General features: G+C 61.1%; 47 protein-coding genes and 2 pseudogenes (1 of these 49 running past the window's edge). 18 read left to right on the forward strand and 31 right to left on the reverse strand.

Translation table 11 applies throughout. The features are described from left to right. Positions 1-164: 164 nt before the first annotated feature. From CE491_RS23575 to CE491_RS23600, 6 genes are all read right to left on the reverse strand, one after another. Positions 165-1052: a DMT family transporter gene (locus CE491_RS23575; RefSeq protein WP_110950741.1), complete on the reverse strand. Its 888-nt coding sequence runs from the start codon at positions 1050-1052 to the stop codon at positions 165-167. Positions 1053-1218: 166 nt separating this feature from the next. After that, positions 1219-3441, reverse strand: a complete 2223-nt coding sequence (locus CE491_RS23580) for an ATP-binding protein (protein ID WP_234407663.1) — start codon at positions 3439-3441, stop codon at positions 1219-1221. After that, complete coding sequence (locus CE491_RS23585) at positions 3438-3998, reverse strand: biliverdin-producing heme oxygenase (protein WP_110950878.1); 561 nt, start codon at positions 3996-3998, stop codon at positions 3438-3440. The genes CE491_RS23580 and CE491_RS23585 overlap by 4 nt, the downstream gene beginning before the upstream one ends. Positions 3999-4191: 193 nt before the next feature. Further along, entirely contained in the window at positions 4192-5817 is a 1626-nt protein-coding gene (locus CE491_RS23590; protein ID WP_110950743.1) for an NADP-dependent glyceraldehyde-3-phosphate dehydrogenase, read from the reverse strand. A gap of 199 nt (positions 5818-6016) precedes the next feature. Next, on the reverse strand, positions 6017-7015 hold the full coding sequence (locus tag CE491_RS23595) for an apurinic/apyrimidinic endonuclease family protein (RefSeq protein WP_110950879.1): 999 nt from the start codon (positions 7013-7015) through the stop codon (positions 6017-6019). Positions 7016-7252: 237 nt separating this feature from the next. Further along, positions 7253-7954, reverse strand: coding sequence for a TerC family protein (locus tag CE491_RS23600; protein ID WP_110950744.1), 702 nt, complete (start codon positions 7952-7954; stop codon positions 7253-7255). 277 nt (positions 7955-8231) lie between these two features. Here CE491_RS23600 and msrA point away from each other — a divergent pair, with 277 nt between their 5' ends. Next, positions 8232-8738, forward strand: a complete 507-nt coding sequence (msrA, locus tag CE491_RS23605) for a peptide-methionine (S)-S-oxide reductase MsrA (protein WP_110950745.1) — start codon at positions 8232-8234, stop codon at positions 8736-8738. A gap of 3 nt (positions 8739-8741) precedes the next feature. Here the strand turns inward: msrA and CE491_RS23610 are convergent, their stop codons facing one another. The 4 genes from CE491_RS23610 to CE491_RS23625 form a co-directional block, all read right to left on the reverse strand. Continuing rightward, positions 8742-9608 (reverse strand): transporter substrate-binding domain-containing protein, encoded by an 867-nt coding sequence (locus CE491_RS23610; protein ID WP_234407665.1) that lies wholly within the window; start codon positions 9606-9608, stop codon positions 8742-8744. Continuing rightward, positions 9598-10419, reverse strand: a complete 822-nt coding sequence (locus tag CE491_RS23615) for an ABC transporter permease (RefSeq protein ID WP_234407666.1) — start codon at positions 10417-10419, stop codon at positions 9598-9600. The genes CE491_RS23610 and CE491_RS23615 overlap by 11 nt, the downstream gene beginning before the upstream one ends. Continuing rightward, positions 10416-11255 carry an ABC transporter ATP-binding protein gene (locus CE491_RS23620; protein ID WP_110950882.1) on the reverse strand — a complete coding sequence of 280 codons (840 nt, stop codon included), beginning with the start codon at positions 11253-11255 and terminating at the stop codon, positions 10416-10418. The genes CE491_RS23615 and CE491_RS23620 overlap by 4 nt, the downstream gene beginning before the upstream one ends. Before the next feature lie 222 nt (positions 11256-11477). Further along, on the reverse strand, positions 11478-12512 hold the full coding sequence (locus CE491_RS23625) for an ABC transporter substrate-binding protein (protein ID WP_110950746.1): 1035 nt from the start codon (positions 12510-12512) through the stop codon (positions 11478-11480). A gap of 602 nt (positions 12513-13114) precedes the next feature. Between CE491_RS23625 and CE491_RS23630 the strand changes: the two genes are divergently transcribed. After that, on the forward strand, positions 13115-14488 hold the full coding sequence (locus tag CE491_RS23630; protein ID WP_110950747.1) for an LLM class flavin-dependent oxidoreductase: 1374 nt from the start codon (positions 13115-13117) through the stop codon (positions 14486-14488). Positions 14489-14547: 59 nt separating this feature from the next. After that, the gene (locus CE491_RS23635; RefSeq protein ID WP_110950748.1) at positions 14548-15774 is read left to right on the forward strand and encodes an acyl-CoA dehydrogenase family protein; all 1227 of its coding nucleotides are present in this window, start codon (positions 14548-14550) and stop codon (positions 15772-15774) included. A gap of 35 nt (positions 15775-15809) precedes the next feature. Here CE491_RS23635 and CE491_RS23640 read toward each other — a convergent pair whose 3' ends face one another. Then, positions 15810-16721 carry a LysR family transcriptional regulator gene (locus tag CE491_RS23640; RefSeq protein ID WP_110950749.1) on the reverse strand — a complete coding sequence of 304 codons (912 nt, stop codon included), beginning with the start codon at positions 16719-16721 and terminating at the stop codon, positions 15810-15812. Positions 16722-16819: 98 nt separating this feature from the next. On the opposite strand from CE491_RS23640, the gene CE491_RS23645 reads away from it, so the two are divergent. Further along, a complete protein-coding gene (locus CE491_RS23645) occupies positions 16820-17830 on the forward strand; it encodes a zinc-dependent alcohol dehydrogenase family protein (protein WP_110950750.1) in 1011 nt (336 codons plus the stop codon). A 23-nt stretch (positions 17831-17853) separates the two neighbouring features. Here CE491_RS23645 and CE491_RS23650 read toward each other — a convergent pair whose 3' ends face one another. Next, positions 17854-18405, reverse strand: coding sequence for a GNAT family N-acetyltransferase (locus tag CE491_RS23650; RefSeq protein WP_110950751.1), 552 nt, complete (start codon positions 18403-18405; stop codon positions 17854-17856). Between the two features lie 260 nt (positions 18406-18665). Here CE491_RS23650 and CE491_RS30425 point away from each other — a divergent pair, with 260 nt between their 5' ends. From CE491_RS30425 to CE491_RS23670, 5 genes are all read left to right on the forward strand, one after another. Next, on the forward strand, positions 18666-18830 hold the full coding sequence (locus CE491_RS30425; protein WP_199885230.1) for a hypothetical protein: 165 nt from the start codon (positions 18666-18668) through the stop codon (positions 18828-18830). 4 nt (positions 18831-18834) lie between these two features. Beyond that, a complete protein-coding gene (locus tag CE491_RS23655; protein WP_110950752.1) occupies positions 18835-19473 on the forward strand; it encodes a helix-turn-helix domain-containing protein in 639 nt (212 codons plus the stop codon). A gap of 101 nt (positions 19474-19574) precedes the next feature. After that, complete coding sequence (locus CE491_RS30430; protein WP_199885241.1) at positions 19575-20102, forward strand: hypothetical protein; 528 nt, start codon at positions 19575-19577, stop codon at positions 20100-20102. Positions 20103-20477: 375 nt separating this feature from the next. Further along, positions 20478-21215, forward strand: a complete 738-nt coding sequence (locus tag CE491_RS23665) for an SDR family NAD(P)-dependent oxidoreductase (RefSeq protein WP_110950753.1) — start codon at positions 20478-20480, stop codon at positions 21213-21215. A gap of 30 nt (positions 21216-21245) precedes the next feature. Then, positions 21246-22082: a CmcJ/NvfI family oxidoreductase gene (locus CE491_RS23670; protein WP_110950754.1), complete on the forward strand. Its 837-nt coding sequence runs from the start codon at positions 21246-21248 to the stop codon at positions 22080-22082. A 52-nt stretch (positions 22083-22134) separates the two neighbouring features. Here CE491_RS23670 and CE491_RS23675 read toward each other — a convergent pair whose 3' ends face one another. The 5 genes from CE491_RS23675 to CE491_RS23695 all read right to left on the reverse strand — a co-directional run bounded on the left by CE491_RS23675 (position 22135) and on the right by CE491_RS23695 (position 26593). After that, the gene (locus tag CE491_RS23675; protein ID WP_110950755.1) at positions 22135-22896 is read right to left on the reverse strand and encodes an ABC transporter permease; all 762 of its coding nucleotides are present in this window, start codon (positions 22894-22896) and stop codon (positions 22135-22137) included. Continuing rightward, entirely contained in the window at positions 22896-24095 is a 1200-nt protein-coding gene (locus CE491_RS23680) for an ABC transporter substrate-binding protein (RefSeq protein ID WP_110950756.1), read from the reverse strand. The genes CE491_RS23675 and CE491_RS23680 overlap by 1 nt, the downstream gene beginning before the upstream one ends. After that, the gene (locus CE491_RS23685) at positions 24061-24903 is read right to left on the reverse strand and encodes an ABC transporter ATP-binding protein (protein ID WP_110950757.1); all 843 of its coding nucleotides are present in this window, start codon (positions 24901-24903) and stop codon (positions 24061-24063) included. Before CE491_RS23685 ends, CE491_RS23680 begins: the two co-directional genes overlap by 35 nt. Further along, positions 24900-25970 carry an acyl-CoA dehydrogenase family protein gene (locus tag CE491_RS23690; RefSeq protein ID WP_110950758.1) on the reverse strand — a complete coding sequence of 357 codons (1071 nt, stop codon included), beginning with the start codon at positions 25968-25970 and terminating at the stop codon, positions 24900-24902. Before CE491_RS23690 ends, CE491_RS23685 begins: the two co-directional genes overlap by 4 nt. 62 nt (positions 25971-26032) lie before the next feature. Further along, positions 26033-26593, reverse strand: coding sequence for a carboxymuconolactone decarboxylase family protein (locus tag CE491_RS23695; RefSeq protein WP_407681366.1), 561 nt, complete (start codon positions 26591-26593; stop codon positions 26033-26035). A 101-nt stretch (positions 26594-26694) separates the two neighbouring features. Here CE491_RS23695 and CE491_RS23700 point away from each other — a divergent pair, with 101 nt between their 5' ends. Beyond that, a complete protein-coding gene (locus CE491_RS23700) occupies positions 26695-27627 on the forward strand; it encodes an AraC family transcriptional regulator (protein ID WP_110950760.1) in 933 nt (310 codons plus the stop codon). Here CE491_RS23700 and CE491_RS23705 read toward each other — a convergent pair. From CE491_RS23705 to CE491_RS23725, 5 genes are all read right to left on the reverse strand, one after another. Beyond that, positions 27620-28945, reverse strand: a complete 1326-nt coding sequence (locus CE491_RS23705; RefSeq protein WP_110950761.1) for an LLM class flavin-dependent oxidoreductase — start codon at positions 28943-28945, stop codon at positions 27620-27622. The two genes, CE491_RS23700 and CE491_RS23705, sit on opposite strands and share 8 nt — an antisense overlap. A 191-nt stretch (positions 28946-29136) precedes the next feature. Continuing rightward, the gene (locus tag CE491_RS23710; RefSeq protein ID WP_110950762.1) at positions 29137-30201 is read right to left on the reverse strand and encodes an ABC transporter substrate-binding protein; all 1065 of its coding nucleotides are present in this window, start codon (positions 30199-30201) and stop codon (positions 29137-29139) included. Positions 30202-30303: 102 nt separating this feature from the next. Next, on the reverse strand, positions 30304-30690 hold the full coding sequence (locus tag CE491_RS23715; RefSeq protein WP_110950763.1) for a 2Fe-2S iron-sulfur cluster-binding protein: 387 nt from the start codon (positions 30688-30690) through the stop codon (positions 30304-30306). 25 nt (positions 30691-30715) lie between these two features. After that, positions 30716-32440, reverse strand: a complete 1725-nt coding sequence (locus CE491_RS23720; protein ID WP_199885231.1) for an FAD-dependent oxidoreductase — start codon at positions 32438-32440, stop codon at positions 30716-30718. Then, positions 32433-33425: an ABC transporter substrate-binding protein gene (locus tag CE491_RS23725; RefSeq protein ID WP_234407667.1), complete on the reverse strand. Its 993-nt coding sequence runs from the start codon at positions 33423-33425 to the stop codon at positions 32433-32435. The genes CE491_RS23720 and CE491_RS23725 overlap by 8 nt, the downstream gene beginning before the upstream one ends. A 396-nt stretch (positions 33426-33821) precedes the next feature. On the opposite strand from CE491_RS23725, the gene CE491_RS23730 reads away from it, so the two are divergent. Continuing rightward, complete coding sequence (locus CE491_RS23730; protein ID WP_199885232.1) at positions 33822-35063, forward strand: MFS transporter; 1242 nt, start codon at positions 33822-33824, stop codon at positions 35061-35063. 193 nt (positions 35064-35256) lie between these two features. On the opposite strand, the gene CE491_RS23735 is transcribed toward CE491_RS23730, so the two are convergent. The 4 genes from CE491_RS23735 to CE491_RS23750 are packed head-to-tail and all read right to left on the reverse strand — an operon-like array spanning position 35257 to position 40194. Continuing rightward, the gene (locus CE491_RS23735; protein WP_110950767.1) at positions 35257-36279 is read right to left on the reverse strand and encodes an aldo/keto reductase; all 1023 of its coding nucleotides are present in this window, start codon (positions 36277-36279) and stop codon (positions 35257-35259) included. A gap of 60 nt (positions 36280-36339) precedes the next feature. After that, on the reverse strand, positions 36340-38130 hold the full coding sequence (locus CE491_RS23740) for an ABC transporter ATP-binding protein (protein ID WP_110950768.1): 1791 nt from the start codon (positions 38128-38130) through the stop codon (positions 36340-36342). Then, positions 38127-39170, reverse strand: coding sequence for an ABC transporter permease (locus CE491_RS23745; RefSeq protein ID WP_110950769.1), 1044 nt, complete (start codon positions 39168-39170; stop codon positions 38127-38129). Before CE491_RS23745 ends, CE491_RS23740 begins: the two co-directional genes overlap by 4 nt. A gap of 4 nt (positions 39171-39174) precedes the next feature. Beyond that, positions 39175-40194, reverse strand: a complete 1020-nt coding sequence (locus CE491_RS23750; RefSeq protein ID WP_110950770.1) for an ABC transporter permease — start codon at positions 40192-40194, stop codon at positions 39175-39177. Between the two features lie 331 nt (positions 40195-40525). Here CE491_RS23750 and CE491_RS23755 point away from each other — a divergent pair, with 331 nt between their 5' ends. The 4 genes from CE491_RS23755 to CE491_RS23770 all read left to right on the forward strand — a co-directional run bounded on the left by CE491_RS23755 (position 40526) and on the right by CE491_RS23770 (position 47989). Continuing rightward, entirely contained in the window at positions 40526-42115 is a 1590-nt protein-coding gene (locus CE491_RS23755) for an ABC transporter substrate-binding protein (protein ID WP_110950771.1), read from the forward strand. 49 nt (positions 42116-42164) lie between these two features. Continuing rightward, entirely contained in the window at positions 42165-43394 is a 1230-nt protein-coding gene (locus tag CE491_RS23760; protein ID WP_199885233.1) for an SfnB family sulfur acquisition oxidoreductase, read from the forward strand. Positions 43395-43671: 277 nt separating this feature from the next. Beyond that, the gene (locus tag CE491_RS23765) at positions 43672-46215 is read left to right on the forward strand and encodes a TonB-dependent receptor plug domain-containing protein (RefSeq protein ID WP_110950773.1); all 2544 of its coding nucleotides are present in this window, start codon (positions 43672-43674) and stop codon (positions 46213-46215) included. Between the two features lie 181 nt (positions 46216-46396). Further along, entirely contained in the window at positions 46397-47989 is a 1593-nt protein-coding gene (locus CE491_RS23770; protein WP_110950774.1) for an ABC transporter substrate-binding protein, read from the forward strand. Positions 47990-48023: 34 nt separating this feature from the next. On the opposite strand, the gene CE491_RS23775 is transcribed toward CE491_RS23770, so the two are convergent. The 5 genes from CE491_RS23775 to CE491_RS23795 form a co-directional block, all read right to left on the reverse strand. Further along, positions 48024-49214 (reverse strand): JmjC domain-containing protein, encoded by a 1191-nt coding sequence (locus tag CE491_RS23775; RefSeq protein ID WP_199885234.1) that lies wholly within the window; start codon positions 49212-49214, stop codon positions 48024-48026. Further along, the gene (locus CE491_RS23780) at positions 49207-50283 is read right to left on the reverse strand and encodes an LLM class flavin-dependent oxidoreductase (RefSeq protein ID WP_110950776.1); all 1077 of its coding nucleotides are present in this window, start codon (positions 50281-50283) and stop codon (positions 49207-49209) included. The genes CE491_RS23775 and CE491_RS23780 overlap by 8 nt, the downstream gene beginning before the upstream one ends. A gap of 229 nt (positions 50284-50512) precedes the next feature. Further along, positions 50513-51679: an LLM class flavin-dependent oxidoreductase gene (locus CE491_RS23785; protein WP_110950777.1), complete on the reverse strand. Its 1167-nt coding sequence runs from the start codon at positions 51677-51679 to the stop codon at positions 50513-50515. Between the two features lie 72 nt (positions 51680-51751). Next, entirely contained in the window at positions 51752-54286 is a 2535-nt protein-coding gene (locus CE491_RS23790) for a TonB-dependent receptor plug domain-containing protein (RefSeq protein WP_234407668.1), read from the reverse strand. Positions 54287-54439: 153 nt separating this feature from the next. Next, a complete protein-coding gene (locus CE491_RS23795; RefSeq protein WP_199885235.1) occupies positions 54440-55648 on the reverse strand; it encodes an acyl-CoA dehydrogenase family protein in 1209 nt (402 codons plus the stop codon). 347 nt (positions 55649-55995) lie between these two features. Here CE491_RS23795 and CE491_RS31335 point away from each other — a divergent pair. The 3 genes and pseudogenes from CE491_RS31335 to CE491_RS23805 form a co-directional block, all read left to right on the forward strand. Continuing rightward, positions 55996-56226 (forward strand): annotated as a pseudogene (locus CE491_RS31335) (ABC transporter permease); the annotation flags it as partial. A gap of 189 nt (positions 56227-56415) precedes the next feature. After that, positions 56416-56985: pseudogene (locus CE491_RS31340) on the forward strand (ABC transporter permease); the annotation flags it as partial. Next, a protein-coding gene (locus CE491_RS23805; RefSeq protein WP_110950780.1) for an ABC transporter permease crosses the window boundary here: on the forward strand, positions 56982-57671 show its 5' portion. The gene runs 162 nt beyond the window's last position; 690 of the gene's 852 nt are visible here — the first part of the coding sequence; it begins with the start codon at positions 56982-56984; the stop codon falls past the right edge of the window. The pseudogene CE491_RS31340 and the gene CE491_RS23805, both read left to right, overlap by 4 nt.

Genomic DNA, 57671 nt, shown 5'->3' on the forward strand with positions numbered 1-57671 from the left:
CCGCTGGTACAGCGTTAATCTTCAGGGCCTGCCCCTGCTTTCGCTCTGTTCCTGATCTTCCGCCAGGCCAGTCCAGACACCGCAGAACGCGACTGGGGTGCAGGCCGAGCAAACCATCGTAACCAGCGCCGAGAAATACATCCCACCGCTAAGCACTCCTATCCTCAACCCCCTTTCTTGCGCTGCTGCCAAGCCGCCGCCAACCCACTCAGACAAATAATCGCAATCCCCGCCTGTGCCGTCAGCGAAGGCGCATGGTTGAACACGATAAGCCCCCAAAGCCCCGCGAACACAATCTGGCAATACCCAAACGGCGCCAGCAACGCCGGTGCCGCAAAGCGAAACGCCTGGGTCAGCATCAAATGCGCAACCATCCCACAGGTACCCAGCGCCAGCATGAACGGAATATGCCTCCACTCCGGCGACTGCCAGAAGAACGGCACGATGGCACTCATCAACAGACTGTTGAACAGCCCCGCGAAAAAGTTGCTGGTGGTCGGGCTGTCATGGGCCGCCACCAACCGCGTGAGCAACTGATAAAAGGCAAAACACAGCGCCGAACCCAACGGCAGCAGCACCGCAGGGGTGAACAACTCACCGCCCGGATGCACGATCACCATCACCCCGCTGAATCCCACTATCACGGCAATCCACTGCCCCCGTGAGACTGTCTCCTTGAGCAGCGGCACCGACAGCGCCGTCACCAACAGCGGCGAGAGGAAGTTGACCGCCGTCGCCTCGGCAATCGGGATGAACATCAGACCGCTGGTAAACAACAGACTGGTCCCCAGCAGACACAACGCCCGCAGCGCCTGCAGGCCGGGCCGTTTGGTGCGCAGCACACGCAATCCCGCCGACGGCATGAAGATGCAGGCCATCAGCCCTGTGTGCACCACATAGCGCACCCACACCACCATCAGGATCGGGTAGAAGCCGGACAGGTATTTGGACAAGGTGTCGTGACTGGAAAACAGGAAGGTTGCCAGGACAATCAGTGCGATGCCCTTGAGTGGCTGGTTGACGCCGGAGAGCGGCGTACTGGTGGTGCTCATCAGCTTCCCTTTGGCCTTGCGTGAATGCGTGGTCGGCCCCTGCCTCTGTGGGCATCAGGCTAGACAAGGAAAGAATATAGAAGCTGTCGTCAGATAACCAAACAAACCTCGACCGTTGTGCGTTTTTCAGAACAGCACGGCGCAAACCTTGATGCGGGTGCGATGTTCACGCTTGCATGGCCAGCGGCACTGTGAAGCGAAATACGCTGCCCTCGCCCGGCTCACTGCTGGCAGTCAACTCGCCGCCGTGGGCCCGAACGATTCCCTGGGAAATATACAGACCAAGCCCCGTGCCGCTCGGGTTGCCTTCACGAATGCGCCAGTAACGCTCGAAGACATGCGGCAACTGGTCCGGAGCGATTCCGGCGCCGGAGTCGGCAACGCTGATCAGCGCAACGTCACCTTCGGCCACCGCGATGACGCTGATACGCCCCTCTCTGGGTGTGAACTTGATTGCATTGCCCACCAGATTCGACAGCACCTGAAACATTCGCTCCGGATCGGCCATGATCTTCAGCGTCGGCTCAGTGGAGAACGTCAGGTCGATGGATTTGTTCAGCGCCAGAGGCGTAAGCAATGACCAGGCATCTTCGAACAGCTGGCTGATCTCCACCGGATGCGGCGAAATCGAGTAGCGCCCGGCCTCGATTTTCGAGGTGTCGAGCAGGTCCTCCAGCAAATTGGTCATGCGTGCCGTTGCGCGCTGCAAGGTGTTGATGGCCAAGTGCAGCCGTTTCGACGCAGGGCTGGCGTCCGCCGTGACCAGGCGTTGCATCATGCCGCACTGCATGACGATGGCGGTCAGCGGACTGCGCAGGTCATGGGAAACCACGGCTACCAGTTCATCCCGCGCTTGCACCGCATCTTTCTCGCGTAGCACCTGGCGCGACAGGTCAGACTCCAGGGCCGAGCGGCGCAGGTCCGACACCGCATACAACTCGCCCACGGTCCACGGCAATGATGTCCCGTCGACCTGTCGCTTCCACGCCTCGAAGGATTCTCGCGGCTGCAAACGGTCCGAAACGACAGCGTTCGACGCGTCCGGATTGCCGCTCCAGCGCACGCTTTCCTTGACCTCGGGGCGAAACCACAACACGGCATTGGCCACCGGCTTGGGCAGGCTGAAGGCCAACAGACCGCTGGCAACCGCATGATAATCCCGCGCTTCGGGGAACGACTCACTCAGGCTCGAAGTTCCAACGACCGGCGCCGGTTGCTGTTGGACCCAGCGCTGCAGCGCTCTCACCTGCTCCGCCGTCGGGCACTGACCGAACAGCTGCAATTGGTCATCGATGATCACCGCCGCGCCACCGGCATCGGCCAGGGTCAGCAGCTCATGAGGATGCTGGACCAGCCCCTGATACACGTCATTCTCGGCGTCGATCATGGCACTGGCGAGGCATTTGAGCAGCCCATCCTTGGCCTGTCGCTGACGCTGCGCCTGCAGGTTTTCCAGCGCGCTGATCTGCATTGATAGCACCTGGCCGATGGTCTGGCAGGCGGCGCGCAGCGCATGGGGCACTCGCAGCGGTTGACGATTGCCACAACTGATCAGGCCCCACAGGCGCTCTTCCTTGAGCAGGGAGATACTCATCGACGACAGCACGCCCATGTTGCGCATGTACTGACGATGAATCGGCGAGACGCTGCGTAGCACAGCGTAACTCATGTCCAGTGGCTGGCCATTGTCCGGACGCAGCGCAGGCACCATTGGCGCTGGCACATATGCGGCATCGGGGATGATCCGCAGCCAGTTCAGGCGGTACAGTTCGCGCGCTTGTTCGGGAATGTCACTGGCCGGGAAAAACACGCCCTGATACGTACCGAGTCCGGGGGTGACGGATTCGGCAATCACCTGGCCATGACCCTGTTCTTGAAAGCGGTAGATCAGCACCCGGTCGTATCCGGTCAGCGCGCGGATCTCGTTGACGCTGATGTCATAGAGTTCCGCCAGGCTCTTGGCTGATTGCAAGCGACGCAGGATCCGGCTGAGGCTTTGCTCCGGACCTCGGGTCGGCGCCTGATCGGGCGGTGGCTCCAGCTCGACGAACAGCAAGCCGTCATGGCGATGAATCAGGCCGTCCAGCACTTGGCTGCCACAATGCAAGAGCAACGGATGGATGTCCTCCAACGCTCCACCGGCGACCGCTTCGCGCAGGGCCTGGGCCTCACCCTCACCGATCCAGGCCGACAGCGGCTGGCCGGCGCGCAGGTCATCGCCGCCGCTGAGCATCCGCGATGCATTGGCACTGGCCTGCTGTACGGTCCATGACAGTTCGTCGACCGTCAGCAGCGCGCCGTGGGGCTGGATCGCGCCGGGGATCCGGATCGGCTCATCGGCGCAGTTCTGCAGCAACTCATTCAGATTCTGTTCGGTGGTGGAGGTCACAGCAGCACTCCCGCGCGGTCCAGCCAACGTTCGAAGCAGGCGAAAGTGGCACATGCTGCGTCCACCACTTCACCGTTGTACGCGGGGTGCTCGAAGTCGGCCAGCTGTTTCAGGAAAGCTTTCCACAATCTCCCCGTATCCCGGCCGTAGACGTCGAGAAACTCGCCACCGCTCTCGGCGTCGATCCCCAATCTGTCGGCAATGATCCGGCGCAACACCTGGCCGCCCAGGGTCGCGCCTTCCATGACGTACATGATGCCGAGCAGATGGCCGTGGGTTTGCAGAGCGGGCAACGCGCTACACAGGGGTAATGTCTCGATTTGCCCATCGCTCAGGCCAAGCGCCCGTAAATCCTTGACCAGTGCCGGGACCTTATAGCGTTCCGGGTCTGTGGTCAGCGGGCTCAGGAAGCACTCAAGATGTCTTTGCAGCGGCACATGAAAACCGTAATAGGCCGCGATGATTTTTGTATACAGCGCGCGGTCGAGGTCGGCATGGGTCAGAGGCAGCCGCGCCTCCAGGGCCTTGTGCTGCATGGCCGTGGCGCTGCGCAGCATTTGCAGGGCGCTGACGGGCTGTGTCGGGCCGATGAGGAATGGCAACTCGGGGGTGGCTTCAACCAAGGGCGGTGGTATCCAGTGAGGTATCAAACTTCGAGTATGCAGCTATCTGCCAGGTTCAAGGCAAATGGCTACCGCGCACATTAATGAGCGCGGCGCCAGGGTGTCAGCGAGTCGCTTAACGACCGGCTCAGAAGATGTAATCGGTGGTCAGGAAGCTCGACTCGCGATTATGGATGATGTCGCTGATCAGCGCCTTGTTGCTCTCCTGAAACTTGGTCGCCACCAGCGTGCGGATCGAGAACACGCGCAGCGCGTCATGGACCGACAAGGTGCCCTCGGCGGAGTTCTTGCGGCCGTTGAACGGGAAGCTGTCCGGGCCGCGTTGGCACTGGGCATTGATATTGATGCGGCCCACCTGATTGGCGAACGCATCCACCAGGCGCCCGACCTGCTTGGAGTCATTGCCGAAGATGCTCAACTGCTGACCGAAGTCCGAATCCAGCACATATTCGATGACCGTTTCCAGATCACGGTAGGTCACCACCGGAACCACCGGACCGAACTGTTCTTCGTGATAGACGCGCATGTCCGGCGTCACCGGATACAGCACGGCCGGGTAGAAGAACTGGTGATTGGTGATGCCGCCGCCTTCGTTAACCACCTTGGCGCCCTTGCTGACGGCATCGTCCACCAACCCTTGCAGGTAATCGGTCTTGCCCGGTTCTGGCAGCGGCGTCAGCGAGACGCCCGGTTCCCACGGCATGCCTGGCTTGAGCTGCGCCAGTTTCTCCTCGAATTTTTCAAGGAAACTGCCGACCACGTTCTCGTGCACGAAGAGGATTTTCAAGGCGGTGCAACGCTGACCATTGAACGACAGCGAACCTGTGATCGCCTCGCTGACCGCGTTGTCGAGATTGACGTCGGGCAACACAATGCCGGGGTTCTTGGCGTCCAGCCCCAGAGCTGCGCGCAGACGATGCGGTTTGGGGTGCAGTTTTTTCAGGGCGCTGGCGGCCTTGTTGGTGCCAATGAAGGCAAAAACGTCGATCTTGCCGCTGGCCATCAGCGCGCTGACCGTCTCGCGGCCGCTGCCGTAGATCACGTTGATCACGCCGGCCGGGAAGCTGTCGCGAAACGCTTCGAGCAACGGACGAATCAGCAGCACGCCAAATTTGGCCGGTTTGAAGACCACGGTGTTGCCCATGATCAACGCCGGGATCAGGGTGGTGAACGTCTCGTTCAACGGGTAGTTGTAAGGGCCCATGCACAGCGTCACGCCGAGGGGCACGCGGCGGATCTGGCCGAGGGTGTCCTGTTCCAGCTCGAAACGGCTGGAGCGGCGATCCAGTTCCTTGAGCGCATTGATGGTGTCGACGATGTAATCGCAGGTACGGTCGAATTCTTTCTGCGAGTCCTTGAGGTTCTTGCCGATCTCCCACATGAGCAGGGTGACCACGGCATCGCGTTGTTCGCGCATGAGCTTTAGGAAGGTCTCGACATGATGGATACGGTCGACGACACGCATGGTCGGCCAGGCGCCCTGCCCCCGGTCATAGGCTTTGACGGCGGCATCCAGCGCGGTCATTGCCGTGTCGGCGTCCATCAATGGCGTGCTGCCCAATACCACCGACTCAAGCCCCGCATCGGTCTTCAGCGACACCGGACTGAGCACCGGCGCCAATGGCCCTTGCCATTGATGCAGCTCACCATTGACCAGATACTCGCGCTGCTCGATGGCAGGCCCTGCGCGGAATTGCTCAGGAATTTCATCGGCGCTCGGGTACAGGTTGTCCAGGCGGTTTTGCAGGGTCATCTCTCTTTACCTCTTCCAGTCGGCAAACGTGCGAAACACACTACGCCACAGCTGGGCTGGAATGAAAAGAGTTGAGATGAATGTCACGGTGGCGTGACGAAAATGGCTCGCCGAGAATCAAAATCAAACCGAGGCATGTCATATCCCGGTCTGGCGTGTTGAAAGAACGCGCGGCGTTTTTTTCAGCCTCGTCCAGCCGTTAAACAGCAGAAGCCAGAAAACGCTGATAAAACCCTTCGGCAGCCAGATTCTTGTCCTTGGCTTCGAGCATGATGTCGAAGCGATCCAGGAATTGCAGGGCGTAGTTGTTGGTCCAGTCGTTCCACATGCGATCGCTGTGCTGGTACAGGTCGCGCTTGTTGACCACCTTCAGCAGCTCGTCCATTTCCAGCTTCTGCTCAGCCTTGAAGCCCAGGTCCTGAAGGCTTTCCGGCGGTTGGGAGTAATGCATGACCGGGCGCACGCCACGCCAGCTGTCGATGATGCGGCTCACCCGCGGGTCTTCAGGGGCGATGTAGCGGCTTTCGTGAATCCAGCAGTGGTGAATGTCCAGCACTACGGGCGCCAGATCCGCCAGTTGCAGGCAGTCGTCGACGCCGTAGGTTTTCTCGTCGTTTTCGAAGGTAATGCATTTACGCGCCACTTCAGACAAAAGCGGCCATACCGCGCGCACGCCCTCACCCCCCAGCCGGCCGGCGATATGCACGTTGCATTTGAAGTCCTGAAAGCTCCGGCCGTACCCCATCATGCGGATCATGTCGGCGTGGTATTCGAACTCGGCGAGGCTGTTTTCGACCACCTCGGGCCGGTCGGAACCGAGGACGCAGAACTGCCCAGGGTGGAACGACAGGCGGATATCGGCGTTGCGCGCCCTGTCGCCAATCGCCGCGAACAGCTGCTCCAGACGCGCCACGATGGGCCACTCTCGGTAAAACTGCGCCACCTGCGGATGGCTATAGAACGGCAGCAGGTCGCTGCTCAGACGCAGCATTCTTCTGGCCTGGGGCAACTGCGCGACATAGCCCAGCAGGCGAATCTGCGCCGCGAGGTTGTGCTCGACGATGTCCAGCAGCTTTTCATGCGCCACCTGCAAGGTCACGCTGTCCATCCAGCGCAGAGTGGTGGTCCGCGGGTTGTAACCGCCCTCCAGCGCCTTGAGTTCCTTGAGCGACAGCGCGCGTTCATGATGGCGGTACATGCAGGCGAAGCCGATGCGGGGTGTGTTCACGAAGGTTCCTATGGTGGTATCGGACGCAGGCAAATCGTGTCTGCTTTGGAAGAAGACTTTGCGTTCTTCCCAGGAGTTCGTGGTTTTTTCACGACCTGTAGCAGCGCGCTTGCCCGCGAATGCGATGCGTCAGCCTGTGAAGTGTCGTCTGAGATACCCCTTCACAAGCGCGCTGCCACAGAAGCTCTCCCGGCTTGAGCGGGAGATTCAAACCTGCCGCTGATCCGCCACCGCTTGCCGCCGCGCATGCCGTCCCCGCCACAGCCCGACCAACAGGACTATCACCGCCGTGCCCGCGCTGGCGGCCCAATGCGTCCAGGGTTGCTGCGGGACCCAGGCTTGCAGCATCGGCTCAACGACTGCCATGCCCCCGGCGATCCATCCGATCAACGCGCCGCCTGCTGGCACCAGCCACGGCAAACGGTGCAACGCGGCCAGCACCAGACGGCTGCCCATGACGATGATCGGAATGCTGATCAACACGCCCGCCGCCACCAGATAGATGTTGCCGTCACCCGCCGCTGCCACGGCCAGGACGTTGTCCAGAGACATCACCACATCAGCCACGATAATAGTGCGGATCGCCGTCCACAACCGCGTGCCGCCATCGAGGGTTTCGTCATCATCGTTTTGGTTGGCCACCAGCTTGATGCCGATCCACACCAGCAACATCGCGCCCACCAGCTTGAGGAACGGTAACGCCAGCAGGTGCACCGCGCAGAACAGCAGAATCACCCGCAGTACGATCGCGCCCAGCATGCCGCCATAGATCGCCTTGCTCTGCAACTGCCTGGGCAGGCGACGGCAGGCCATGGCGATGACCACGGCGTTATCACCCCCCAAGAGTAAGTCGATGGCGATGATCTGCGCCAGGGCGCTCCATAGCAGAGGGTCGTAAAGCCAGTTCATGGAGGTAAACCTTATCGGACAAAAAGAGGAAAGATGCCGGTCAGCAACGACACCGGCGAAACGATGGGATATACGAAGAGGACTGTCCTGGGGGCTCAATGCGTTGGAAATATCCGGCACAGGGTAACAATCGCCTAGGCAAATCACCATCGAGCGCCTCCGCACTCGCTGATGAACGGCCTGACCAAGCGGCCCTTGCGCAGGCTCACGGCAGGCGAGCAAACTGGGCCACGAATTGAACCCAGTGCGCTCAAAGCGCTACAGGAAGGATTGATCCATGACCACACAAACCGAAACCGCCCTGCTCGCTGGCGGCTGCTTCTGGGGCATGCAGGACCTGCTGCGCCGCTATCCGGGCGTGCTGTCCACCCGGGTGGGTTACTCGGGCGGCGATGTTGAAAATGCCACCTACCGCAATCACGGGACCCATGCCGAAGCCATCGAAATCGTCTTCGATCCGGCGCTGATCAGCTACCGCAAAATGCTCGAATTCTTTTTCCAGATCCATGACCCGTCCACCGCCAATCGTCAGGGCAACGACATCGGCCTGAGCTATCGGTCGGCGATTTTCTACCTCGATGAAGAACAGAAACGCGTCGCCGAGGACACGGTGAAGGACGTCGATGCCTCGGACCTGTGGCCAGGCAAGGTGGTGACCGAGATCAGCCCCGCGGGCCCGTTCTGGGAAGCCGAGCCTGAGCATCAGGATTACCTGGAACGCATTCCGAACGGCTACACCTGCCACTTCATCCGTAAAGACTGGGTGTTGCCCAAACGCGCTTGAGCATCAGTGACAGACCAGGCCGTCGCTGATCTTCATGCTGTCCACCAGAAATGCGTTGCTGTGCAGGTCCCAGGCTTTCATCTGCCCGCCGTCGGACTGCCAGTCACGCAAGCCGGCCTGCAGCAGGCGCAGGCTTTTCGGGTCGGGCTGAGCCAGGTAGACCCGTGCATCGCTGCTCGCTTCCAGGGTTTGCGGCAGCATGCGGTAGAAGCGCCAGTCGGGGGTTTGCAGCAGGCTGGTCAGAACCGTGCGTTCGTCGGCCAGGAGTTGGCAGTCGCCAGCCATGAAGGCGGTGGCGGCGCGGATACCTGATACGTAAGTCTGAATCCGCGCACCCTGTTGCTGCAAGGCGTGGGTCCATGGGCTGCCGTTGGCCACGCAGACACTCTGGCCTTTGACCGAAGACTGCGGCCAATTGCGCAGGCTCAGCAGCGCACCTTTGTCGTAGGCGCGGGGCACATCGTTCAATACTGCTCGCTGCCGTTCCAGGCCCGGGATGTCGAGGCTGCCTGCGATCACCGCGTCAACCTGTCCCTTGCGCAGGAAACCTTCGATGTCCTGAGCCGGAATCGCCGTCAACTGCACCTTCACCCCCAGATAACGTCCCAGCGCGGTGGCCAGTTCGCTGTCCATTTCATCGGGCTCGGACACCAGCGCGTCGGTGCTGTAGGTCGGTCTCGGGTAGCTGCGCACAGCCACGCGAAACAGCTGTTGCTCCCGCGCCTTGACCAGCACCGGACCTGGGGTCTGCTCGGCACCGTCGAGCATCGGCAGCAGCCAGATCACGCACACCGCCGCCGCGCCGATCGCGCCCGCCAGACTCCAGCGAATCCATCCGCCGGTGAACGCAGCCCCCGGCTTACCCCGCATGCTTCAGTCCACGGCGCCAGCGGGTAAAACGTCGTTCCAGCAACGCCAGGAGGAAGTTCAGCAGCAGACCCACCACCGCCAGCAGCAGAATGCCCGCGTACATGCTCGGGATCTGGAACACCTCCTGCGAGTTGAGCGTCAGGAAGCCCAGCCCGGAGTGCGCACCGATCATCTCGGCGGCCACCAGCGCGGTGATGCAGTAAGCACCTGCCAGTCGCACGCCAGTGAAGATCGATGGCGACGCGGAAGGCAGCACGATTTTCAGAAACAGGAAGCGGCGATTGGCGCCCATCGACAGCGCCGAGTTGATCAACAGACTGTCGACCTGTTTGACGCCGCTGATGGTGCTCAACAGGATCGGCCAGAACGACGCCCAGAAAATGATCGCGACTTTCGACAGTTCGCCGATGCCCAGGAACAGGATGAACACGGGGAACAGCGCCAGCGCCGAGGTCTGCCGGAAAAACTGCAGCAATGGATCAAGGATCCGCTCCAGCCGCGCGAACCAGCCCATCAACAGGCCCAGGGAAATGCCGGTGACGATCGCCAGCGCAAGCCCGGCCAACGAGCGGATCAGACTGGCCTGCAAATGCTTGATCAGTGCGCCGTTACCCGCCATCTCGACGATGGCCGCCAGTACCGCCGACGGTGGGCTCAGGTAGCCGGGGTTGACGACTCCCAGACGCGGCAAGGCTTCCCACAGCGCGAGAAACGCGAGGATGCCGATGGAGCTGTCCAGCGCCTTGCGTGAGGTTTTTAGCCAGCGCGAGGTGACGGTCCGGCGCGGCGGCGGGGTCTGGGCCATGTTCATACGCCCACCCGATAGCCGCTGCGGCGAGCGATCTGTTGCCAGCTTTCGTGTCGGGCGACTTCTTCGACTTCCAGCGCGTCCGGGACCGTCCCGCCCATGCCTTCGCGTAACGAGGCCCACGCCCGTTGGCGCAGATGCACGAACGCATGACTGTTGCGCAGTTGCGGTAACCGCGGTCGAGGCAGGTCGATGTCGATGATTTCCTTGATGCGCCCGGGGCGCGCGGTCATTACGGCAACGCGGTCGGACAGGAAGATCGCCTCCTCCAGGCTGTGGGTGATGAACACGATGGTCTTCTTGTGCAGGTCCCAGATGCGCAGCAATTCGTCCTGCAGGGTTTCGCGGGTCTGCGCATCGAGGGCCGCAAACGGCTCGTCCATCAGCAGCACATCCGGCTCGTAGACCAACGATCGGGCAATCGCGACGCGCTGGCGCATGCCGCCAGAGAGTTCGTGGGGGTAGCGCGAGGCGAAACCGGTCAGGCCGACCAGGTCCAGGTATTCGCGGGCCCTCTCGCGCCGCTCGGCCTTGCCCACGCCGCGGATTTCCAGCCCCACGGCAATGTTGTCGAGCACCGAGCACCACGGCAGCAAAGCGTAACCCTGAAACACCACGCCCTGGTTGCGGTTGATGCCTTGCAAGGGTTTGCCGTCAATTTCCAGCGTGCCGCCGGTTTTCTGCGCAAGCCCGGCGAGGATGTTCAGGTAGGTGGATTTGCCGCAGCCCGAGGGGCCGAGGATCGACAGAAACTCACCCTCGCGCACCTGCAGATCGAAATCCCTGAGGACCTCTACCCGCTCGCTTTTGCCTGCCTCGTCTTGCGCCTGGTATTCCATGTGCAAGCCGGATGTGGAGATTTTGTGCACGCATGCCTCTCATCAGTGTTGTCTGGCGTCTGTTCGTCTGCCGATACAGGACCTGTAGGAGTGAGCTTGCTCACGAATGCTTGCATACATACGCAGCAGATTCGGCGGCTATCGCACTCTATTCGTGAGCAAGCTCACTCCTACAGGGGTCTTGCCTGGCTGACCGATCGCATAAAGCCGCCACAGGGCGATCTACACCTTCGCCTTGGCCAACGCATTGAACTCGTTGGTGTACACATCCTTCACCGCCACCGAACCGGGCTTGATCTTCTTCTCGCTTTCGAGGATGTCGATGTAGTACTGAATCGGCGGTTCAGTGACGACCAGGTCGTCGACGTAGGCGTAGCGTTCCACCAGTTCCAGCTTGGTGCCGATGCGCTGGGAGACGATCTTGCGCGCCTCGTCGGGGTTGGCGTTGACCCAGTTGGCCGCCTTGGCGATTGCGGCGACGAAATCCTCCGTCGCTTCGGGGTTTTCCCGAATGAACTTGCCATAGCCACTGTACGGCGCCATACCGCCCAGGCCCTTGTCCAGGTCGTAGTCGCTCCACAGCTTGCGCAGCTCAGGATTGTGCTCGGCACCGCCGGACGCGGGTGGATGGATGATCGCGATATCAACGTTGCGGCTGAGCACGGTCTGTTCGCCCTGGTTGTCCGGGACCACCACCCAGTTGATCTTGTCGACGTCCACCTGATGCTCGCGCAGGTATTTCTTGGTGACGAATTCGGCGCAGGCACCAAAGCTGTTGAAGCCGACGGTTTTGCCTTCCATGTCCTTTGGCGTGAAAATTCCCGAATCGGCGCGCACAAAATACTTCATGTGCGGCGCTTCCTGCAGGGTCTTGCCACCGGCGGCAACCACCTTGAGGTCAAGGCCACTGGCGATCGCAGAGATCACCAACGGCACCATGCGCGAGCCGAAGTCGATCTCGCCGGTCCCCACCAGCGGGATGATCTGTGGCGCGGCGATCTTGCCAATGTAATTGGGTTTGGTGCGGGTGCCTTCGAAATAGCCCAGCGAGTCGGCGAGGTAGACCAGATCGAATGACGGGTTGTCGGGGTATTTGAAGCTGACCACCTGATCGGAACGCTTTTTGATCACGGCAGGCGCCGCGCTCGCGGTCTTCTCGGGCTTGTCACAGCCTGGCAGGATCAACCCCGCGGCCGCCGCCGTTCCCAACAATGCGACTTGTTTGATGAAAGCCCTGCGGCTGTTGCGCTCTTGCATAGCGAGCTTCCTTGGTGGTTCGGACAATTAATGACAGGCACGCGTAATCCATGAAGTAGCACAACCTTCAACTAACGACAGAAAGTCTTACATGGGGCGACGCAGACCGGGCGACAATAATGACCCTGCAGACTCAGCGTCAATAACATCCCGTATAACCGCTATAACGTTTTCAGCTAAAGTTATTCCGCTGACGCAAGGATTGTTTGAATGACCTGTCCTCACCTGCAGCAGCACGACTCGTCGGCGGCAGCGCCCCGCAAGATCACTGCCGTCGGTAAGCTGAACGCCTGCTGAGTTGTTTATCAACCCGTCTGTACCGGGCGAAACCCATGTATCCATTACAACAAGTGTTGCTACAGCAACAGCAACTAAACAGATGTCTCGCTCTCAGCGCACATCTTTTAAGTTATTAGACGCTCCGCAACGCCACCTATCCTTAATACAACCCTCTTCTCAAGTTTGATGATTGACGGCACATCCCTTGCACCCACGCAATAAACTTTTCACTTTCTTAAAGCTCGCTCCCGATTCTCTCAAAACATCCCGAACCTCTCTTCTCCGTCGCCTGCTGAATATTCATGCCTACAAGGAGTCATTCCATGAGCAAACGCACTGACACTCTCAAACTCGGCTTGTTCCTGCGCGCCACCGGGCATCACATCGCCGCTTGGCGCGACAGCGGTTCGCAGGCTGACGCCGGCATTCGCCTGGATCATTTCATCGATCTGGCACGCAAGGCTGAAGCCGCCGGTTTCGACACCCTGTTTCTAGCCGACAGCGTGTCAGTGCGCGGTATCGATGCCCCCACCTTCGACCGGGTGATCGCGCCGAGCCTGAGTTTCGAACCCCTGACGCTGCTTTCGGCGCTGGCGACCGTGACCTCGCGTATCGGACTGATCGCAACCGCCAGCACCAGCTACAGCGAGCCCTTCAACCTGGCCCGACAGTTCGCCTCGCTGGACCAGATCAGTGGCGGCCGGGTCGGCTGGAATCTGGTGACCAGCAGCGACCCGGATGCGGCGAAGAACTTCGGTGGTGCCTGCGAGGGCAATCAGGCCGCCCATGCCGACCGCTATGGCCGGGCGCGGGAATTTCATGAGGTGGTCGACAAGCTGTGGGACAGCTGGGAGGACGACACCCTGCTACTGGACAAGGAAAAAGGCGTGTTCCTGGACCGCAGCAAACTGCACCTGACCGACCATCATGGCAAGCACTTCCACGTGCGCGGCCCGCTCAACGTGCTGCGTTCGCCTCAGGGCAAACCGGTGCTGGTGCAGGCGGGCGCCTCGGAGGATGGCCGCTCGCTGGCCGCCGCGACCGCTGAAGCGATCTTCGCCGCGCACCAAAGCCTGGCCGATGCACAGGCGTTCTACAGCGACATCAAATCCCGCGCGGCGGTGCTGGGCCGCAAGCCCGAGCACATCAAGATTCTGCCCGGTGTGACCATCTTCACCGCGCCCACCTCAGCCGAGGCTCACGCCAAGCACCAGCGATTGCAGGATCTGGTGCACCCGCAAGTAGGGCTGAGCCTGCTGTCGGGTTTGCTCGGCGGGGTCGATCTGTCGCACTTGCCGCTGGACGGGCCGCTGCCCCAGGATTTGCCCGCCACCAACGCGTCGAAAAGCCGCCAGCAACTGATACTGCAATTGGCCGCCGAAGGCCTGAGCATCCGCGAGCTGTACCTGCGCCTGGCCGGGGCACGGGGTCATTGGACCCTGGTCGGCTCGCCCGAAGAAGTAGTCGATCAACTGCAAGCCTGGTTCGAAGGCTATGGCGCCGACGGCTTCAACATCCTGCCGCCGACCTACCCGGAAGGCCTGGACGACTTCATCGCGCTGATCCTGCCCGAACTGAAACGACGCGGGCTGGTGCCTGAAGAGGGACCGACCGGCAGCACCCTTCGCGAACGTCTGGGCCTGCCCTTTGCGGCGCACCCGGCGAGCCTGCTGAGTGAACACTCGATCGCTGTCTGATACCCCCTATCCACGAGGCGGACGCCTCCCGATCCGCATTTTGCAAAGAGAGCTAAAGCATGGTTCATCAAGTCAATGCAGCCTGGGGCGCAGGCCCTTCCCCCCGCTATGAACAGCTGGCCGAGCGTTTCCGTCCGTTGTTCGCCAACCTGCGCGAGGGCGCCATCAGTCGCGAGCTCGAGCGCCGCTTGCCGGTCGAAGAGTTGCAACTGCTCAAGGCCTCTGGCTTTACCGCCCTGCGCGTGCCCAGCGAATACGGCGGGGCTGGCGTCACATTGCCAGAGCTGACCAACCTGCTGATCGAACTGGGTGAAGCCGATTCCAATCTTGTGCAAGCACTGCGCGGGCATCTGGGGTTTACCGAAAACCTGCTTAACAGTCGCGACGAAGAGCGGCGCAAGGTCTGGTTCGAGCGTCTGGTGCGTGGCGAAACCGTCGGCCCAGCCACTGGCGAAGTCGGCGACACTGCGCAGTCGCACCTCAACTCGCGGCTGTATCTGGACGGTGAGCAATGGCGCATCGAGGGCAACAAGTTCTACACCACCGGCTGTCTGTACAGCGATTGGATCGACGTTGCGGTCAGCGATCACGATGACAAGCGAGTATTCGTCACCGTGCGCCGCGATGCCGAAGGCGTCGAAGTGGTCGATGACTGGAACGGGTTCGGCCAACGCCTCACCGCCAGCGGCACCACCCATGTGCGCAGCGTGGCAGTGGACCCGCGCAACATTGTCAGCGTCGACGAGAAATTCCAGTATTCGCCGGCGTTGTATCAGATCGTGCACTTGGCTAACCTCGCCGGGATCGGCCGCGCCCTGAGCGGCGAAGTGGCCGCCGCCGTCGCGAGCCGCACGCGCAGCTTCAGCAATGGCAACGCCACGCGGGTGGCCCAGGATCCGCAAGTGCTGCAAGTGGTGGGCAGCCTGCGCGCAGCGGCGTACAGCGCTGGGGCCATCGTGCTGAAAACCGCCGAGGCCCTGGAGCGGGCGTATCAGGCCAGGCTCGGCGGCGATGCGCACGCGCTGAAAAAGGCCGTGGATATCGCCGAGCTGGAGATTGCCCAATCGCAGACCATCGTCAGTGATCTGATTCTGGATGCCAGCTCAAGAATGTTCGATGCCTTGAGCGCTTCGGCGACCCTGCGCCCACTGGGTCTGGACCGTTTCTGGCGCAACGCGCGCACGCTGACCTCGCACAACCCGCGCATCTATAAGGATCGGATCGTCGGCGACTATGCCGTCAATGGCACTGCGCCTCCTGCGCAATGGAAGATCGGCGTGGCGTGAGGCGTGCCTGTTACTCCCCGCAAACCGCCACACGTCTAATGCGGCTGATCACTGAAATGCTCGAGCATGAATTCGATGAAGCTGTTGAGCTTGGGTGAGCGGCGGCGGTCGCTGAGATAGATCAGATGCAAGGGCCGTTCGGCAAAACTGTAGGCCGGCAGGATCCGGCACAGCCGCCCGCTTTCAAGATCCGCCTCGACCAGTGCCAAGGGCAGCAGCACGATGCCAAGCCCGGCGGCTGCCGCCTCTCGCAGCGCCGGGCCGTTATCCATTTGCAGACGAGTACGCACATTCAGTTGCAATTCGCCCTCCTCGCCGTGCAACCGCCACAGCGCACGCTGCTTCTGCTCAACCGGGCCGTTGGCGTAACGATAGGTGATGCAATCGTGCGCTTGCATGTCTTGAGGGTGCATGGGCGTTCCTCGGCGGGCCAAATAATCAGGCGTGGCGCACAGCACCAGCGGATGGGCATACAAGCGTCGGGCGATGATGTTCGAGCTCGGCAGCTCGCCAATGCGCACCGCCGCTTCGAAGCCCTCTTCGAGCAGATCGACCATGCGATCGGTGAACGAGATGTCGACGTCGACCTTGGGATAACGCGCCATGTACAACGCCAGTGGGGCCATCAGCCGCTGCAGCCCGAACGCATGAGGAAAGCTCAAGCGCAGTCGCCCCTGGGGCTCAGCCCGAGCCTGGAGCGCGACGGTTTCGGCGTCCTGCACCATGCCCAGGATTTCCAGGCAGCGCTCGTAGTAATGCAGGCCAAAATCGGTCAGCTGTTGCTGGCGCGTGGTGCGGTGCAGCAGCTTCATGCCCAGATGCTCCTCCAGCGCCCGCAAGTGATTGCCGATCATCGTCGGCGTCAGTCCGCTGTCCTCGGCGGCGCGTGTGATGCTGCCCTTGTCGACGATGCGCACGAACAGCGCCATTGCCCGAAGTACGTCCATTGAGAAGTTTTTCTTGGTTGTGATCGAAGATGGCGCCTATTTAACACCTTTACTCGATGACCTAGGCTGACCCTGAAACAATTACCGACGAGGTCACCATGAAAAGCTATCGAGTCAATGGCGCCAGCCCTGACGCACTCAAGCTCTGCGAAGAGCCAATACCGACCCTGCAACGTGGCGAGGTGTTGATCGAAGTCCACGCCGTCTCGCTCAATTACCGCGACCTTGTGCTCATGGAGGGCCGCCTGCTCAAGCCCACCCTGACTCATCCGATTCCGGGCAGCGACGGGGCTGGCCGGGTGATCGAAGTCGGTGAAGGGGTCAGCGATTTCAGGATCGGTGACCGCGTCATCGGCGCCTTCCATCCGCGCTGGTTCGGTGGCGGCAAAATAAAGGATCGTTTTTCCGGCGTTTACGGGCGCAGCCACGACGGCTGGTTCACCGAGTACAAGGTCGTGAGCCAGGAAGCCATCGTCGCCCTCCCCGAGCCGCTGACCTACGAGCAAGGCGCGACTCTGCCCTGCGCGGCGGTTACCGCGTGGGTTGCCTTGACGGGGCAGCAACCCATCAAGGCTGGCGAAACCGTCCTGACCCTCGGCACCGGCGGCGTGTCACTGTTCGCCCTGCAATACGCCAAGGCCATGGGCGCCCGAGTGATCGCCACCACCTCTTCGGTGGAAAAAGCCCAACGCCTGAAAGGCCTCGGCGCCGATGAAGTCATCAATTACCGCGAAACGCCGCAATGGCACGAGCAGGTCCTGCAAATGACCCAGGGTCAGGGCGTGCAGCGCGTGGTCGAAGTCGGCGGTCCGGCGACCATCGGCCAGTCACTCAAAGCGGTCGCGTATGACGGTGAAGTGGTGCTGGTGGGTTTCCTCGGTGAAAACGGCCCGCCGCTGACCTATTTCGACATCATGGGCAGCGGCGCCTCCCTGCGCTCGACCAGCGTAGGCGACCGGGTCGCGCTGACCGACTGCGTACGCGCCACGGCGTGCAATGCGATCAAGCCGGTCATCGATCAGGTATTTGCCTTCGACCAGGCCAGAGATGCGCTGGCCCATCTCAAAGCCGCTCGCCATTTCGGCAAGGTGGTGGTTCGGGTGCGCTGAGCCGCGCATTGATTAAAAGGCGCTTAGCGCCGGGATCGGCCCAGCCAGTGCTCCCGGCGCAACTCCCAGATCTCCTTGGCCAGCGGCCCACTGACGAAACTGCCCTCTTTCACCTCAATCAGGCGCATGCCCTCGCGCTCAGACACACGTTTGGAAGCGGCGTTACCCGCCGCCTTGGGCACCTGCATGACTGGACGTGCCAGGGTCTCGAACCAGAACCGGTTGATCACCTCACACGCCTCCTGCATGAAGCCCTGCCCTTGCCACGGTGGCGAAAGCCAGAAGCCGCGGTTATTCCCCGGCTCGTCGTAGACGCTAATACTGCCGATGCACTGCTCGGGCGTTTTGGCGAGCCTGATCATCCAGTGCCACTCCTTCCCCGCCATGATTGCCGGCAAGGCAACGTTCTGCACGTACTGCTCGGCGCCATCGCCGGGATACGGCCAGGGCACCCGACTGTCGAGATACCGCACCACCTCCCAATGGGGGAAGAGTTGCTGGATGGTGGCGGAGTCGGAGGTTTGAAGGGGGGTTAGCAAGAGGCGCGGGGTATGCAAGGTTGGCGTGCAGTCCATGGCGTTTGCTCTGACAGGTCTTTTGAGAGTCGGTGGGATCGTATCAGAGCCCCTCGCTCGATGTCAGGTCCGGCCTCTACCCCTTGGCGTGGCAGGGCTACCGAAGGGCGTGTAGATAATTCTAATCAACGTCGTGCATTCGCTCCCGCCCGACGTCCTAATCTCCAAATGGAATTACCAAATGCAAACTCAGTATTTATGGAAATATGAGCTGCGCATTACTCTGGGCTCATTCAGTTGCCTGCATAGAGATCTGCCCCATGCGCCCTACCGAAACCAACGTCATTGATTTCACCCTCCATCGCAAACGTCGTCAGGCACGGGCAGCCGCCGAATTGATGTGGAAACTGTATGCAGCACGCGCGGGGCTCGCGGCGTTCACTGCTCATACCGCGATGCTGTCCAGCGATACTCGCCGGGCGTGAAGCGATGAATTTTCTGCACTCTGTTTCCGATGAAGATGAGGCCGGGCCGGACCCTAAAGAGGCAGCAGGCTCCGAAGAAGACCCCATTGGCCAGCGCGTTGCCCAAAACCTGCAGCGGCTGCGCAGTAAACGCTACCTTTCCCTCGATGCTCTGGCCCGAAACTGCGGCGTGAGCCGTGCGATGCTCGCGCAGATCGAATCCGGGCGCAGCGTGCCGTCGATCAAGGTGCTGTGCAAGATAGCCAAGGGGCTGAAGGTGTCGGTCGCGGCGTTTCTGGAAAATCGCGCATTCGAAGGCGTCGAGGTCCTCCCGGCGCAACAGAGCAAGCGGCTGGTGAATGCCGACGGCACGTTTTCCAGTCGTGCGCTGTTCCCCTACGACATGGCGCGGCAATCGGAATTCTACGAAATTCGCCTCAAGGGACTGGGTGAGGAAGTGTCCAACGGCAACGGCCCGGGCATTCAGGAAAACCTCGTGGTTGCCCAGGGCGTGCTGGAAGTCAGTGTCAATGAAGAGCGCTATCTGTTGTCGACCGGCGACTCCATCCTGTTCTATGCCGACCAGCCCCATCGCTATCGCAACCCCGCCGACAGCGAAGCGGTAGCGTTCGTGGTGATCACCTATCCCGAACCTTTGGACTGATAAGAACGCCCAAAAAAAAGCCCCGACGCTTGCACATCAGGGCTCTTTCATTGCGCAACCCAAGCCACGCACTCAACCGCGCGACAACCTCAAATCAGCAAGTGCAGCACATCATCGGCATGCCGTTGCAGCTCATCATCATCGGCATCGAACAATCGTTCATCATCTTCATCATCAACGTGCAGCAGTTATTCATCATGTCCATGCTCATGCCCGGCATTGGCATCATCTTGCACTTCATGCAATCAGCCTCGATGGTGCAGACCATCATGCACTTCATCATCGGCATGGGCATGGGCATGCCCATCGGCATCATCATCGGCATGTTCATGGTCGACATCATATTCATCATCGCCATGCCATCTTCGGACATGCACATCATCGACATGTTGCCGCAATGCATCATCATCGGCATGCCGCAGTTCATCATCATTGCCATCATTTCGGCGTTGTTCTTGAACATCGCCATGTCCATGCCAGCGGCTGGCGTCATGGTGCACATCATGGCATCGGACATCATTTCGCACTTCATGGTCGCCATCATCATCGGCATGCCCATCATTGGCATCATCGGCATGGCGGTATTCATTGGCATTTGCGTGGCGTTCATCATTTTCGAATCTCCGTAATCGACAGTAATGTTGAAACTCTTGGGCCAATTCTATGCGCCGATGGCATTCGTACAAGACGTCGGCCCAGCAGCAGAAATGGTCGCTGGACCGGTTTTTGATAGATAACGGCAGTGCTGATCGCTGTTATCCAGCTTTAAACGTCGTTATAACGTCGGATTTACACGACGAAGCGCGTTATTGGACGCTATGGATATTCAATTCAGGAATAGGATCCATCGTTTAGGAAATAAACGTTCTAACCCGGCGCGATTCTTTTTGTAGCCAATAGCGGTTAAAGCTAATTCTCGGCTATATCAATAGCGCTCCAAAGTCTATTGGCGACTCAATCACCGCAGGTACAGTGAATTCCTGTTTTGCTTGCGAGTGAATTCCATGTCTTCAAACAGCAAAGAAGTGGTCTGGGTCAGCGGTGTTGGCGCAGTGGAAGGGCTTGGCGCCGCCCTCGCCCGCCGCTTCGCCAGAGGCGGATTCAAAGTGGCCGTCAGTGGTCGCAGCCTCGACAAGCTCGAGGCCGTGGTGCGCAGCATCCAGGCTCAGGGAGGTGAGGCCATCGCCGTGCCCGCCGACGCCAGCATTGAAGCAGACACGCTGGCCGCGATCGGCAAAATTCGTGAATGGGGACCACTGCGGGTGGCGATCTTCAATGTCGGGAACTCGGTATCGGCCCCCAGCCTTGAACTGAGTACCGAACTGTTCGAACGGACCTGGCGAGCATCGACGCTGGGCGGTTTCATCTTTGCCAGGGAATCGACACGTCTGCTGCTTGAAGCAGGCGGCGGCACGCTGCTGTTCACGGGTGCGACGGCTTCTCTACGCGGCAAGCCTCCCTTCGCTGCCTTTGCTGCAGCCAAGGCCGGGTTGCGCTCACTGAGTCAGTCGTTCGCCCGTGAATTCGGTCCGCAGAAGGTGCATGTGGCGCATGTGGTCATCGACGGCAGCATCAACGGCGAACGGGTTCGCAGTCACGCCCCGCAACGCCTCGAACAGTTGGGCGAGGACGGCACCCTGGCCCTTGAAGACATCGCTGACGCCTACTGGTACCTGCACTCGCAACCGCGCAGTGCCTGGACACAAGAGCTTGATCTGCGGCCGTTCAAAGAGCCGTTCTGAAACGCTTCATCTACATTGGAGGACTTTCACATGGGCATTCATCAGCCAAATCCAGGGCCGACGTCTGTAGTCGGCGAGCTCAACTATCTGCGCGACGACGGCGTGCGCCCGGTCAATTACACCTGGCCGCAACCCGAGGGTCAGCCACAGCGCACCGGCACCCTGCAACCGACCCGCGTCGACATTCACAACGCGCGCTTGCTGGCGACGCCGCCGCTGCTGGATGCCCAGGGATTCCAGCGCGTTGAATCCGCCAGCGCCGTGGCCAATCTGGAAGATGAAGCACAGGTCGTGCAGCTCTACTACGCAGAGGCCGATGCCCTGCTGCGCTCGTCCACGGGAGCCGTGAAGACCGTGATTTTCGACCACACCATCCGCATCGATGAGCCTGGCCGGGAAGCGACGGGCCTTCGTGAGCCGGTGCGCTACGTGCATAACGACCAGACCGAACGCTCGGCCATACGCCGGGTACGCGATCATCTGCCAGCCGAGGAAGCTGAACAGCGCCTGCAAAATCGGTTCGCGATCATCAACCTCTGGCGCCCGATTGGCGGCCCGATCTACACCACGCCGCTGGCGTTGTGCGACGCCAGCACCATCGAGGCGGCCGACTTCATTGCCAGCGACCTGGTGTATCGCGACAAGGTCGGCGAAACCTTTTCCGTGCGTCCCAACTCGAACCACCGCTGGTATTACTACCCACAGCTGCGCCCGGAAGAAGCATTGCTGCTGAAGATCTACGACTCGAAAACCGACATCGCCGCCAGGGCCGGCGCCCACACTGCCTTCGATGACCCGACCACACCGCCGGGAGCGCCGCCACGGCGCAGTATCGAGTTGCGCGCGCTGGTGTTTTTTGATGAATGAATGAAGCGTGCGGCGCTGCTGTTATCAAGACAACAGCGGCATCCACGTACGCTCAATGCGCCCAGCGTCGATGCAGGCCTCGCGCCAGGGCGTCGAGCATGAAGCCCAGCACACCGATCAACAGCACCAGGGCCATCAGCTCCGAGTACGCCAGCCGATCGCGGGTGTCGAGAATGAAATAGCCCAGCCCCGCGCTGACTCCTAGCATTTCGCAGGGCACCAGCACGATCCACAGAATGCCGATCGAAAGCCGTACACCGGTCAGCACATGGCCGAGCACGCCCGGCACAATGACCTTGCACAAGGTCTCCCAACGACTCGCGCTCAGGCTACGACTTAGTTGCAGCCAGCGCGGGTCGAGTTGCTTCACGCCCGCTACGGTATTGAGCAGAATCGGCCATACCGCAGCAAAGGTCAGCAGAAAGTAGATCGGCCGATCCCCCACCCCCATCAGCATCACCACCACCGGCATCCACGACAACGGGGAAATCATGCGCAGGAATTGAAAGGCTGGCGTGGTCGCCGCTTCCAGGCTGCGAGAACTGCCAATCAACAGGCCCAGCGGTACGCCGATCAACAAGGCCAGAAACAGCCCCACCATAATCCGCTTGAGGCTGACCAGCACGTGGCCGTACAGATCGGAACTGCCGAGCAGGTTCCATAGGCTGACAAAGGTCGCCTGGGGCGAAAACCGCGCCGACAAGCCCGTTGCCTCGCCAAACAGACGAATGCCCAGCCACCAGAGAACCATCAGGCACAACAAGCCTGCCAAACCCAGTTGCCAGTGGCGCAGCGTGTTTTTTTCTGACTGCATCAAACGCTGTACTCCTCGTTGCGCTGGAAGCTGTCGGCCAGACCGAACGTCTTCAAGCCGCCGACGGCAGCTATGCTGTTGCGCACAAAACGATCGTCCACCAGATCACCGGCGACCTGTTGCGGATCGAGGCTGGCGAGAAAGGCCTGGTCGCCCTCGATCAAGGTATTTTTCAAGCGCCGCACCAGTTCCACTGTGTAACTGGGAAACGGGTACGGCTGAAAATCGATGCGATGCTCGTCCCATTGCCCGTGCACAATGGCGCCGCTGGCCAGATAACCGTCACGCTCGCTGGCGGCCGGCGACAGCACCCGTTCGAGCACGCTTTGAGCATGCGGCGTGTAGCGGTTGCTGCCCTCTCTGGATAACAGCCTGGCCGCTTCGGCGCGGTTATCCCGCGTCCAGACCTGCGCTTTGACGATGGCGTTGACCACCTTCTGCGACCACTCGGGACGATTGTTCAGATCGTGCTCGTGCATGAACACCACGCAGCACGCGTGGTTGCGCCAGATGTCTCCAGTAAAGCGCTGCACGCGACCGACCTTGAGGTCTTCGGCCAGCGCATTGAACGGCTCGGCGACGATGTACCCGGCGATACGCTTGCCGGCCAGCGCCGGCGGCATGTCCGAAGGCGGCAGCACCAGGAGATTGACCTCGTTGGCCGCCAGTTGCGCGTTCGCCGGTTTGCGCACAGGCGTCAGCCCGTTGTCGCGCAATAACTGCTGCACCACCACGTTGTGAATCGAATACCAGAACGGGATCGCGATGGACTGCCCGCCCAGTTGCTTGACGTCTTCAATCTCTGGCCCGACGGTCAGCCCCGAACCTCCCACGTGGTTCCAGGCCACTACTTTGGCCGGGACTTTGCTGCCATAACGTGCCCAGACAGTCATCGGCGACAGCAGATGAATCACGTTGACCTGCCCGGAGAGGAACGCCTCGATCACCTGCGCCCAACTGCGCAACAGCACCGGGCGCTCGGCCTGAATGCCCTCGGCTTCGAACAGGCCATTGTTGTGCGCCACCAGCAGCGGTGTGGCATCGGTGATCGGCAAGTAACCGATGCGCACCGGCGCGTCGGGCTCAGCGGCAGCCCGCGCCTGCAAACTATTGAGCAACGGCAAGGCGCCAGCCGCGGTGAGCATGGCGCTCAGTTTCAGAAAGTCACGACGAGTGTGAGTGAAGTCGTCCAGGCACATGGGCATTCTCCGGCAATGCGAGCGATTCGGTTCCGAGATGTGGTTTGCGGCTCACCCGCCGAAGGGTTTTCAGAATCTCGACACGCAACGCGCCCAACTCCTCGACCAGCTCGGCGCGCGGCCGAGGCAAATCGATGTGCCACTCACCCACCGTGCGCGCCGGGGTATCGCCCAGTAGCAGGATACGGTTGGAGAGCAGCAAGGCTTCGTCGATGTCGTGGGTGATCAGCACGGCGGCAGTGTCATGCCGGGCGGTCACCTCGAGCAGCAGGTCCTGCATGTCGGCGCGAGTGACTTCGTCCAGGGCGCCAAAGGGTTCGTCCAGTAACAGGACCAGAGGCTGGCGGGCCAGACAGCGGGCCAGCGCCGTACGCTGCGCCATGCCACCGGAAAGCTGCGCCGGGCGATGGGTCCGGGCGTGGTTCAGCCCGACTTCGGCGATAGCTTGATCGACCCGGTGCTGGCGTTCGGCGGCACTCAGTGTGGGCTGACTGGCGAAATCCAGACCGAATGCGACGTTCTTTTCCAGGGTCATCCACGGCAACAGGCTAGGGTCCTGGAACGCCACGGCCACCCGAGGGTGCGCCCCGGCAAGCTGCTCGCCTTGCACCCGGACCTCGCCTTGATCGGCGCGCTGCAACCCGGCGAGCACTCGCAGCAGACTCGATTTGCCCACACCGCTAGGCCCGAGAATAGACACGACTTCGCCTGGCTGAACCTGCAGGTCGAAGCCCTCCAGCACACTCTGCCAACCACTCTCGCGCTCGTAACCCAGACTGATGCCGCTGGCGCTCAGTAACGCGCTCATGCGACAGATTCCCTTGCCTGACGCTGCAACTCCGCGCGCAACTGCACAAGGCTTGGCGTGACGATCGGGATGAACGCCGACTCCCGCCAGCGTCTGGCGAATGCACTGCCGTGATCGCTGAGAAACGCCTTGCCACCGCTCGCCTGCAGCTCCAGTTGCACAGCACTGGCAACGGCGTCCGCCAAGGCAATGCGCAGGCGAAACAACGCAGCGGCCTGGGTCAGAAACCGTCCTTCGAGCAGTCCCACCTTGAGTTCGTTGACCACCGACTCCAGAAGCTCGCGCTGTTCATCATACTCAGCGTTCAACACCGAACGTGTGCCTTCAAGGTGAGCCTTGACCTGCTCCAGCGCACGCCGCGCCAGGCCGATCGACAGGCCACACTGCAGGCCAAGGAAAGCCGGGCGCACGGCTGGCAGAAATTGCCGTGCGTCGTGATGCAGGAGCCAATCGCGACCGAGCCGGACCTCGTTGAAATCAAGCGCTGCGGTATTGCTCGACTGCAGCCCCATCAGTTGCAAGTCCTCCGAGCGCTCGAGCCCCTTGGCATGGGAAGGGATCGCCATGATGAACGGTTGGGAACCGGCTGCTGCCTCAATGGCCGCCGCGACGACGAAGCCTTCCTTGCGCAGATTGGTTACCCAGTGCAGGCGTCCGGCAAACGACCAGCCATCCTGCGCTTCGGTGGCGCGAACCTGCAATGACTCGATCCCCGAGAGGAATTTCATGGCGTTGGAAAGCCCGGTCGCGCCCGCCAGCGACCCGTCCAGCAAATCCGGCAGCAAACGCGCGCGCAGCCGGACGTTGGGGCTGTGCAGCAGATACTCAATGAAAGCGCGCTGGCCCCAGAGAACAAAGGCTGCGGTCACCGAATGGCTCGCGACGCCCGCCACCGTATCCACCGCGTCGGCAAGGGTGCCCCCGGAACCGCCCTGCGACGGATCGATGCCAACGCGCAGCAGGTTTGCGCCGGCCAACTGGGACAGCACCGAGTGCGGATCACAATCGCCGAGATCCAGTGCCTGAGCATGAGCATCAAGCCAGGCGCCAAGTGCCGCGTCGACCATGGGTTATCTCCTTATCTGTTGAACAGCTGGCACGCAGCTCACTGTTTTATAGAGCGGCTGGCTTACTGCGCGGGACGCTGCCAGTGGTACTTTTCAAGTTCAGGATTCAGGGAGGTCCGGGCAAATACGTTGGCGAAGTTGCACAGGGTGGCCAGGCTGACGCCGAGGATGACCTCCAACGCATTGCTTTCGCTGAAACCTGCAGCCTGGAACGCCTCGTAGATAGTGTCGGAGACGTCGCCGCGTGTGGCGATCACTTCGCGGGCGAAATCGGCCAGCGCTTCGAGTCTGGCGTCAGGCAACTGAGTGCCGGCGCGCAGTGCGTCGACCACCTCTTGCGACAAACGCGCCTTGTTCAAGCCGACCGCCGTATGACCCGCCACGCAGAAAGAACAGCCGTGGTGAGTCGCTGCGATCAGTTGCACCACTTCCCTTTCACCCAGACTTAGCTCAGCCTTGCCGTTGAGAGCCGACACGGTCAGGTAGGTTTCCAGCGCGGCCGGGGCATTGGCCAGCACGCCAAGCAGGTTGGGCAGGTAACCGTTAGCCTTGAGAGCGTTTTCCAGGAAGGGCCGGGCGGCCTCGGGTGCGCTTTGCAGCGTTTGCACAGTAACGCGAGACATGATGGACTCCTGTAGGTTGGGGTCCGGAAAGTGTGTTGGTTATAAAAATTTCGATCCATATTCTAAAGTAGCGATTACTTGCTCCTGAGTGTTTCCCTTAGATGAATTCATCCAGCCCCCTTGTCGATTGGTTATTAGAAAGTCTCGAACTCGATGCCAGCGTTTTCCACGTCGGCCGATACTGCGGCGGCTGGCACGCCAGCACACAGGGGATGGCGCGTTCCAGCTTTCATGTGCTGGTGCGAGGACAATGCTGGCTGCACTTCGACGGCCACCAGATGCCGCAGAAGCTGGAAACGGGGGATGCCGTATTCTTGCTGCGTGACTTGCCATATCGCTTGTCCAGCGAGGCCGACGCGGATGCGGCACAACGGCAGCCACGCACGGCAATGCAAGCGCTCGACAACTCGGCCAACGACGGCGTGGGACTGGTCTGCGGTTTCTTCCACTTTCACTCGGGGCTGTCGGCACTGATCGTCGACGCCCTGCCCGACTTTATCATTCTGCGTGCCGACGAACCCTCGTCGAGCGCGGCGCGCAGCTTGTTCGAACTGATTCTGCAGGAGTGCCAGCGTGAGTCAGGGCCGTCTTCCTCGTTGCTGGAACGGCTGAGCCATTTGCTGTTTCTGTATGTGCTGCGTCAGCAGGTCGGGGGAAACCCGGCCCTCGGCGGGCTGGTGGCACTGGCCCGGCAGCCGTTGTTCGCTGCGCTGTTGCAGCATTTGATCGAACACCCCGAACAGGCCTGGACGCTGGAAAGCATGGCCTCCTACACTGGCCTGTCGCGCTCGGCCTTCTTCAAGCGCTTCAACGAAATTGCAGGCCAGTCGCCAGGCAATGTCCTGCTCGCGCTGCGCATGCGTCATGCCGCACGCCTGCTCAAGGCCAACCAGACCGTGGAGCACGTCGCCAACGCCGTGGGTTATCAATCGGTTTCCGCGTTTACCCGCGCGTTCACCAAGGCGGAAGGTGTGCAACCGGGCGCCTATCGCAAGCAGCACGACAGGCGCTACGCACTGCGTGTGGTCAGCTGAAAAACCGGTTCGCCGGTCTCGGTAAACCCAGGTTCTCCCGCAAGGTCTTGCCCTCGTATTCGCGCCGGAAAATCCCGCGATTCTGCAACTCGGGAATCACCTTGTCGACGAAGTCATCCAGCCCGCCCGGCAGCCACGGGAACATGATGTTGAAGCCGTCGCTGCCACCGGTCTCCAGCCACTCCTGCATCTCGTCGGCAATGGTCTGTGCCGTGCCGACGAACGAAAGCCCCGCGTAACCACCCAGGCGTTGCGCCAGTTGCCGAACCGTCAGTTGCTCGCGGTCGGCAAGGGCCAGAACCCGCTCCTGAGAGCTGCGGCTGGCGTTAGTCTGCGGGATCGAGGGCAGGAAGCCGTCCGGATCGAACTGGCTGGCGTCCACGCCCAGAGCAACCGACAGCGAGGCAATCGCGCTTTGCTCATGCACCAGGCTGTCGAGGTGGGCACGAATCCGTTTGGCCTCGTCAACCGTATCGCCTACGACCACGAACGCGCCCGGCAATATCTTCAGGTGCTCCGGATTGCGGCCGATGCGCGCCATGCGGCCTTTGACGTCGGCGTAGAATTCCCGACCGTCCTCCAGCGTCCCCGGCGCAACGAAGATAACCTCTGCCGTCTCCGCCGCCAGCTGACGGCCTGGCTCCGAGGCCCCGGCCTGAACGATCACCGGCCAGCCCTGCACGGGGCGGGCGATATGCAACGGACCGCGCACCGACAGGTACTCACCCTTGTGATCGAGGGTGTGTAGCTTGTCGGGGTCGAAGTACACGCCGCTTTCGGCATCGCGAATAAAGGCGTCATCCGCCCAGCTGTCCCATAGCCCGGTGACCACATCGTAGAACTCCCTGGCGCGTGCGTAGCGCTGGTCGTGGGCCAGATGCTCCTGCAGCCCGAAGTTCAGCGCCGCATCGGGATTTGAAGTGGTGACGATGTTCCAGCCTGCCCGGCCGTTGCTCAGGTGGTCCAGCGAGGCGAAACGGCGGGCGATATGGAACGGTTCGTCGAACGTGGTCGACGCCGTGGCCACCAGACCGATGTGTTCGGTGGCCTGGCTCAGCGCCGATAGCAAAGTGAACGGCTCAAACGACGTCGCCGTATGACTGCGCTTCAGCGCTTCGATCGGCATGTTGAGCATGGCCAGGTGGTCGGCCATGAAGAACGCGTCGAACCGCGCCCGCTCCAGGGTTTGGGCGAGGCGTTTGAGGTGGGCGAAGTTGAAATTGGCATCGCGCCAGGCGTTTGGGTAGCGCCAGGCGCCGGTATGGATACTCACAGGGCGCATGAACGCGCCGAGTTTGAGTTGGCGTTGTGTGGTCATCAGGCGATCCGGTCGTCGATAAACCGACAGCATCGGCGGTTGGCCGGGTTGCGGTCCAATAACCTGATGGACTGGCTTATGCTTTTTTGATCGCCACTAGCCCCCCTACAGCAGCATGGCTTGCCGGCGCTGACGGAGCTGAGATCGCTACCGCCGGCAAGTCGGGCTGTTACAGGAGCGTCGCTGGGAGTTCAGCCGAGCACGATCTCATCTTTCAACGCCCAGGCCTTTTCCAACGGCGCGGGATCGATCCAACTATCGACATCGAAATCCTGGTCGATGAAACCTTCGGCCAGCAGGAAGTCTTTCTGGCGGCGCAGTCCTTCGACGTAAATCTCGGACAGCTTGGGCTCGAACGACAGATGCAGCTGGTTGCCGAAGGCCAGCCGTACGCTGTCGGCGTCGGTTGCGGTTTCGGCGGCGATGGTGTCGACCACTTCCTGGGGGTGATCCTTGGCCCATTCGTAGGTCTTCAACAGCACGGCAAGGTAGCGGGCGACGATCTCGGGCGAGTCCTTCAGCGTCTGCCGATCCACCGTGATCGGCCGCGGCGAACCCGCGCTCAGCCGCAGCAGGGGGTCTTCCTGTTCATTGAGGTTGATGATCGGCCGCAGCCCCTGAGCCAGGGCCCGCGCGCTGCCCGAGCCCTTGATGAAGATCGCATCCACGGTGCCGTTGAGCAGGGCCAGGGTCGGGATGGCGTGATGGTCCTCGCGGGTTTTCGAGACCTCCTTGAGGTCCCATTCCGGCGCGGCGATGTCGACGAATTCAACGCTGTCCCGCGGCACGCCACCCAGATGCAGCGCAGTCAGCAAACCGCGCAGGCCTTCGGCGCGACCGACGTCCACCAGGTCGCCAGCGGCCTTGCGCACCACCCCGAGTTTGCGCCCGCGCAGGTCTGCGACCGTCTTGATATCGCTGTCGCCACGCACGAACACCAGCTGTTCCTCATCCACCCAGGTGATACCGACGACCACCGTGTCCTGCCCCTGGGCGCGGGCCCAAATCGGCGGAACGTTGCCACCTTCGCGAAAGCTGCCGGCAAGGCTGTGGCGAAAGTGCGACTCACGCACGGCACGGTCCTGGGAGGCGCGGATCGAATCGAGGGTGACGCCGTGCCGGGCGAATTCGTTTTGCAACCAGTGCTTGTGCTGGGCGATGCCGGAGGTGGTCGGCACCGGGCAGCGGGTGTACCAGATCGTGGTCGCAGCTGCAGCGTTGACGGCTTGCGGTTGTTTGAGCAGTGCTTCAGACATGATCAGACTCCTGAATGAGTTCGCTGGGCGATTGAATGAGTGCAAGCCCGACAGGCAGTCAGGTGGTTGTTATCAAGCGTTACGCGCTGTGAGAAAAAAGCCTCACTGCGGCTGAGCGGTCTGTTCGAGGGTCCTGCCGGGCTTGATCCTCTTCGGTTTTTCCCGCACCAGACTCAGCTCGACCACGGTGTCGTGCAGGGCCAGTTTGGGCTTGGCCGGTTCGATGCGAATGCCGTCGTGCAGCGGCACCGTACAGGCCAGCTTGACCTCGCCGTCGATGCGCATCGCACACAGCTTGCACAGCCCGCGGCGACACGACAGCGAGTAGCCCAGATTAGGTTCGAACACCCGCTGTGCGTATTGCAGCGCGGTACTGACCGACGCGCCCTCCCAACTGTCGATGCCCAGGCCAAGGCCGGCAGGGGGCGGCAGCTGGATATCCAGCGGGCGAAGTTCGCCGTCACGAAACAGCGTCAGGTGCATCAGCATGCAAAACTCCGGGAAAATAAGCTGTTCATGGCCGCGCCAGAAACGGAAAGGCCACGGGGGTCGTGTGCCGCACCAACTTGCCTGCGTCGAAGCGGATCAACGAATGGGTCAACGGTCCGCTGTAGGTCGCCTTGTGATCGTGACGCTGATGCGCCCCGATGGAATGCTCACGCCCCGCCGCGCCGAGCAAGGCGGATTCCAGCACCGTGAACGCCGCCTGGCACTCCAGCGCGTCGCTCCAGTCCCGGTTCCACATCAGGTCGCGGGTGCGACAGGCCAATTGCGGGAGCGCGCTGTTTTTCAGATCCGCCAGCGCGGTTTGCGCCTGGGCAATCGACTCGGCAGTCCGCACCGGGCCGAGGGAGGTTTCGGCCAGTTGCGAGAGCTGTTCCTTGAGTTCGAAGGGGGCGATTCCATCACGTTTTTCAAACGGCGCGACCGTCGCCGAGAAGGCCGCGCCGTGGTTGTCGGCCAGGCGATCGCGGGCGCGGCGCTGTCGGGCATCATGGGCCGCTGCCAGACCGGCGACGCGACCCTGTACCAACACCTGCGCACCCGCATTGCCGGACAAACGATTAGCACCATGCATCGCGCCGGTGGCCTCGCCGCAGGCAAACAAGCCTGGCACGCCGGTATGGGTGCCCCTGTCGACGCGCACGCCACCCAGGGAAAAATGGGCGGCCGGTGCGACCTCGATGGCGTAGCCCTGCTTGATTCGCTCCACCAGCGGGGTCATGTCGAAGCCTTCCCACTGCCAATCGGCGCTGATGTTGCGCGACATGCTGGGGAAGTGATCGATGATGTCGTTGGGCAAATGTTTCCACGACAGGTACACCCCACCGTTGGGGCTGCCGCGGCCTTCGTAGACTTCCGTGGCGCAGGCGGCCGAGACCATGTCGCGGGTCGCCAGCTCCATGCGCGTCGGGTCCCAGCGCGCCATGAAGCGTTCGCCGAAGCGGTTCATCAACCAGGCATGCACGCCGCTCTGTGGCCCGAGAATCCATGGGAACTGTAAGCCTCGCCAGATCGCCGGAGCGGCCAGGCAGCAGGGCAAAAACTGGGTCATTTCCATATCGATCAACGTCGCACCCGCCTCTACCGCCATGCGCTGTCCTTCACCGGACAGTTCTTCCGGCGCGGTGCGTAGGCTCCAATTGGAGGTGGCGCCACCGGTGGCGATGACCGTGCTGTGGCCGTAGAGGCTGTCCACCGCCCCTGTGCGGCGATCCAGCCCGAGTACGCCGACCACCTCGGCACCGCGCCGCAGCAGCTGTGTGGACTGGAAATCCTCGCGAAAACTGACGCCTGCCTGAACCGCGATGCGCGTCAGCGCGCGCTGCATGTCAACGCCACTGACGTGGATGCCGCGTCCGCTGCTGTGGCCGGGCGCACGTCGGTTGATGGTGAATTTGATGCCCCAATCGACCAGCCGTCCAACCTCTTCACCAACACCGGTGACCATGCTCTCGACCAGTTGCTGGTCATTCAGCCAGGAGCCGGCCACGATGGTGTCCTGCAGAAAACGCTCTTCGGTATCGCTGGCATCGGCTTCCAGGCCCAGCGCCCGCAAGCTCTGCCCGGCAATGGAAACCCCGCCGCCGGAGGTAATGGTGGCGCCGCTGCGACCCACCAGTCCCTTGTTGACCACCAGCACCGACGCGCCTGCCTGACGTGCGTGAAACGCAGCGACCAGACCTGCCGCTCCGCCGCCCAGTACGATGACGTCCCAGGCCGATGACGACTCAGACATGCAGCCAGTCCTCGATGGAAAAGTCGTTATCGATGAAGCCTTCCCTGAGCAGGAAGTTCTTGAACGAGTTGATTGCATCCAGACCCGGGGCGTCGAGTTGGGTGGTGAATTTCAGATGCAGATCAGGGCCAAACGCGCCTTGCACCGCTTCCTCGGAGACGCCGATTTCCTGAGCGACGAAACGCTGGGTCAGGTCGGGATTCTGCGCCGCCCACTCGCCAGCCCGATGCACCGAATCCAGCAACAAGCGCAGCAGATCCGGCCGCTCTTTAGCCAAGGTGCCGTCGACGGTCAACAGGCGCGGCGTACCATTGTTGATGCGAATCGCGGCGTCGCCGTGGCTGCCGGTCTCGCTGAGAATCACTGCACCGAACTGGTGGGCGACACTCAGCCCTTCGGCGCCCTTGACGAAGAAAGCGTCGATATTTCCCTGGATCAGCTGGGTGAACTCCGCGGCATAGGGCAAGCGACGTTTCAGCTGCGCCGGATAGCCAGGGGTTGTCACGCCCAACTGCGGGGCCTGCGTAATGACATCGACAAAGTTCACATCCTTTCGCGCAATACCGGCAACTTTAAGGGTTGATAGCAACCCCTTGAGCGCGGTGGCCCGTTGAAAGTCGATGATTCCCGGCGGCTGACGAGGCAGGCCGAGGCGCCTGCCAACCAGTTGCGTGACGCTGCTGATGCCCGACGACGGCAGCGTGATCACCGCCTGGAATTCGTCGATCCAGGTAATGCCGACCAGCCGGGTGTCACGGCCATTGGCGCGGGCATGGATCGGCGGAATGTTGCCGCCCTGGCGAAAGGACCAGGGTTGCGAATGATCGAAATGGCTGGCGCGGACTTTCTCATCCGGCGAGCTTTGCAGTGACTGAATACCCACCGAATGCTGCGCCAGTGCAGCCTCCAGGTAGCCGAGTTTCACGGCGAATCCGAGCGGCGTCGGGGTTGGGCAACGGGTGTACCAGAGATTTAGATCAGGCATCGGACAGGCCATTAACATAAAGGGGGATTAACGATTGCAGCAACACGCGTATGCCGGCGTGGCGCGACAACAGTAAACTTCACTAATGGCGGACGTAGTCGCACGACATTGAATAGAAACAAAACGGACGTCTTCTCCATAGGTCTCGTGCGAGGTGCAGCGAGTGTAAAGCAAAGCAAATAAGTGCAGATAGATCGTTAAGTTCTGAGTTTATGACGGTATACCGATTGACACTAACGAGTGCGGTACGCAGTCTGTGCGTCGCTTGATCAGGCCCGCAACTTACGAAGTGTTGCGCCGACAACAGTTATGCTTGCCAGCCAACAGCAATACACCAATCAGAGACACTCTTTCAAACACACTCTTTTTTCTTCACTTGCCGGATATATCGTGCCGATGTCTGCCCTTACCTTGTGGCTGAATAACTTCACCCCGCTCCGCACGCCCCATACTCGCGTCTATCTGTCAGGCCAAGCGGTATCGATGATCGGCATCTGGTTGCAGCAGACCGCCATGGCCTTGCTGGTGTATCAGTTGTCCGGCGGCCAGGCGTTCGCACTGGGCGTCAGCGCGTTGTGCTCCAGCGTGCCGATTCTACTGTTGAGCCTGTTTACCGGGGGTTTGGCTGACCGCTACGACCGGCGCACCCTACTGATTGGTTGTCATGTGCTTGAAATTGGCCTGACCTTCGTCATCGCCGCCATGATCCAGGCAGAACAGGTGCAATTGACCCACATCTACCTGTTTGCCTTCCTGATGGGCTGCGTGAACTCGGTTTACTTCCCTACGCAGCAAGCTTTCCTGTTCGATCTGGCGGGAATGGACAACATCCGCAAGCTGATCAGCATCAACTCGATGATTCTCAACGTGTGCCGCACGCTGGGGCCGACGCTGGCCGGGTATCTGGTGGCACAGGTGGGCATGTCGGCGGCGTTCTGGGCCAACGGGTTCTCCTACTGGGTGGTGATCTTCTCGCTGCTGTCCCTGCGCTCGGTCAGTCAGGGCCGGCCTCACGGGCAAGGCCAGGCATCACTTGGCGCCGCTCTGGAACACATTCGCGACACGCTGACCTTGCGCAGCATTTATATCTGCTGCGCGACGCTGACCATGTTCGGCCTCGGCACCCTGGCGCTGATGCCCGCCGTGGCGTCAGGCAATCCGCAGCGCACGGGGCTGCTGCTGGCTGCAGCGGCGTCCGGCTCGCTGGTGTATGCGGTTTTTCTGTCACCGGTAATCAGCCACATCAAACGCATGGGCCTGACGCTGTCGTTGACGCTGATCTGGATGGGCGGCTGGCTGATCGTCAGTGCATTGAGCAGCTGGCTGGTCTTGCAGTTGATCGCATTATTCATGTTCGGCCTGGCGACGTCCCAGGCGATGGTGACCTGCACCAGCATGGTTCAGATCCTGTCGCCCCCGGCCATGCGCGGGCGTTTGATGGGCTTGTTCAGCATCATCGGCTTCGGCCTGCAGCCGCTGGCGACGATGATCGGCGGCTACCTGGCCGATCGTTTGGGGGTGACCACCACCATTGCCTTGTGGGGTCTGGTGGCGATCACGATTGCCAGCCTGCTTTTGGCACAACCGCAATGGCGCGGCTGGAACCTGGCAAAAGATAGGTCTGGTGGTGAGGTGTAGGAGCAAGGCTTGCGGGAGGCACCTTTCAAGTCGCCACCGCCGGCAAGCCGGATTGCTGCAACGATTGCGGGACAATCGGAGGGAATACCCGTGGAAGCTGGCTTGCTGACGAAGGCGGCGAATCAGGCCGCACGTCTGTCGCTGATCCACCGTAGCCACCAACAGCCCGCCCTCACGGAACACAGGTGATCGATCAAACCCGGGATTTGCGTCCGGCGAACGGGTGGCTCGGGTCGTTGTAGCCTGGCGTCGAGGAATGGCCGGTAACGACCAAATCGTCGATGAACGCCTCGTCTTCAGCGGTAAACGCGTAATTGAGCGCCGGAACATAGTCGTTCCATTGCTCTTCGGTGCGCGGGCCAGCGATCGCCGAGGTGATCAACTGGTTGTTCAGCACCCAGGCCAGGGCGAACTGGCCCGGCGTGATACCACGGGCCTGAGCGTGATCCTTGACCCGTTGTGCCAGATTGAGCGATTCAGGACGCCATTCGGTCTGTTGCAGACGCTTGTCGTTGCGACCGGCACGGGTGCCTTCGGACGGCGGCTGGGTCGGATCGTACTTGGCAGTCAGTACACCACGTGCCAGCGGGCTGTAGGACACCACGCCAATGCCGTAGTATTCGGCGGCCGGCAGGTGCTCGACTTCAATCTGACGGTTGGCCAGGTTGTACAACGGCTGGCTCGCAGCAGGACGCTCCACGCCCAGCAGATCGGCTGCCCGACTGAATTCGGCGAGTTTCCAGCCACGGTGGTTGGACAGCCCGTAAGAGCGGATCTTGCCTGCGCGAATCAGATCGGACAGCGCGCGCACGGTTTCTTCCACCGGCGTGGTGTGGTCTTCACGGTGCAGGTAGAACAGGTCGATGTACTCGGTGTTCAGGCGCTTGAGGCTCGCATCCACCGACTGAATTACATTGTGGCGCGACGCACCGCGGTCGTTCGGGCCGATGGCGCCAGGGTTGGGATTGACGAACTTGGTCGACAGTACCCATTGCGCACGACGATCGGCGATCAGGCGCCCGACCACTTCCTCGGAAGCGCCGCCGTTGTAACCGTTGGCGGTGTCGATGAAGTTGATGCCCTGCTCATAGGCTTTGTCGACAATACGTTTGGCCACGCTCTCGTCGGTCTGTCCGCCAAACATCATGGTGCCCAGGGTGATAGGCGAAACCTTGATGCCGTTGCGACCCAGATTTCGGTATTCGATAGCGCTCATGTTCACTCCCTTAATTGATCTTTCATCGTTTTTGAAACAACCGTTGTTGAAACATCACAGTCAAACCGCGAATCGCGATAGCAACATGGCCACCGGCAGTTCCTGCCAGGCCGAATTCGAATAGGGCACGGCCTCCTCCTCGGCCAGCGCATAGCGCGGCACGGGCACGGAGCCGATCAGCTTGCGGGTGTAGTCATGCCGGGCGTTTTTCCAGATGCCGTCATGGGCGCCCTCCTCGACGATCTTGCCGTCGTGCATCACCAGAACGCGGTCGGCCATGTACTTGACCACCGACAAATCGTGGGAAATGAACAGATACGACAAGCCGAATTCCTGCTTGAGGTCCGCCAGCAGGTTAAGGATCTGGGCGCGCACTGATACGTCCAGTGACGATACGGCTTCATCGAGGATGACCAGCGACGGCCGCAGGATCAGCGCGCGAGCGACACCGATACGCTGGCGTTGCCCACCGGAGAACTCATGGGGGTATTTCCACACTGCCGATTGCGGCAAACCAACCCGATGGATGATGTCGAAGATCTGCTGGCTGCGGCTCTGCGCGCTTTTCACGCCGTGATTCTTGAGCACGCCATCAAGAATCCGATAGACACTGTGCTTGGGATTCAGCGAGCCGTACGGATCCTGGAACACCATCTGTACGAACGGCCGGTGAGCGCGCAGCTGTTTTTCATCAAAGCCGGCGATATTGGTGCCATTGAGCAGAATCTCGCCGGAACTGGACTTGATCAACCCGAGAATGGTCTTGCTCAGGGTGGACTTGCCACAGCCCGATTCTCCCACCAGCCCGAGGGTTTCACCGGGGCGGATCTGGAACGACACGTCATCGACTGCCGTCACCGGGCCCTGGCTGGTCTTGTATTCAGTGCGCAGGTTGCGAACGTCGAGAATCGGCTGATCGAGCGTGCCACTGCTGGCGTCGCGAGCGGTGAAGTAACGGGCATGACTGTTCAAATCGAATTCGATGATGCCGCTGTTGTTCTGGCGAACGTTGATCTCGGGCAGCGACGCCGTGGCGTAATGCGATTCGGTGTCCAGGCGCAACGATGCCCCCAGCAACCCCTTGGTATAGGGGTGTTGCGGCGCTGTGAAAATGGCCTCTGTGGTGCCGGATTCGACGATCAGCCCGTCGTACATCACCGCCACCCGATCCGCCCACTGCCCGACCACACCCAGATCGTGGGTGATCAGCAACAGGCCCATGGCGTATTCCTCGCTCAGGTCCTTGAGCAATTGCAGGATGTGCGCCTGCACCGTGACGTCCAGCGCCGTGGTCGGTTCGTCGGCGATCAGCAACCTGGGGTTGCAGGCGACCGCAATAGCGATCATCACCCGTTGACGCTGGCCGCCGGAGAGGTTGTGGGGAAAGTCGTCCAGCCTTCCTTCAGCGTTGGGAATGCGCACCTTCTTCAGCAGTTTCAAGGCTTCGACCCTGGCGTCCTTGCGCGACAGCCCGCGATGCCGACGCAGCACCTCGCCGATCTGCTCACCGATAGTCAGCACCGGGTTGAGCGAGGTCATCGGGTCCTGAAAGACCATCGAGATTTCGTTGCCGCGCAGGCTGCGTATCACCGGATCACTGACGGTCGACAGGTTCTGGCCGTCGAAATCCACGTTACCGCTGATGCCGGCACGCCCGCCCAGCAGGCGCATGATCGCCATGGCAGTGGTGGATTTGCCGCAGCCCGATTCGCCCACCAGCGCCAGGGTTTCGCCTCGCGCCACCTCGAAGCTGATCCCCTTGACGGCCTGATAGTCGCCGTAATTGACGCGCAGATTGGAAACGCTCAGCAGCGGCTGACCCTGGTCATCAATGTTGGCTACAGCATTCATGCCGTTCTCCCACGCAGTCTTGGATTCAAAGCGCTGATCAGAGCGTCGCCCACCAGATTCAGGCTGAACACCGTGATCACCAGAACCGCTCCGGGAATCGCCGTCAGATAAAGCGCACTGCGCAGCATGTCGCGACCGGTGCCTATCATGCTGCCCCAGCTGATTTTATTGGGGTCGCCGACACCCAGGAACGATAGCGACGACTCGGTAAGAATGGCCGAAGCGACGATGACCGAGGCCGTGATGATGATCGGTGGCAAGGCATTGGGCAGCACTTCACGAAAGATAATCCAGCGCGTGCTGTAGCCGACGGTCCGTGCCGCCAGTACGAAATCAGCATTGAGCAGCGCACGAAACTCCGCGCGGACCAGTCGGGCGACGGTGTCCCAGGAGGTCAGGCCGACGACCACTGCGATGACGCCGATGGTTGATTGAGTAATCGACACCACCACCACGACCAGTAGAAAGGAAGGCGTGGTCTGGAACAGCTCGATCAGCCAGGTCAATGTGCGGTCGACGCGGCCGCCGAAATACCCGGCCAGCGCGCCGATCAATGTGCCGATCACCACACTGACCAACGCCGCAGTAACCCCGACCAGCAGCGAAACCCTGGCGCCGTGGGCCAAGCCAGCGGCGATATCGCGGCCCAGAGCATCGGTGCCCAGCGGGAAATCCCAGTCTTCGCCCGGCGTCAGCAAGGGTTGACCGGCCATGTCCAGGGGATCCCCCGGGTAGAGATGACCGGCCGCCAGCGCCACCAGCACGATCAGTAGTAGCACCCCCAGGCCCGCCACCGCGCCCGGTGAGCGCAGCAATGCGCGCAACACCGGCCAGCGGCTGCGCGATCGCGGCTCGGCGTCAGCCAGGTCTTCGTCATCTGCCATTGGGTCTTTTGCAGAGGCCGCGAAACGCCCGAGCAACGAACTGCCCAGTTGCTGGCGCCATGAGCTGTCAGGCAGCCTTGCCGGCGCCGCGTACGGCCGTTGCAGGGCGGCGGTGGGTTGGGGTGCGGTGAGATCGGAAACCGGTGTGTTGGACATGATTTCAATGCCCCTTTGTCCGTGAGGCGATCCGCGGATCGAGCCTGGCGTGGAGCAAGTCCACCAGAATGTTGGCCACGATTACGATGAACGAGGACAGCAGCAGAATGCCGAGCAGTACCTTGTATTCCCGGGCTTGCACCGCTTCGAGGGTCAGGCGCCCGATGCCTGGCCAGCCGAACACTGTTTCAGCCACCGCCGCGCCGCCCAGCAAGCCGCCCAGATGCGTGCCGGCCACAGTCGTCAGCGGCAGCAATGCGTTGCGCAACACATGCCGCCAGGTGATGCGCCAGGGTGTCAGGCCCTTGGCGTTGGCGGTGCGCACGTAATCCTGAGTCAGCACTTCGAGCACCGACGCACGGGTCAATCGCGCATAGATGGCAATGAAGAAGCTGGAGAGGGTCAACGCCGGCAGGATCGCGTAGTGCAGTTTGTCGACGAACTTGTCGACCCCCACCAGCCCCGCGCCGATGGTGCCGTCGCCGCCGCTGGGCAGCCATTCCAGCTTGACCGCGAACAGCACGATGGCCATCAGGCCGATCCAGAATCCTGGCGTGGAATACAGGATGAACGCCAGCGACGACAGCACGCGATCCGGCCATTTGCCATTCCACAGGGCCATTACCACTCCGAGCGCGACGCCGACCACCAGCGAAATCACCAGGGCCAGCCCCATCAGCAACAGGGTGTTGGGCAGGCGCTGGGTGATGACATCGAGCACCGGGATGCCATAACGCGGCGAATCACCGAGGCTCAGGTGCGCCAGCTGATTCACGTAATCGCCGAATTGTACAAGCGACGACTTGTCCAGCCCGTATTGCTGGCGCAGCAACGCGCTGGTTTCTGCCGAGGCCGATCCCGCTTCGGCGGTCAGCGCGTCGACGGCATCACCCGGTACCATCTGCAAGAGTATGAAGTTGAGAACGATTACACCGACGGCTGTCGGAATGGCACGAAACACTGAACCGCGAAAGCCTGTTTGCAGGCGACCGGTTAAACGCTGGTAGAAAGTACGGACCGACATCGAGTTCTCTATAAACAATCGGATTGAACGAGGACTGTTTCAACGGCCAACACTAATACAGCAATTCTCCCGGCCCAACACCGCATAAAAAGTTCTAAACTTATTATCGCGTCGGTAATGAAAACTGAATTTAAAGTTATAAGACCAACACTTGAATCACGTGGAATAACTCCGCTAGTCTCGCCATTCGATTCTGACGCCCAACAGAATATCGCCTCGCTTTTCATTAGATCGTCACTCACTTAGATCGCCACATCAATCGCCGCGCAGAACCCCTGTCGCCGAATCGTGGTTGCGCGCGTTCCTCCCGCAAGTGTATTGAAGGTGCAGCATGTCGTTGAACAGAAGGACGTTTCTCAAAGACTCCATGATTCTGGCCGCCGCTGCCGGGTTGTCCAGCCACGCTTCGAGCATCTTTGCCGCTGTTGACGGCAATCAGACGCTGGTGGTCTCGCAGTTCCCGGAACCCACCGTGCTGACCAACGCGCTGACCACTGACGGCACTATTTATACGGTCACCAGCAAGCTGTTCGACGGGTTGCTGTCGTACGATGCGCAACGTCAACCGGTGCCCCGTCTGGCCAGCGACTGGCAGGTCAGCGCCGATGGGCTGGTTTACACCTTCAACCTGCGTCCCGGCGTCACCTGGCATGACGGCAAGCCGTTCGGCGCCGAGGACGTCGCGTTTTCCCTGCAGAACATCTGGCGCAAATTCAATTCTCGTGGAATCACCACATTCGCGCCGGTCATCAAGGTCGAGACGCCGACCCCGCTGCAAGTGGTGATCACCCTATCGACGCCCGCGCCCTACCTGCTCAGCGCGCTGTCGTCGACCGATGCGCAGGTACTGCCCAAACACCTCTACGACAGCGGCAATCCGCTGACCAACCCCAACAACATCAAACCCATCGGCACCGGGCCGTTCAAATTCGAGCGCTGGGACCGCGGCGTGTCGATCAATCTGGTGAAGAACGAGCAGTATTGGGACCAGGGCAAGCCGCACCTGGACAGCCTGATCTTCCGCATCATTCCCGACCTCACCGCCGCGTCGGCTGCTCTGGAAACCCAAGCGGTGCAGCTGGCCTCAGTGGCGCTGAGCAACGTCAAGCGCCTGCGCGGCGTGCCGCAATTGCAGGTCAGCGAAATCAGCGCGCCCTATTCGCCGGGCCTGGTGGGGTTCGAATTCAATCTGGAAAAGCCGGTGTTTCAGGACGTCCGCGTGCGCCAGGCATTTGCCCATGCCGTTGACCGGGATTTCATCGTCAAGAACATCTACTTCGGCTTTGCCCAGCCCGCCTACAGCGCTATCCCCGCAAGCATGAGCGACTTCTACGACGACAGCGTGCCGCGCTACCCCTTCGATCTGGAAAAAGCCGAAGCGCTGCTTGAAGAAGCGGGCCTGAAAAAAGGCGCGGACGGGGTGCGCCTGACCGTGTTCAACGACCCCAACCCGGCCAACGAAACGCTGCAGATCGCCCATTACCTGCGCAGCAATCTGGCGAAGATCGGGGTCAAGCTGGTAATCCGCTCACAGGACTTCCCCGAGTACGTCAATCGCGTCTACACCCGCCGCGACTTCGACACCACGCTGATCAGCGCCACTGCCGGCCCTGACCCGGTGATGGGCACTCAGCGCTTTTATCAGTCGTCGAACTTCAAGCCCGGTATCGCGTTTTCCAATGGCTCGCGCTACGCCAACCCACGGGTCGACGAGCTGCTCGACCAAGGTCAGGGCGAAGTCGATCCGGCCAAGCGCAAGGCGTTGTATGCCGAGTTCCAGCAGATAGTGCTCAAGGACCTGCCGAAGATTCCCCTGGTCTCGCCGACGGTCGTAGTGGTCACGCAAAAGCGACTCAAGGACTTCTTCAATTCCTCAGAGGCGCTGTACGGCAACTTTGCCGATGCTCGCTATCAGGCGTGATGCTGCGCCAGCCGGCTCACCCATGCTCCCAAGGACCAGGACCACATTCATGACCGACACATCGTTCGCCCGACAAGCCTTGCCACACACCCAGCTCTGCGAACGCAAGGTGACCGCGCCCAGCCGGCCGGCGCACGTCATCAGCAGTGAAGGCGAAGCGGTGGAAACGGCCGAACGCCTGGCCGCCGCCTTCAGGCAGAACGCCCAGACCCGTGACGTCGAGCGGCAATTGCCGTGGCAGGAGTTGGATGATTTCGCCCAGAGCGGTCTGTTGGCGATCAGGGTGCCTCGCGAGTACGGCGGCGCGGAGGTTTCGTACCGGACACTGACCCAGGTGGTTGCGATCATCGGTGAGGCGGACGCTTCGATCGGGCAATTGATGCTGAGTATTATCCTGGCCTGCAGCGTGATCGAAGCGGTTGGTCGTCCGGAACAGAAAGCGCTGTTCTTCGGCAAGATTCTCGAAGGCTATCGCTGGGGCAATGGCCACGCCGAAGGCGGCAGCCTGCCCGCTGGCACCACGCGCACGCAGATTACTCGCGAGGGCGATCACTACCGGGTCAATGGCTCGAAGGCCTACTCCACCGGCGCGTTGTTTTCGCAGCTGATTTCCATCGGTTGCGTGGATGAAAACGGGCAGTCGAAAACCGCTGTACTGGATCGATACGCACCGGGCCTGACCATCGTCGACGACTGGGATGGCTTCGGCCAGCGCACCACCGCCAGCGGGACGCTGTTGCTGGACAACGTACGCGTGGAGGACAGCCATGTGCTGGACACCGAACAGGGCAAGGTCAGCGCCAACACCTATGGCATTCCCGATTTGTTCCACAGCGCGCTGGACCTGGGCATCGCCCGCGCGGCGTTTGGCGACACCCTGGAGTATGTCAGGGAGCACGCCCGACCCTATGCGCGGACCGGCGTGACAGCGGTGGCGGAAGATCCTTATGTGCTGGAGATCATCGGGGATCTGCACACGCGAATTCATGCCGGTGAAGCCGTGCTGGAAAAGGCCGCCGCGCTGTTCGATCAGGTGACCGCCGAGCAAGGCCCGGGGCCGTCGGCCAGGGTGTCGTCGGCACTGGCCACCGCGAAGATTCTCACCACCGAAGCCGCGCTGCTGGCCAGCAACAAGCTGTTCCAGCTCGGCGGCGCCAGCTCTACGCGCCTGGAATACGGCTACGACCGCCACTGGCGCAATGCCCGCACCCACACCGTCCACGACCCGGTGGCGTGGAAATTCAATCTCATCGGGAAATTCCATTTGTTGGGCGGTTGATCCAATTCCCTGCAGGAGCGCGCTTGCACGCGAATGGCCGGTGCCGGCGATACGAGCGCGGCACGACAGCCATCGCTTCGCGGAAAGCGCCCCTACACCGAGATCGCGGCGTCAACTGAAAATCCGTCGTCATTGCTGAGGGATCAACACGACCAAAAAACCACAGCCAATCAAGCCGCCAACACAACACCCAAATCTGCCAGGCCCAACCCGCCAGCGTCGAACCATTACTGCACACACAGTGAAGAATGCAGAGGCAATACCAGGCACACATCCGATGTCTTCATTCCATTCCAGGCGCCACACCCTTGGCGTCGTTTTATCGGTGGGCGCAGCCGGTCTTGCGCCGATCGATACCGCCAAAGCTGAAACCGACTATGAGAAGGATCGACTCGAAACGGTGGTCGTGACCGGCTCCCGTGTCGAAACCACCGCCCTGAAGGCCCTCGCCCCCGTGCAACTGATCAAAGGCGATGCGTTGCGCGCCACCGGCGCCAGTGATCTGCGTCGGGCCTTGTCCCAGGTGGCGCCCTCATACATCAACATCAACAGCAATGGCGGCGCCCTGTCGAAGAACGTCGGTGGATCCTCCCTGCGCGGCTTGTCCGGCAATCAGGTGCTGGTGCTGGTCAACGGCAAACGCCGTCATGGCACCTCGATGATCAACAACAGTGGCGGCGCGACGCTGGGCTCTTCCGCCGCCGACCTGGGGCTGATCCCCATCGCCGCGGTAGAACGAGTCGAAGTACTGACCGATGGCGCCGCCGCGCAGTACGGCTCGGACGCGATCGCCGGGGTGATCAACGTCATCCTCAAGTCGGCCTCGTCCGGTGGCTCGGCGGCCGTCTCCTATGGCGAGTACAACCACGATGTGTCCAAGGTCGGCAACCTGGGTGATGCCGGCGCCACCTACAACGGCGACCTCAACTCCGGGTTTGCGCTGGGTGAAAACGGCGGCTTCGCCAACCTGAGCCTGTCGTACCTGAAGACCGGCGACAGCCACACCGTTGGCCCGTGGAAGCAACCAACGCAATCGATCTGGCAGATCTACGCCGCGCCAAACGATCCCCGGGAAGCGACGGCCAATCGCAATGTGCCGGAAAACTACGAAGTCGTGCCGATCCAGGAAAGCGCCAGTTTCGCCTACAACATCGGCCTGCCGCTCGACGACAATCTCTCGCTGTATTCCTTTGCCACCTATGCCCCGCGCACCTCCGAAGCCAAGGGCTCGTTCCGCTCGGAAACCAACGCCACCGCCAACGTCATCACCACCCCCGGTGGCTACAGTTCGCGCCTGCAGACCAAGGAAGAAGACCTGCAGCTGAACCTTGGCATCAAGGCCGAGGACATTCTGGGCTGGAGCTGGGACGCCGGGCTGAGCTACGGCCAGAATCGAGCGGACATCAACATCCTCAACACCACTAACCCGTCGTTCGGCGCGCTGCTGCCGCTGCAAAACATGCACGCCGGGGACCTGAAGTTCAGCGAAAGCATTCTCTCGCTCTCCGGCCAGCGGGTATTCGACACAGGCCTGTTCGCCGACCCCCTGAACGTGACCATCGGCACCGAATACCGCTACGACACGCTCGAACTGGGACCGGGCGAGTATTACTCCTATGCCGGCGGCGGCTATCGCTATCCCGACGATTACCCTGCGGTCAATCTGCGCGCAAAGCTGGCCGGTGCCGGCTCGGCGTTCCTCACCGGGTTCAGCCCACAGTTCGCGTTCGACGAAGCGCGGCATAACACAGCCTATTACATCGATCTGGCGCAGAAGCTCACGGCCAAGTGGGATACCGGATTTGCCGTTCGTTATGAGGACTATTCGGACTTCGGCTCGGCCGTGGCCGGCAAGTTTTCCAACCGCTATCAGTTCAACGAGCAGGTCGCGGTGCGCGGCACTTTGAGCAATGGTTTTCGCGCGCCGTCGCTGGCAGAACAGAATTACCAGAGCGCGACGGTGCAGCCGGTCAATGATCCGATCACCAATACCTCGTACATTTCCTATTACTACGACACCCTGCGCCCGGACTCGCCCGCCGCTCAGGCGCTGGGGGCCAAGAAGTTGAAACCGGAGAAGTCGACCAACGTCAGCTTCGGCCTGGTGTTCACTCCCACAGACCGGCTTTCAGCGTCGGTGGATGTGTACCAGATCGATATTCGCGACCGAATTTTCCTCACCGGGGCATTCAACGGTTTCAACAACGCGGCAGTCGCCCAGGCGCTGACCAATGCCGGGCTGACCAGTCAGCAACAAGTGCGCTACTTCACCAACTTCGGCGACACCCAGACCCGCGGGATCGAATTCAAACTCGACTACGACGCCGATTACGACCAGTACGGCCGCGCCCATTGGGCCTTGTCCTACGCGCGCAACAAGAACGAAGTGAAGAGCGTCGATGACCCGGCGGTGTTGACCAACGCCGGGCTGAGCCTGCTCGACCGCGAGCGCATCACGCTGCTGGAAGAAGCACTGCCGCAGAACATCGTCCGCGCGGCGCTGGATTGGCAGCTGGGCAAATTCCAGGTGCAACTGACCGAACACTACTACTCGAAAACTCGCGCGGTGAACAACGTGCTCAACCGCGCCCAGGACTCGACCACCAGCGACTCGTTCATCACCGATGCCGCGATCAGCTATCTGGTGACCGACAACATCAAGGCCACCCTGGGCGCCAACAACCTGTTCAATAAACGCCCGCCGAACCAGCCCGATAGCCTCGCCTCGACCATCAACCACGAAGACCCATACGCCAACCGCAATACGCCGTATGGGATTGGTGGGGGCTTTTACTACGCGCGGGTGAGTTATGACTGGTGACGGTCCACGCCTGCGCAGAACCTCTGCAGGAGCGTGCTCGCTCGCGAATGGCCAATTCAAATGACCCATCGCGGCGCGGCAGCCACCACATCTCGGGCGAGCGCGCTCCTACAGGTGTCGAGATCGCCGCGTTGACAATGCAGTAACCGGATCAACCGACAACGACAGGAAATCGATACGCATGGCCACAAGACGCACCTTCCTAAGCTATTCCCTGGCCTCAACCGCCATTTATGGCCTCTTGGGCCAGCGTTTTTCCTTCGCCGACAGTGCCGCAGGCACGCTGATCATCGCGCAGTATCCCGAGCCCACGGTGCTCACCACGGGCCTGACCACGGCGCCTGCCACGCAGCTGATTTCCCCGAAAATCTTCGACGGTCTGCTCTACCTCAGCCCCGACAACGGCCCGCAGCCGCAACTCGCCGAAAGCTGGACGTTCAGCCCGGACGGTTTGCAGGTGACGTTCAAGCTGCGCCCCGGCGTGCTCTGGCATGACGGCAAACCCTTCACTTCTGCGGACGTCGCGTTCTCGGTGTTGCAAGTCTGGAAGAAGTACAGCTCCCGCGGCCGCTCGGCGTTCCCCAATGTGCAAAGCGTCGACAGCCCCGATCCATTGACCTCGGTATGGAACCTGTCCAAACCCACGCCCTACCTGCTCAGCGCCCTCAACGCGCGAGACTCGCAAGTCTTGCCGCGCCATCTGTACGAAGGCAGCGACATCCTCAACAACCCGGCCAACACCGCGCCGGTCGGCACCGGTCCGTTCAGGGTCAAGGAGTGGGTGCGCGGTAACTACCTTACCCTCGAACGCAACCCCAACTACTGGCAACCGGGTAAACCGCTGCTCAACCAGGTGATTTATCGCTTCATCGCCGACCCGTCGTCGGTCTCCGCCGCACTGGAAACCGGGGCCGTTCACGTGGCCTACGCCGACACCCTGTCCAACAGCGAAATCAAGCGGCTGAAAACCAACCCGGCGTTGACCATCCACGACCGCCTCAACACCTACGGCGGCACCGGCATCATGGCCCTGGAGTTCAACCTGCAACGACCGGAATTTCAGGATCTACGGGTGCGTCAGGCCTTCGCCCATGCCATCGACAAGGAGTTCATCCTCAAAAACATCCTGCTGGGCCAGGGCACCACGGCCGACTCGCCTATCCCGAAAAATTTCCCGCAGTTCTACAGCGCCGATGTGCCGCAGTATCCGTTCGACCTGAAACGCGCCGAGGCCCTGCTGGAAGCTGCTGGCCTGAAGAAAGACAAGGACGGCATTCGCCTGCGCATCAAGAACGATCCCAGCCCGTCGGCGGTTTACCAACAGACCGCAAACTTCCTGCGCAGCACTTTCGCCAGGATCGGTATCAAACTGGAAATTCGCAATCAGGATTACGCCCAGTTCATCGACCGGGTGTATAGCCGTTACGACTTCGACACCAACTTGTCCCCCGCCTCTACCGCGCCTGATCCGGCCATCGGTCTGCAACGTTTTTACTGGTCGAAGAATATCCAGTCGGGCGTGGCGTACTCCAATGCCACGCACTATGTGAACAGCGAAGTCGACGAGCTGCTCGAACAGGCGCAGGTGGACAACGACCCCAGGCATCGTTGGGACCTGTATCACCAAGTGCAGCGCAGGGTGCTGGAGGACCTGCCGCGCATTCCGATCATCTCCACCGAGGATGCGTTGCTGGCGCGCAGCAACGTGGTCAATCTCACCGACTCAACCGGCGGCGGCTTCATCGGCAATTTGTCAGCGGTGCGGCTTGGGTAAAGTGCTGCGCCAGGGCTAAAGAAATGAGTCCCCGCTAGCGGGGCACCAGTTGGCGCAGAGCGTGGGCCTTGACCAGTAGATCCAGCAGTTGCCGCAGATCAGCATGGGCGATACCCGGTAATTGTTGGAGCTGCTGGTCCAGCTGCTCAAGGCTGAACGCTGTCACTCGTCCGTCGATCCAGGCGATTGCCGACAACAGCGCGGCGGGGATTTCGGTATCGAGGGTGACGCGTTCGCGCCAGTCCTGATCCAGGGCGTGGACCTGCAGACGCAGTCTCGCAGGCGCGCCAATAGCCGGCTCCAGCCAGGTGATTCGTGAACCCGGTACACGCAGCAGGTCAGTGGTTTCAACCGCGGGTGCCGAACTCCAACTGAGGATTGGCGCTTCAGCATCCTGGGTCAGCCGTTGCGCCAGCTCACCAAGCAAGGGTTTCAATGCAACGCTGTGTTGATCCCGGTCGCCGTACAAAGGCCGACGCCAGCGTGCATCGCCCAGCAACCAGGGTTTGAGCCAGCCCAGCAAAGCGTCCGCGAGTACCGGCGGGCGTATGACGATGCTCAGCGACAGCGAAGGCTCCTGCGCTTCGGTACGGTGCCATGTGCCGCGCGGCAGATAAAGTACCGACCCCGGTTGCAGGGTATGAATTGAAAAATTGGCGTCGGTCGTGTCGGGGAAGCCCTCACGCGCCTGCTCGTACAGGTTCTCGACAGCCACCATCTCCGGGCCGAACTGCGCGCCGTAGGGGTGCTCGATCTGGGTCATGGGCGCGACATGGAACGTCTTGCGACCCAGCAGTTGAATGGAAATCACCTCTTCGGCGTCGTAATGACAGGACACGCCATCGTCGCCGGATGAAGCGAAAGCACTCAGACGGGCGCTGCCAGCGACCACCCCCAGTTCCACTTCCAACTGCCGCAGGAAGGGGACCGCGCCCGGCACACTGCCCGCGACATCCTGAAAGAACACCGTCAGCCCCAGCTGCAGCAGGCTGGCGGCATTGGCGTTGCTGTCGAAAGTCTTGGGGGAACGCAGCCCTCGCCCGAATGACAGGCGCCCGCGGTAACGGTCAGCCAGCTGTTCGACATTCTGCAGAATCGACTGCTGAAACAACGCGGGCAGACGTGCCGGATCGCCGTGATCAATGCGTACTTCGGACGGCCAGCCAGCAACGAAAGCGGTCGCAGCATCCCCGAATAGCTGATCGAGCAGACTCGGCTTAGGCATGACGGGACACGGCATGGCGGGCCACGGCGGCGCGCACCAACGGGATGACGTCGCGGCCGAATGTCAGCGTATCCGGCACCGGATCGAACCCCCGAATCAGGAATTTGTTCACGCCAAGCTTGTGGTACTCCAATAGCGCATCGGCCACCTGCTGCGCGGTGCCGACCAGGGCGGTGGAATTGCCATGGGCGCCGGTGACCGCTGCGAACTCGGTCCACAACCTTTGATCCAGCACTGCGCCTTGCTCTGCCGCATCACGCAGTCGTTGCGAACCGACGTTTTGATGCAACACGGGGGCTGCCGGATACTTGGCCTTGGCAGCGGCCAGTAGCTCGCGACTGCGTGCCCAGGCGGCTTCTTCGGTGTCGGCCACCAGGGGACGAAAGGCCAGGAGGAAATCGATCTGATCCTCGCGCCCGTAGCGTTGCGCAGCCTTGCGCACGTTGGCGATGGTTTCGGCGGTCTGCGCCAGCGACTCGCCCCACAGCGCGTACACCTCAGCGTGCTGGCCGGCGACGTCGAAAGCGGCCTGGGAAGACCCGCCGAAGAAGATCGGCACGCCAGCGCTGAGCCACGGTTTAACGGTGGAAAGCGCACCTTTGACCCGGTAGTAATCGCCCTGATGATCGAACGGCTGCTCGCTGTGCCAGACCCTCTTGACCACCGTCAGATATTCGGCCGTACGGGCATAGCGTTCGTCATGCTCGAGAAAATCCCCGTCGCGCTGCTGATCGACATCCGTGCCACCACTGATGATGTGGACCGCCAAACGGCCCTCGCTGAACTGATCCAGGGTCGCCAGCTGCCGCGCGGCAACCGTCGGCGCCACGAACCCCGGCCGATGGGCGAGCATGACGCCCAATCGCTCGGTGTTGTGCAGTACGTAGGCAGCGATCTGGTTGTTGTCCGGCCAGGTAGCGAAACTGCCGATCAGCAGGCGGTCAAAGCCGTTGGCCTCGGCGGTGTGCGCCATGTGTTGGATATAGGCCTTGTCGATCACCGGCCCGCTGGCCTCGATGACTTCCGCGCCGCTGCGGCTACCGGTGTGTCCGATGAATTCGAGGGTCATGGTTTGCTCCTGATGAGATATTGATTGATGAGCGCCATTCAAACGCAGACCCGCAGCACACAGGTTTCTGGGCCCCTGATTACCCGGCGACCCAAACCCTGTGGGAGTGCGCTTGCTCACGAAGAGTCCAGTGGATTCGCTGCATCGTTAGCGCCTGAAAGTCATTCTTCGTGAGTAAGCTCACTCCCACAGGTCATCCATCGCAGGCAAGAGCAGTTTCTGGTCAAGCTCACAGACGCAGCCCGGCCTCTTTGAGCAACGGCAAAATGCGTTCGCCAAAATGTTTGAGGTCCTGCGCGAAGTCATGGAAATTCAACTGCACGCCGTCGATCCCGGCCGCTTTCAAGGCCACCAGTTGCTCGACCACCTGTTCGGGAGTGCCGACGATTTCGATGTTGCCACCCAGCCCCAGCCCTGTGTTGCGTGAGCCTTCGGCGCGGCCGCGCCAGGCGTGGGCATCGCTGGCGTAGGATTTGTGGTTACCGAACGAGCCGGGAATCTTGTTGCCGATGATGCCTTCCAGGTATGCGCGGGTTTCTTCTTCGGTGTCACGGCTGACGATGATCGGATTGATGATGGTCCTCACCTCACGCCCGAACTGCCGCGCTCGGGCCTTGATTTTCTGCACGTGGGCCGGGATGTCTTCCAGGGTTTCGCGGATGCCGGAGCCAGACGAATTGGTGATGAAGATCAGGTCCGACTGGCTTGTGGCGAAGTCGATCCCGGCCTCTGAACCGGTCGCCGTCACCAGAATCGGCCGGCCATACAGCGGCTTGGGCGTGATGTAGCCGTCCTTGATCCTCCAGCCGTGCTGACCTTCGTAGGTGAAATTCTCGTTGCTACTCCACAGGGTGTTCAGCACGTCGAACAGCTCGCCCGCCAGTTGGTAGCGCTGGTCATGCTCGATCTGCGGACGGCCGAACATCTCGTGCTCTACCGGACGATGCCCGGTGACGATGTTGATACCCCAACGGCCCTTCGCGATGTGGTCCAGGGTCGCACCGTATTTGGCGATGTGCAGCGGGTGCAACGGGCCGTACAGCACGTGAATGGTCGACACCAGCAGGATGCTCTTGGTGATCGCCGCCATCGCGCCGAGGGCGATGAACGAATCCAGCGAAGCCTCGCCGTCATAGCCGCCCTTGGGCAACCATTGCGTGCGACTGAACGCCAGTTCGAAGCCCAGCGCTTCGGCCTGCTGCACGATCTGCGCGTTGTAGTCGAAGGTCCAGGTGTTGGATGTCGGATGGTTGGTCAGCCGGATGTCCTGCATGTTGAGGAACACGCCCAGCAACAACGGCTGCTTGAGGGCTTTGCTGAGTGGGCTGTCAGCGTGATCGGTCGGGCTGGGAAATGCCGAGCGTTCAAACGTGGGGTTGAGCTGTGCTTGAGCCATTTCGGTTTCCTTTTTTCCAGGTGATTGAAAGGCTGGGCCGTCGGGTCGGACGCGTACCGACGGCCACCGGGGTTACCAGAAATAATCGAGTCGTGCGTAGTAGTAGCCGCCATCAACACCGTACGGGGAGTACCAGCTGTAGGCCGGGCTATCGACCGGGAACAGGTAATACTGCTTGGCCTGTTGCGAGAGCTGCTCGGGGCGCTCGTTGAAAATGTTCAGGCCGCCCACCGACACTTTCAGGCTGTCGCTGACGTTGAACCCCACGTCCAGATCGGTGATGAACGCCGGCTTGATCTTCTCGTCGCGGTTTTCGTTGTAGTAGCTCTTGCCGGTGACCGCCGAATAACGGGTTTCTTTGAGTGAGACCTCGAAGTCGTCGATGTACCAGGTGTGTTGCAACGCGGTCTTGTTCTTTGGAAACGCGGTTTCCAGGTTGCCCTGTTTGTCGCGCCCGAGTACGGACACCCCGGTCCCGGCCAGCGAGTCCGGTTCCTTGATGCTGCGGATTTCCTGCAATTGCTGAGTGCTGGTCAGCGTCCACTTGCCACGCCCCCAAGGGCCGTAATCGGTTCGGTAGTCACCCACCAGATCGATGCCGCGGGTGCGGGTGTCGGCCAGGTTGCCGTAATACGAAACGGCCTGGCTGGTGCTCAGCCCGGCGGCGGCGAGCAGGTTTGCGACGTTGGGATCGTTCAGACCACTGAGGGAGCTGGTCTGCAGGATGCGGTCCTTGATGTCGATCTGGTAGAAGTCAACCGACAGATCAAGGTTCTTCGATGGGGTTGCGACAAAACCGACGCTGTAGTTCTGCGATTTCTCTGGTTTCAGCTCCTTAGAGCCCAGCGCCACGGCAGTCGCTGAACCGGGCACCGCATAGTTGGTGACCTGCTGCTGCAACTGGCCGGTGATCGGGCTGACACCCCAGGCCGAAGTGCTCGATGAAAAGTGCTGCTGTTGCAGCGACGGCGCACGGAAGCCATTGTTGACCGTACCGCGCACGGCGAAGGTCGGTGTCAGCTGATAACGGGTCGAGAGCTTGCCGCTGGTGGTGTCCCCAACATCGCTGTAATGCTCGTAGCGCCCGGCCAGGCTCAGCTCCCATTTGTCGGTCAGCTTCTGGGTGAAGTCGACATAGCCTGCTGTGTTGCTACGATCCCAGCTGCCTTCGGCCGCCGGGCTGAACCCGCCCCAACCGGCAGAACCTGAGTTCGGGCGCTTGCCCGCGTTAGGCGAACCAACCGGGTACACATAGCCGCCGTCGGCATACGACTGATATTCGCCCTTGCGAATCTGATAACTGTCTACGCGGTATTCGATCCCGGCGCCGACATGCAACGGCTCCTTGAACAAGCCAGTGTCGAACGCCTGGGTGATGTCCAGGTTGTTGGTCCACTGACTGAAAATCGCCTCGCCGTTGTCGAAATCGGTCTTGCTGTCCGGGCCGAACGAAGCGTTGAGCGAGTCGTCATTGTGCAGGTGTAGGTCGTTGCGGCCCCAGCTGCTCGACAGGTCCCAGTCCCAGCCCAGAACATCCTGGCCCTTGAGGCCGAACACGCCCTGGAAGTCGTCCTCCACTGAGCGGAACTTGGGCTGGAAACCGTCCGGGTAGATCTCGGGAACGTTCTGTGCCGACACCGCGGTGCGATAGGTACCGAAGCCTGTGGAATCTCGGTGGCTAAAGGTCGAAAACGAGTAGAAATCCAGGTCGTCGTTAAGCGGTAGATCCAGGTTGTAGGAGGTGTTGTAGGTCTGCACCCGCGGCTGACCCATGGTCTGCCGATATCGGCTCTCGCCATATTCGCGTGGATCGTTGCCGGCGTAGATTTTGGTGCGATCAGGCACGGCGCCCGCGGCGTTGCTGGTTTCCTGAATCTTGATGTCGGCGCTGAGGTTGAAAAAACCTTCGTTGGGCAACTCGAAACCCTGGTTGACCGAGGTCTGGCCGGTAGCGCCGTAGAAACCCTTGTGCCCTTCCCGCTCGCCATATTGGCCATACAGCGCAGTGGCCTGGCCGCCGCTCTTGTTGCGTTTGAGGATGATGTTGATCACCCCGGCAATGGCATCCGACCCATATTGCGCCGCAGCACCGTCGCGCAGCACTTCGATGTGATCGACCGCAGCGACCGGAATCAGGTCCAGGTCCACCGGCGATTGGCCGTTGGAGGTGGCTGAGGACTGATGGAAGATCTGCGCCGTGTTGTGGCGGCGCTTGCCGTTGACCAGCACCAGCACTGCGTTGCCACCCAGACCACGCAGGGTCGCGGATTTAACCGCGATCCCGGTCGCACCGGTGAAGCCTGCGTCGTTGGTATAGGAAGGCACTTGCGCGGCGAGGGCGTCGCGCAGGTTCTGCTTGCCCGAACGCGCCAGGTCATCGGCGCTGATCACGTCGATGGGCGCCAGGCTCTGGGCCACGGTGCGTTTTTCGGCGCGCGAACCGGTCACGACCACTGTTTCCAGTGCGTCCTCGCCTTTGCCCGATTGTGCAGAGTTCTTGGCCGCGGTGTCGTCGGCAAACGCTGCTGCGCTGCCACACAGCGTCATCACGCCAATGGACACCATCAACGCGAGTGGTGAGCGAGGGGTATTGATATGAGCATTCATGCGACTACCTGCAAAATCAATTTATTGCTGGCGTGGTGGATGTTCCTGGCCATCTAACAAGGATTATGAAGAGCGGTACCTGGTGGGGTCTTGCGCGTGAAGGTTCTCATGAACCCTTTACAACGGGTTGGACGCTTCCCTGTCCGCGTACAACTAAAATACCAACCCTTCACGAAGGTGAGTGGTCGTTCCATTCAAACAGTAATCGCCCACGACCCGCGCTTTGTGCAACAGCGGATTGTGATTCAACACCGTGCGAATATTGCGCCAATGGCGATCGAAATTATATGTGCGCGAAGTCGCCGAGCCACCACCTACTTCAAACAGCACTTCAGCGGAACGCAGGGCAAGTTTGGCGACCACTACTTGCATCTGGGCATTGCTGATGGAGCCGTTAATTAACTGTTGATCAAGTGTTGATTCAGCAGCAACGGCTGTTTGCGTCGCAGCGGTTGTATTTGCAACAGCGAATAACACCAGCGAACTTTCGTTGAGCACGCGCGCGGTATTGGCGATCAAGGCATCCACGGCATAGGTATTGGCGGCGATTTCACCCACCACCTGCTGAACGAATTGATCGTCACGGGCAATGTCTGCCGGGCTGTGCATGGCGGCGCGAGCCTGTTTGCGTACGTATTCCACGGCGTCCTGACGAATGTTACGAACCACCCCGGCCGCGCAGGCCGCCAGGTGCAATTGGCGCAGGCTGGAGCAGTGACGGCCCACGTCGGCGTTGTGGCTGCGGGTCTTGATTTCGTTGGGGAAGACTTCGACGTTATCCAGCAACACGCCGCCACTGGCGGTCAGACGCTGGCCCATGCCATCCCAGTCATCCAGCACGTTGATACCGGGGCGGTCGGCGGGCAACAGCACGCTGATCATCTTGCCGCTGTCGTCGGTGGCGGAAAACGACAGGAAATCGGCGTAGGCAGAGCCGGTGGCGTACCACTTCTTGCCATTGAGGCGATAGTTGTCGCCGACCCGATTCAGGCGCGTCAGGATGGTGCCCAGCGGCGCGCCGACTTCGGTGTGGGCACCGGCGAACAGCTTGCCGTCGAGGATCTTGGCGATGTAGTCGCGTTTTTCGGCGCTGTCCGGGCTGTGGATCACCGCTTCGCTGAAATTGAAATGCGAGCGCAACGCATGGGCAACGTTAGGGTCGGCGCTGGCCAGGGTGGTGATGAATTCGATGTAATCCTGAACCGCGCCGCCCGGCCCGCCCAATTCACGAGGGATGCGCATCGCACCCAGGCCGGCTTCGCGAATCAGCGCAAAGGCAGCGAAAGGCAGTTCGCGCTCAAGATCGCGCTTTGAAGCCTCTTTGGCCACTTCTTCCACCAGCGCGGGAATTCGTGCCAGCACACGCGCCAAAACATCAACGGATGAAGTTTCCTGTCGGACTGAACCCGACTCAATGGAATGATTGAGCGCCACACTTGCCTCATCTAACCAATCAAGAAAAAGTACCCTACCGCTTTGGGCAGACCGTATAACTTTCCGGTATAACCCGCGTGTATCCCAACTGATACCGTCACAGCTGGCCGACAGTAATCATCCATCGGTAAAGCGTCAATCGCGGACACTTGAAGGACGTATATCTTTTTTATCTATGCTTAGCGTGCTTGTGTGCATAACCTTATTACTTTTTCATTCATTGACAAAGGTTATAAGCAAATAGTTAATAGCTCCGCATCAGACGGAATCAATTAATGAAGATATTGCTGACACTCGGCGGCGCACTCTGGCGTGCGCTGTTGCATACCTTGCCTACCCTGTTGGGCATTCTTTTGATCAACTTCCTGCTCTTGCAACTGGCCCCCGGCGATGCGGCGGATGTCATGGCGGGAGAATCCGGTTCGGCCACTCAGGAAAGTCTTGCGGCGCTGCGCAGTCAGTTCGGGCTGGATCAGTCGATTCCGATGCAACTGTGGCATTACCTGAGCAATCTGGCCCATTTCAATCTGGGCTACTCGCCGCGTTACGGGGCCTCGGTGCAAGCGCTGATCGGCCAGCGTCTGGGCACGACGCTGACGCTGATGCTGCTGGCGCTGCTCTTCTCGCTGTTGCTGGGCATTGCCCTCGGCATGCTCATGGCCAGGTGGCAAGGGCGCTGGCCGGACCGCGTGCTGTATGTCTGCTCGCAATTCTTTTATTCGGTACCGGGGTTCTGGATCGGTCTGATGCTAATCGTAGTGTTCTCGGTCAAGCTCGGCTGGCTCCCAACGGGTGGCTCCGGGACCATCGGCGCTGACCTGCATGGCTGGCCGGCGCTGTTCGACACGCTGCGTTTCATGGCCCTGCCCGCCAGTTCCCTGGCCTTGATCTACATCGCGATCTACGCCCGTTTGACCCGTGCCTCGATGCTCGAAGCCGGCGCTCAGGATTACGTGCGCACCGCCGAGGCCAAGGGCCTCTCGCCCTGGGCCATCACGTTCAAGCATGTGCTGCGCAACGCCTTGCTACCGATCACCACCATGGCCGGGCTGCACTTTGGCGGCATGCTCGGTGGCGCGGTGGTCATCGAAACGGTGTTCAGCCTGCCGGGACTTGGTCGTCTGGCGTATGACGCGGTAATGGCACGGGACTACAACGTACTGCTGGGCATCCTGCTGATTTCTTCGCTGCTGGTGATCATTACCAACGTGCTGGTCGACTTGCTGCAAACCTGGCTCGACCCGCGCATCCGGAGCCGCCGATGAACGCCCGGCGCAGCCCTGCGCTGCGACGCTTGTTGCGTAACCCTACGGCGTTGGCCGGGTTGATTTTCCTGATCGCGATCACGCTGCTGGCAGTGTTCGCGCCGCTGCTCTACCCCGGCGATCCACTGGGGATGGAAGCCGATGCCTTGCTATGGCCGGGCCAGGACTGGCATTACCCGCTGGGCACCGATGCATTGGGTCGCGATGTGATGGCCGGCGTGGTGCATGGCGGTCGGGTGTCGTTGCAGGTAGGGATTCTGGCGAGCCTGTTCGGTGTCTTGCTCGGTCTTGCCATCGGCGCGGTGGCAGGCTACTTCGGCGGCAAGGTCGATTACGGCCTGCAGCGCCTGATCGAGATCTTCCAGACCATGCCCAGCTTCGTGCTGCTGGTGGCGCTGGTGGCGATCGTTCAGCCTTCGGTGCCGACACTGATCTTCGCCATTGGGATAATTTCCTGGCCAACGGTAGCGCGGTTGGTGCGCGCCGAGGTGCGTTCGATCCGCGAGCGCGAGTACATCCTCGCCGCTCGCAGCGTCGGCTACAGCCATCTGCGCATCATTGCACATGAGGTGCTGCCCAACATCCTGCCGACGCTGATCGTCACCGCTTCGATCATGGTCGCGTCCGCCGTGCTGATGGAGTCGGCGCTATCGTTCATGGGCCTGGGCGATCCCAATCAGGTGAGC

The organism is Pseudomonas bohemica (assembly GCF_002934685.1).
Taxonomy (GTDB): domain Bacteria; phylum Pseudomonadota; class Gammaproteobacteria; order Pseudomonadales; family Pseudomonadaceae; genus Aquipseudomonas; species Aquipseudomonas bohemica.

What these genes read in the sequence shown, in the direction of transcription:
- CE491_RS23575 (WP_110950741.1), bottom strand. Translation starts at nt 1,052, where the DNA reads ATGAGCACCACCAGTACGCCGCTCTCCGGCGTCAACCAGCCACTCAAG.
- CE491_RS23585 (WP_110950878.1), bottom strand. Translation starts at nt 3,998, where the DNA reads ATGCTGCGCAGCGCCACGGCCATGCAGCACAAGGCCCTGGAGGCGCGG.
- CE491_RS23590 (WP_110950743.1), bottom strand. Translation starts at nt 5,817, where the DNA reads ATGACCCTGCAAAACCGCCTGGACAACCTGTACCCGAGCGCCGATGAA.
- CE491_RS23595 (WP_110950879.1), bottom strand. Translation starts at nt 7,015, where the DNA reads ATGTACCGCCATCATGAACGCGCGCTGTCGCTCAAGGAACTCAAGGCG.
- CE491_RS23600 (WP_110950744.1), bottom strand. Translation starts at nt 7,954, where the DNA reads ATGAACTGGCTTTACGACCCTCTGCTATGGAGCGCCCTGGCGCAGATC.
- msrA (WP_110950745.1), top strand. Translation starts at nt 8,232, where the DNA reads ATGACCACACAAACCGAAACCGCCCTGCTCGCTGGCGGCTGCTTCTGG.
- CE491_RS23610 (WP_234407665.1), bottom strand. Translation starts at nt 9,608, where the DNA reads ATGCGGGGTAAGCCGGGGGCTGCGTTCACCGGCGGATGGATTCGCTGG.
- CE491_RS23615 (WP_234407666.1), bottom strand. Translation starts at nt 10,419, where the DNA reads ATGAACATGGCCCAGACCCCGCCGCCGCGCCGGACCGTCACCTCGCGC.
- CE491_RS23620 (WP_110950882.1), bottom strand. Translation starts at nt 11,255, where the DNA reads ATGGAATACCAGGCGCAAGACGAGGCAGGCAAAAGCGAGCGGGTAGAG.
- CE491_RS23625 (WP_110950746.1), bottom strand. Translation starts at nt 12,512, where the DNA reads ATGCAAGAGCGCAACAGCCGCAGGGCTTTCATCAAACAAGTCGCATTG.
- CE491_RS23630 (WP_110950747.1), top strand. Translation starts at nt 13,115, where the DNA reads ATGAGCAAACGCACTGACACTCTCAAACTCGGCTTGTTCCTGCGCGCC.
- CE491_RS23635 (WP_110950748.1), top strand. Translation starts at nt 14,548, where the DNA reads ATGGTTCATCAAGTCAATGCAGCCTGGGGCGCAGGCCCTTCCCCCCGC.
- CE491_RS23640 (WP_110950749.1), bottom strand. Translation starts at nt 16,721, where the DNA reads ATGGACGTACTTCGGGCAATGGCGCTGTTCGTGCGCATCGTCGACAAG.
- CE491_RS23645 (WP_110950750.1), top strand. Translation starts at nt 16,820, where the DNA reads ATGAAAAGCTATCGAGTCAATGGCGCCAGCCCTGACGCACTCAAGCTC.
- CE491_RS23650 (WP_110950751.1), bottom strand. Translation starts at nt 18,405, where the DNA reads ATGGACTGCACGCCAACCTTGCATACCCCGCGCCTCTTGCTAACCCCC.
- CE491_RS30425 (WP_199885230.1), top strand. Translation starts at nt 18,666, where the DNA reads ATGCGCCCTACCGAAACCAACGTCATTGATTTCACCCTCCATCGCAAA.
- CE491_RS23655 (WP_110950752.1), top strand. Translation starts at nt 18,835, where the DNA reads ATGAATTTTCTGCACTCTGTTTCCGATGAAGATGAGGCCGGGCCGGAC.
- CE491_RS23665 (WP_110950753.1), top strand. Translation starts at nt 20,478, where the DNA reads ATGTCTTCAAACAGCAAAGAAGTGGTCTGGGTCAGCGGTGTTGGCGCA.
- CE491_RS23670 (WP_110950754.1), top strand. Translation starts at nt 21,246, where the DNA reads ATGGGCATTCATCAGCCAAATCCAGGGCCGACGTCTGTAGTCGGCGAG.
- CE491_RS23675 (WP_110950755.1), bottom strand. Translation starts at nt 22,896, where the DNA reads ATGCAGTCAGAAAAAAACACGCTGCGCCACTGGCAACTGGGTTTGGCA.
- CE491_RS23680 (WP_110950756.1), bottom strand. Translation starts at nt 24,095, where the DNA reads ATGTGCCTGGACGACTTCACTCACACTCGTCGTGACTTTCTGAAACTG.
- CE491_RS23685 (WP_110950757.1), bottom strand. Translation starts at nt 24,903, where the DNA reads ATGAGCGCGTTACTGAGCGCCAGCGGCATCAGTCTGGGTTACGAGCGC.
- CE491_RS23690 (WP_110950758.1), bottom strand. Translation starts at nt 25,970, where the DNA reads ATGGTCGACGCGGCACTTGGCGCCTGGCTTGATGCTCATGCTCAGGCA.
- CE491_RS23695 (WP_407681366.1), bottom strand. Translation starts at nt 26,593, where the DNA reads ATGTCTCGCGTTACTGTGCAAACGCTGCAAAGCGCACCCGAGGCCGCC.
- CE491_RS23700 (WP_110950760.1), top strand. Translation starts at nt 26,695, where the DNA reads ATGAATTCATCCAGCCCCCTTGTCGATTGGTTATTAGAAAGTCTCGAA.
- CE491_RS23705 (WP_110950761.1), bottom strand. Translation starts at nt 28,945, where the DNA reads ATGACCACACAACGCCAACTCAAACTCGGCGCGTTCATGCGCCCTGTG.
- CE491_RS23710 (WP_110950762.1), bottom strand. Translation starts at nt 30,201, where the DNA reads ATGTCTGAAGCACTGCTCAAACAACCGCAAGCCGTCAACGCTGCAGCT.
- CE491_RS23715 (WP_110950763.1), bottom strand. Translation starts at nt 30,690, where the DNA reads ATGCTGATGCACCTGACGCTGTTTCGTGACGGCGAACTTCGCCCGCTG.
- CE491_RS23720 (WP_199885231.1), bottom strand. Translation starts at nt 32,440, where the DNA reads ATGTCTGAGTCGTCATCGGCCTGGGACGTCATCGTACTGGGCGGCGGA.
- CE491_RS23725 (WP_234407667.1), bottom strand. Translation starts at nt 33,425, where the DNA reads ATGCCTGATCTAAATCTCTGGTACACCCGTTGCCCAACCCCGACGCCG.
- CE491_RS23730 (WP_199885232.1), top strand. Translation starts at nt 33,822, where the DNA reads ATGTCTGCCCTTACCTTGTGGCTGAATAACTTCACCCCGCTCCGCACG.
- CE491_RS23735 (WP_110950767.1), bottom strand. Translation starts at nt 36,279, where the DNA reads ATGAGCGCTATCGAATACCGAAATCTGGGTCGCAACGGCATCAAGGTT.
- CE491_RS23740 (WP_110950768.1), bottom strand. Translation starts at nt 38,130, where the DNA reads ATGAATGCTGTAGCCAACATTGATGACCAGGGTCAGCCGCTGCTGAGC.
- CE491_RS23745 (WP_110950769.1), bottom strand. Translation starts at nt 39,170, where the DNA reads ATGTCCAACACACCGGTTTCCGATCTCACCGCACCCCAACCCACCGCC.
- CE491_RS23750 (WP_110950770.1), bottom strand. Translation starts at nt 40,194, where the DNA reads ATGTCGGTCCGTACTTTCTACCAGCGTTTAACCGGTCGCCTGCAAACA.
- CE491_RS23755 (WP_110950771.1), top strand. Translation starts at nt 40,526, where the DNA reads ATGTCGTTGAACAGAAGGACGTTTCTCAAAGACTCCATGATTCTGGCC.
- CE491_RS23760 (WP_199885233.1), top strand. Translation starts at nt 42,165, where the DNA reads ATGACCGACACATCGTTCGCCCGACAAGCCTTGCCACACACCCAGCTC.
- CE491_RS23765 (WP_110950773.1), top strand. Translation starts at nt 43,672, where the DNA reads ATGTCTTCATTCCATTCCAGGCGCCACACCCTTGGCGTCGTTTTATCG.
- CE491_RS23770 (WP_110950774.1), top strand. Translation starts at nt 46,397, where the DNA reads ATGGCCACAAGACGCACCTTCCTAAGCTATTCCCTGGCCTCAACCGCC.
- CE491_RS23775 (WP_199885234.1), bottom strand. Translation starts at nt 49,214, where the DNA reads ATGCCTAAGCCGAGTCTGCTCGATCAGCTATTCGGGGATGCTGCGACC.
- CE491_RS23780 (WP_110950776.1), bottom strand. Translation starts at nt 50,283, where the DNA reads ATGACCCTCGAATTCATCGGACACACCGGTAGCCGCAGCGGCGCGGAA.
- CE491_RS23785 (WP_110950777.1), bottom strand. Translation starts at nt 51,679, where the DNA reads ATGGCTCAAGCACAGCTCAACCCCACGTTTGAACGCTCGGCATTTCCC.
- CE491_RS23790 (WP_234407668.1), bottom strand. Translation starts at nt 54,286, where the DNA reads ATGAATGCTCATATCAATACCCCTCGCTCACCACTCGCGTTGATGGTG.